The organism is Stenotrophomonas sp. YJH_SMC_4 (assembly GCF_059371575.1).
Window position 1 is genome coordinate 1 of sequence record NZ_JCAFUR010000028.1, and the last position, 41,019, is coordinate 41,019.

Below are 41,019 nucleotides of genomic sequence, written 5' to 3' on the forward strand. Positions count from 1 at the left end.
TCCCGGTAGTGCCGGCCGCTGGCCGGCAGCCCCATGGACCTTGGCACGCATCCCGGTAGTGCCGGCCGCTGGCCGGCAGCCCCATGGACCTTGGCACGCATCCCGGTAGTGCCGGCCGCTGGCCGGCAGCCCCATGGACCGTTTCCAGTTTCCCTATGGTTGCCGGCCAGCGGCCGGCACTACCTTTATGAATGGGCGATATTTCCCACCCTGCCCGCCCCGCCACGGCTTCGGTATGCTGGCGCCCTTTCCTGAATCCGGCGCCGCGAGCGCACTGCCGATGAGCCTGTTCCGCCCCCGCATGCTGCTGTCCGTCGCCCTGATCGGCCTGCTGGCCGGCTGCGGTGGCGATCCGGTCCGCCCCACGCCGCCGCCGGCGCCGACCGTGGTGCCACAGGCCAAGCCGGTGAAGATCGGTATCGCCCTCGGCGGTGGCGCGGCCAAGGGCTTTGCCCACATCGGCGTGATCAAGATGCTGGAAGCCAATGGCTTCGAACCGGCGGTGGTGTCCGGCACCAGTGCCGGCAGCGTGGTCGGCGCGCTGTACGCCAGCGGCATGGACGCGTTCCAGATGCAGAGCAAGGCGGTGGCGCTGGATGAAGCCAGCATCCGCGACGTGCGGCTGTTCTCCGGTGGCCTGGTGCAGGGCCAGAAGCTGCAGGACTACGTCAACGAACAGGTTGCCAACCGTCCGGCCGAACGCCTGAAGAAGCCGTTCGCCGCCGTCGCCACCCAGCTGGAAACCGGCGAGCGGGCGATCTTCGTGCGCGGCAACGTCGGCCAGGCGGTGCGCGCGTCGAGCAGCATTCCCGGCGTGTTCGAACCGGTGAAGATCGGTGGTCGCAACTACATCGATGGCGGCGTGGTCAGCCCGGTGCCGGTGGATGCCGCGCGCCAGCTCGGCGCCGACTTCGTGATCGCCGTGGACATCTCCAGCAAGGCCAGCGGCAAGGCGCCGACCGACATGCTGGGCATCGTCAACCAGTCCATCTCGATCATGGGCCAGCGCCTGGGCGAACAGGAACTGGCACGCGCCGACATCGTCATCCGGCCGAAGGTGCTGGACATCGGCGCTGCCGATTTCAGCCAGCGCGGCACGGCGATCCTGGAAGGCGAAAAGGCCGCGATGGCCGCAATGCCGCAGATCCGCGCCAGGATCCAGCAGCTGCAGCGTGCGCGTGCTGCGGCCGCTGCACCGGCGCCGGTGGCTGCCCCCAAGTGCGAGGAAGCCTCGCGCCTGGGCAAGCTGATGGGCCGCAAGGACAAGTGCTGAGGGCAACCCGCTCCATGCGGGTCACCCCCAGGGGCCTCACGACGGGTCAGGCGCCGATCTGGGCCAGTGCGTCGTTGGCTGCGGCCGTCACCGAGCTGCCGTAGCCATGGATGTACGAGCCGTTGCAGACCAGCGTGGCGTGCAGAATGACGCCATTGATTTCGGCCTTCTCGAAGTTGCAGCTCTGGCCTGCCGCTGTGGAGTAACGCATCAGTCGCATGGCGATGACGTTGGCGTCATCGATGCTGGCACCGAGCCCACTGATGGACCAGCTCTTCAGGGTCTGCGTGTTGCCGCAGTCGTAGCGGAAACGGAACCCCCAGGATTCCGGATAGTACGAACCCTGCAGCGGCGCTGCGCAATGGGTACCCGTGGCCGCCATTTCCGTCGCGATGGCCAGCGAGTTGCGCGCCGCGGTGGTGGGTGAGTTGCCCACGCCGGCGATCGACCAGCCATTGCAGACAAACTGGGCGAAAACACCCTTGCCGTAGGCACCACTGACGATGCTGCTGGCATCCGCGCTGCAGCTCACGCCGGCCTGCAGCACCGCCATGAAGCCGTTGAGGTTCTCCACCGCTTCATTGACCGAGACGCCGATTCCATAGACATAGCTACCATTGCACTGGCGCTTGGCCAGCGTCGACGAGTTGCTGGTCATGCCGACGAATTCAGTGGTACCGCAACTCAGCGCCAGAGGTTGGGCGTTGGCGATCTGGGGGGAAGCACCCGCAGCGGCAGGCATCAGGCCAGCGACAAGCAGGGCAATGACTGGAGCAAGGCAGACTTTCATGTCGATCTCTCCGGACAGGGTTGTCCAGTGAGTCTAGGAAGGCTGATTGCGTCACTCTGTCAGAGGTTCATCCGTCTCGCCGTAGGAAAATGCCTTGCGTCGCCCAGGATGCAAAGCAAGTCACGCTCTCCCACATCCGCCGGATGATCACGACTCCAGCTGCGAAAGCGGCAGTGCCTGGAAACCCTTCACCGTGCGCAGCACGAAGCTGGAATTGGCATCGGCCACGCCACCGGCGTTGAGCAACCGGTCCAGCAGGAAGCGAGAGAAGTGCTCCAGGTCGCGCACGTAGACGTGCAGCAGGTAGTCCATGTCGCCGGTCAGCGCATGGCAGGCCACCACCTCGTCCCACGCTTGCACGCTGTCCACGAAGTGGCCGATGGCGGCCTGGTCGTGCTTTTCCAGCTGCACGCGCACGAAGGCCTGCAGGCCCAGCCGCAGCTGCCGCGGCTCCAGCCGCGCGCCATAGCCGACGATCACACCCTCGCTTTCCAGCCGCTGCAACCGCCGCAGGCAAGCCGAAGGCGAAAGATTCACCCGCGCCGCCAGTTCGGCGTTGGTGGCGCGCCCATCCCGCTGGATTTCAGCCAGCAGGCGTATATCCGTGCGATCAAACTGGACTTCTCCGGCCATTGTTGCCCCGCAACATGGTGAGTACGCAAGGATATTGCGCCAACAGGGCCAACGGGCGCAACTTTTGCAACCCTGTTGCGCGTGCTCTGCCCTAGCATCGTAGGCATCCCGTCAAGGAGTGCCCCATGGACCTCGCCCAGCCCCGCCGCGTCGAACACCAGCAGACCGACAAGGGCTACGTGCCGGTGTACACCACCGCGCTCGTCGAGCAGCCGTGGGACACCTATACCGCCGACGACCACGCCACCTGGAGCACGCTGTACCAGCGCCAGCGCGAGCTGCTGGTCGGCCGCGCCTGCCAGGAGTTCCTGGATGCACAGGACGAGATGGGCATGAGCGCGCACATGATTCCGCGCTTCGACCAGCTCAATGAAGTACTCGGCGCCGCCACCGGCTGGACCCTAGTCGGCGTTGAAGGCCTGCTGCCGGAACTGGATTTCTTCGATCACCTGGCCAATCGCCGTTTTCCGGTGACCTGGTGGATCCGTCGCCCGGACCAGATTGATTACATCGCCGAGCCGGACCTGTTCCACGATCTGTTCGGCCACGTGCCGCTGCTGATGAACCCGGTGTTCGCCGACTACATGGAGGCGTACGGCCGTGGCGGCGTCAAAGCCCACGCGATCGGCCCGGACGCGCTGCAGAACCTGACCCGCCTGTACTGGTACACGGTGGAGTTCGGCCTGATCGACACGCCCGAGGGCCTGCGCATCTACGGCGCCGGCATCGTGTCGTCGAAGGGCGAGTCGCTGTACTCGCTGGAATCGGCCGCGCCCAACCGCATCGGCTTCGACCTGCAGCGGATCATGCGCACGAAGTACCGCATCGACACCTTCCAGAAGACCTACTTCGTCATCGACAGCTTCGAACAGCTGATGCAGGCGACGTCGCCGGACTTCACCCCGATCTACGCGGCACTGGCCAGCCAGGCGCATCTGCCGGCCGGCGAGGTGCAGGGCGATGACCGCGTGTTCCAGAAGGGCACGGGTGATGGCTGGGCCGACGGCGGCGACGTGTAAGCGCACGGCGTACAGCGCTTCGCATTGAAAGGAAAACGGCGCACCTGGATGCGCCGTTTTCGTTGTTGTCTGCCTGCGCCATTGCAGCGGCGCAGGCGAGGGCAGGGCACTCAGGCGTCCACGGCCCGGCAGGAACCACGCACCATCAACTGCGGATGCACGCTGGCTGCGGTCGGCGCATCCGGCAGATCGGTCTGCACCAGCATCGCAGCGGCCATGCGGCCGATGTCGGACACGTGGCGGCGCACCGAGGTCAGCGGCGGCCACAGCCGCGAGGCCAGCGGGCTGTCGTCGTAGCTGACGATCGACAGCTGCTGTGGCACGGCAATACCCGCACGCAGCGCGACCTGGTAGACACCGGCCGCCATCTCGTCGTTGCCGGCGAAGATCGCACTGGGGCGGCGTTCCCCCAGCAGCAACCGTTCGGCGGCATGCACGCCGGATTCGAAGGTGTCGCCCGCTTCCAGCACGCGCTCGCCCGGCAAGGTCAGCCCCACCTGGGCCAATCGGTCAAGGAAGCCATGGGTACGCTCACGCGCCGCGCGCCGGTCACCCGGTCCGGCGATCACCGCGATGTCGCGGTGGCCGAGCGAGAGCAGGTAGCCCGCTGCTGCTGCCGCGCCATCGCGATCGTGGGTGACCACCGCCTGCACGTCTTCTTCCGACGCATGCGCGTTGATCCGCACGTAGCGGCAGTCGATGTGGTCCAGCATTCGCGCGAGTGCAACCGATTCGGATGCTCGCGGGCCGAGGATCACCCCATGCAGCTTCTGCTGCTGCACGAAGCGGCGCACGCCCTGCGCGCACTCCGGGTCCTGGCTGTCGCAGGGATGCACCACCAGCTCATAGCCGGTGCCGCGCAGCGCTTCCAGCGCGCCGTGCTGCAGGTCGACAATGCACTGGGCGCCGGGGTCGTCGTACACCAGCCCGATCAGGAAGGAGCGGCGGAACGCGAGTCCGCGCGCCAGCGGGTCGGGCACGTAACCGACCTCGCGCATCAACGCCTCGACCTTGTCGCGGGTGTCTTTGCGCACCAGCGGCGAGTTGTTGATGATTCTTGAAACCGTTTTCTTGGAAACTCCCGACAGTCGTGCGATGTCGTTGATCGTGGCAGCCTTGCCTTTCGATGCCGGCAACGCGGCATCGCTCATATTTCGCACTGACATGTATAGAACCAGGTAAGTCGGAGAATTCTAGCCTTGCGCCCGTCGGGCGCGAAGTTGCGGAATGTCGCAGCTGGAGCGGCACAGACCGTGTTCGACACGTTCCACCGCGTGGGGTTCCATTGTGATCGCTCTACTGCGTTTGCATCTGAACCGTTTTTCACGCGTGCTTGTCACGAATGCGGGTGCCACGCGCGCGAACACCAACATTCCCTTAACCATGCTCCGCTACAGTCGGGGCATGGACCTGCAGACCTCTCCGTTTCCGGCGTTCCGTGGCCGCGACCGGTTGATCGCCGCAGTCGACGCGGCGATGACCTCCGGTGATGCCGGGCGCATCACCGCCGACCTGCAGCTGGCGCTGCAGGAAGCCATCGCGGACAGCCGCATCGAGCTACCCGAATGCGTGCACCGTCCGGTCAGTGATCATTACGCGCGACGCCCGCTGTACCACAGCCAGGAACACGGCTACAGCGTGATTGCCATGAGCTGGGGCCCAGGGCAGGGCACGCCGCTGCACGACCACGATGCCATGTGGTGTGTGGAGGGCGTGTGGTTGGGGGAACTGGAGATCACCCGTTACGAGCTGCTGGAATGCGCCGGCGAACGCTGGCGCTTCCGACGCCACGCCGCGCTGCGCGGCGGCTGCGGCAGCGCCGGCAGCCTCATTCCACCTCACGAATACCACACCCTGCGCAATGCCAGCGATGAAGCCCTGGCCATTTCGGTGCATGTATACGAAGCGCCGATGGAACGTTCGGCGGTGTTCGACCCGCTTGGGGGTGACTGGTACCAGCGCCGCATCCAGGCACTGCAGGCCGACGCAGTCTGAATCCGCCGCAGGGCAGGGTACCAGCACCTTCGCAGCGCGCATGGCATCATGCGCCGCTGCGCTGCCGGACCCGGCGGCGATCCGCGATGCCCCATCGGGCAAGGAGCAAGACCATGTCCAGCGCTGATCCGCGCCTGCGCGCGCTGTTGAAGCTGGCACCGGTGATTCCGGTGTACACCCCCGAAGATGTGAATGAGGCGGTCGAAGTGGCCCAGGCGCTGTTCCGCGGCGGCCTGCCGGTGATCGAAGTGACGCTGCGCACGCCGCAGGCGCTGGATGCGATCAAAGCCATGGTCGAGGCCGTGCCCGATGCTGTCATCGGCGCCGGCACCGTGCTCAACGCCACGCAGATGCAGGCGGCGAAGCAGGCCGGCGCGCGCTTCGCGGTGTCGCCCGGTGCAACGCCGGCGCTGTATGCCGCCGCACGCGATACCGACCTGCCGTACCTGCCCGGTGCCGCCACCGCCTCGGACCTGATCCTGGGCCTGGAGCAGGGCACGGACACCTTCAAGTTCTTCCCGGCGGTGCAGGCCGGTGGCGCTGCGTTGCTGGCGGCCTGGCACGGCCCGTTTGCCGACGTGCGGTTCTGCCCGACCGGTGGCATCAGCGCGCAGACCGCGCCGCAGTTCCTGCACCTGCCCAACGTGCTGTGCGTGGGCGGCTCGTGGCTGACCACCCCGGCGCTGCTGCAGACCCGTGACTGGGACGCCATCGAACGACTGGCGCGCGAAGCATCGGTGCTGGCCAGCTGAACCTGCTGCACGGATCTTCAAAGGTTTGATCGTGATCAAAGCGCCGGCCTCGAGCCGGCGTCATTCTGTGGGCAAGCGCACTGCGGAGATCCGAACATGCAATCCACCATGAAGGCCGCCGTCGTACGCGAGTTCGGCAAGCCGCTGGTCATCGAGGAAGTCTCGGTACCGCGCCCGGGGGCGGGCGAGGTGCTGGTCAGGATCGAGGCCTGTGGCGTCTGCCACACCGACCTGCACGCCGCCGAGGGCGACTGGCCGGTGAAACCGAACCCGCCGTTCATCCCCGGCCACGAGGGCGTGGGGCACGTCGTGGCCGTGGGAGGCGGGGTAGGGCACGTCAAGGAAGGCGACAGGGTCGGCATCCCCTGGTTGTACTCGGCGTGTGGCCATTGCGAACACTGCCTGGGTGGCTGGGAAACGCTGTGCGAGACGCAGCGCAACACCGGCTATTCGGTCAACGGCGGCTTCGCCGAGTACGCACTGGCCGATGCCAACTATGTCGGCCTGCTTCCGAAGGAAGTGGGCTTCGTCGAGATCGCGCCGGTGCTGTGCGCCGGCGTGACCGTCTACAAGGGCCTGAAGGTGACCGACACCAAGCCCGGGGACTGGGTGGCGGTTTCCGGCATCGGTGGCCTGGGCCACATGGCGGTGCAGTACGCCCGTGCGATGGGCCTGAACGTGGCTGCGGTGGATGTGGACGACAACAAGCTGGCATTGGCCCGGCAGCTCGGCGCGCAGATCACCGTGAACGCGCGTACCACCGATCCGGCCGCATTCCTGAAGAAGGAGATCGGCGGTGCGCACGGCGCCCTGGTCACCGCAGTGTCGCCCAAGGCGTTCGAACAGGCTCTGGGCATGGTCCGCCGCGGTGGCACCGTGTCGCTCAATGGCCTGCCGCCCGGCAACTTCCCGCTGGACATCTTCGGCATGGTGCTCAACGGCATCACCGTGCGCGGCTCGATCGTCGGCACCCGGCTGGATCTGCAGGAGTCACTGCAGTTCGCCGCCGAAGGCAAGGTCGCAGCCACGGTCAGCACCGACCGCCTGGAAAACATCAACGACGTGTTCGCGCGCATGCACGCGGGCACCATCGAAGGCCGCGTGGTGCTCGACTTCGCCGCCTGACTGCCTGTGCATGGCCGCCGCTGCTCCGTACCCCTCTCCCACGGGCACGGCGGCCATGCCGATCCATCGGTAGTGCCGGCCGCTGGCCGGCAAAACCCCAGTCGGTTCGGTAGTACCGGCCGCTGGCCGGCAACGCGGGCACTCTGTGGCAGCCGTACAATACGCGCATGCCTGGCCTGCTCAAGACCCTGTTCCTGTCCATCGTCGCCCTGATCGGCGGCGTGCTGTCGCTTGCGCTGGTCAGCAGCGTCGCCGGCTGGCTGCCGCCGTTGCTGGGCCTGTCGCCGGACAGCAACAGCGTGCAGCTGGGGTGGGACCTGGCCTTCAGCGTACTCGGTGGCGTCGCCGGCATTTCCTTCGCCACCTATTACGCACCGTGCTGGCCGCGTTCACATGGCTTCTCGATCTGGTCGCTGATCGCGCTGGGCTGTGGCTACGCGATGTGGACGGCGGGTGCGGACTTCCCGTTCTGGTTCGTCATTTCGCTGTTGGCATCGCTGCCGTTGCAACTGCTGGTCGGTTGGTGGTTCGGCCGCCGCCCCTCGCGCGATCTGCGCTGAGCGCATGCAGTAGTGCCGGCCGCGGGCCGGCAACTGCAGGATGGCCGAGGTTGCCGGCCAGCGGCCGGCACTACCGCTTCAGAGACGGCAGCCTCTGCTTCAACCGCGCGATGCCCTGCCATGGGTCACCCTTCAGCCGCTTGGCGCGCGCCAGCGCCTTGGCCATCGGAAACGCGTCGGCCGCGCTCACCCGGGCCAGTTCTTCCCAGCGCAGCGGCACCGCCACGCCGGCAGCATCGCGCGCGCGCAGCGACCACGAACACACGCTGGTGGCACCGCGTGTGTTGCGCAGCCAATCGATGAAGATCACGCCGCCGCGCTTGGCCTTGCTCATCGTCGCCACGTAGCGATCAGGCTGCTCCAGCGCCATTGCCTGCGCGAACGCCTCGCAGAACGCCTTGGCCTCGTCCCAGCCAGCCTTGGGCTGCAGCGGCACCACCACGTGCACGCCCTTGCCACCGGACAGCCGCACGAAGCTCTGCAGGCCCACCTCCTGCAGGCGGTCACGGACATCGCGCGCAGCGGCCTTCACCTGTGCCCAGCTCACCCCTTCGCCGGGGTCGAGATCGAACACCAGACGATCCGGGTGCTCGGGATCGGCCACGGTCGCGCCCCACGGATGAAGTTCCAGGGTGTTCATCTGCACCAGCTGCAGCAGGCCCCGCGCATCGTCGACGTAGACGTAATCCTCGCGGCCGCTCTTCTGCTGCAGGGGCACCGCATGTACCGCGTCCCCCAGGCCGGGGCCATGGTGCTTCTGGAAGAAGCAGGCCTTGCCCACGCCGTCCGGGCAGCGCAGCAGTGACAGCGGACGTCCGGCAATCTCGGGCAGGATCCAGCGCGCCATGCGCTGGTAGTAGTCGGCCACGTCACCCTTGCGCAGTTTCTGCCTTGGAAACACCACCCGCTCCGGATGAGTGATCTCGACCTCGCCTCCGGTTTCGGTATCTGCGGTGCTCATTCCCAGGTCCTCCTTCCGCTTGTCGCTGCGCAGTCGCTTGAAACTGGCCTGGCGCAGCAGGCCTTCCTTGCCCCAGCCACGGAAGGCCACCTCGGCAACCGCCACCGGCTTCACCCAGCGTACGCTGGCAGCACGGAACGGCACATGCGCCGGCAGCTGCAGCACGGGCGTCTTCACTGCCAACGGCTGCAGCGCCTTGAGGAGCGCGCGCAGGCTTTGGTCGTCGAAACCGGTGCCAACGCGGCCCACATAGCGCAAGCCGCCCTTGTCCGGCGTCGCCAGCAGCAGCGAGCCGAACCCCACCCGGGAACCCTTGGGTGCCGTGTAGCCGACGATCAGGAACTCGTCGGTGTCTTCGTGCTTCACCTTCACCCAGCTGCGCGCGCGGGTATTCACGTACGGGGCATCCACCTGCTTGCTGACGATGCCTTCGAATCCGGCCTTGCCACTGGCATCGAACACCTGCGGGCCATGGTCGATCACGTGCTCGCTGAAGGCCAGGGTGCCAGGCGCCGGCCCAATGAGCTCTTTCAGGAGTGCTTTGCGCTCCAGCAACGGCGCACGACTGATATCCGCTCCAGCCAAGCCCGGAAGATCGAACACGATGTAGCGCAGCGGTTGCTTCGAACTGCCGTCGATCACCCGCTGCAACGCTGCGAAGTCACTGCGTCCTTCCTTGTCCAGCACCACCAGCTCGCCGTCCAGGCGTGCATCGCGCACCGGCAGCGCCTGCACGGCCTGCACCACTTCGGGAAAATCATCGGTCCAATCCAGACCGTTGCGGGAGCGCAGCTTGACCTCGCCATTGTGCAGATCAGCCAGCAGGCGATAGCCATCCCACTTGATCTCGTGAAGCCAGCGGTCGCCGTCCGGCGCACTGTCGCGATGATCGGTCAACTGCGGTTTGAATGCATGCGGGTAGGGTGCGTCACGTGCGCCGTGCAGTTGCAGCGCGCGTGCATGCCAGCGCACATCGGCCTTGCGTGTGGTCGTGCGTGCGACGGGTGCAGCTCGCGCCGTCTTGTCCGCGGAACGCTTCTTCGCCGCAGGTGTTCGTTTCGGCATCGGTGCCGTCAGCAGGTCATCCGCCTCCGCGTCGCGCGCTTCCCCGTCACCGCGCTTGATCAACAGCCACTGCACCTGGCGTCCTTTCATCGCGGTCCGCACCAGCTTCCAGCCACCGGCCAGGCGTTGTCCATGCAGCACGAAGTCGATCCTGCCCGCCGCCAGTGCCTGCAGTGGATCGCCTTCACAGGCCCAGGTGCCGTGGTCGAAGACTTCCACGTGGCCCGCACCATAGTGACCTTCAGGAATGTCTCCCTCGAAACCGGCGTAGGAGAGCGGATGGTCTTCCACTTCCACGGCCAGCCGCTTTTCACCGACGCGCAGGGAAGGCCCCTTGGGCACCGCCCAGCTCTTCAGTACGCCGTCCATTTCCAGGCGGAAGTCATAGTGACGCGAGCTGGCATGGTGCAGCTGGATGACAAAGGTCGGCCGCTGCTTCGGGTCGCCCGGTGCGGGCGTGTCGTCGGGCTCCGTTGTCTGCCCGGCGCCACCGCCAAGCCGGCGTTTGCGCCGATACTGGTGCAACGACATGGCTCACCCCGCCTTGCGTCGGGGTGCGGTCTTCTTTGCAGCCTTCTTCGTTGTCTTCTTTGCGGCCTTCTTCACTGGCGACTTGGCGGTTGCTTTGCGCGTTGCGGCCTTCTTCGCTGGCGTTCGCTTGTTCGCATCCAGGCTCTTCTGCAGCAGCGCCATGAAGTCGACCACATTGGTACTGGCGTCCTCGCGCGGTGCCGGCTCATCGTCCACCCGCGTGGTGCCGCCCTTGGACTTGATGCGCTTGTTCAACACCTGCTGCAGGCGCTCGCGGAATTCATCGTGGTACTGCGACGGATCCCAATCGCCGGCCATCGACTCGATCAACTGCTCGGCCATCGCCGTTTCCTTGCTGGTGATGCGATAGTCGGACAGCTTGCCGGTGGGCAGCTTGTAGTCCTCGGGATCCACCAGTTCCTGCGGATAGCGCAGGATCATCAGCACCAGCGCGTCCTCATGCGGCATCACCGCACACAGGTATTCGCGCGTACGCACCACCACCCGCGCGATGCCCACCTTGCCGGTGCTGCGCAACGTTTCGCGCAGCAGCACATAGCCCTTCTCGGCCTTCTTGCCGGGCACCAGCAGATACGGTTTCTCGTAATAGCGCGGGTCGATCTGCGCCGCATCCACGAATGATTCCACCTCCACCGCTTCGTGGCTTTCAGGCGCGGCCGAGCGGATATCACCTTCCTCCAGCACGACATAACTGCCCTTGTCGTACTCATAGGCTTTGACGATGTCCTTCCAGGGCACCTCCTCGCCGGTGTCGGCGTTGACCCGTTCGAAACGGATCGGTTTGCGATCGCGGGAATCGAGCATGCGGAACTGCAGGTCGACCTTGCGTTCGCCGGACATCAGCGACACCGGCACGTTGAGCAGGCCAAACGACAGCGTGCCGGTCCAGATCGGGCGGGCCATGGGCGTACCTTTGGCGGGGCAGGGCATCCAGCTTCGGATGGGCGGTGTAAACCACCCGTGTCGATACCGTGCACGTGGGTTCTACGCAGATGCGGTAGTGCCGGCCGCTGGCCGGCAGAGCTCGCGGCCTGAAGTTTCCTGGGGTTGCCGGCCAGCGGCCGGCACTACTGCAGCAACGGCCTCACCGCCGCCGCCGGAATATGGTCCAGCGCGCGCCAGGCGTCTTCCACCACCGGCCGCGCCTGCGACCAGCCCAAGCGTGACTGCCCGCGCATCTGTTCCCAGTGCTCGGCCAGTTCCTCGCAGGTATCGGCGGCATCACCGCGTGGCCAATCCGCAGCATGCGTGGTCAACGCGAAGGCATACACCGGGCACAGGTCGCGCCAGTTCCGGTGGCTCTGCCCGCGGCGCTCCTCGTAGTCGCTGAGCATGTACTGCAGGTAGTCCTGCGCCACCGCCTGGGGATCTTCATGGCGACGCGTACGGCGCTGCGCGCTGCGCTGGCCGAGCGGATCGAGCAGGGCGTTGAACACGGACGGTGCGGGTCGTTCAAGACGGGGCATGGCCGGCTCCTGCAGCGGGGGCGGGTGGGCAGGAATACGCGCGGTGCCGTTACCGGGGGGTGAGCGAGATGTTCATGACGCCAGGTTCGCAACGGCTTTACCTGCGGGGCGGTGTAGTGGAATCCCCCCAAGGGCAGGTACCAGACCATGAGCCGAGAGACCTCGCGAGACCCGCTGCGGGAGAACCACCCGCCCATTCCTGGCGAGCAGCGCGGCAAGCGCGATGCCGACAACGCCGACTACCGCGGAACCGGCGCGCCGTTCTTCGATGCCGAGCACGACCACCTGCCGGTGAAGCACGAGGCTGAACAGGCGGCCCAGGACCGCAAGGATGGCGGCGACCGCCATCGCGGTGGCCAGGAGAGCCCGCTCAAGCGCCGTGAACGCAAGCAGCGCGCGAGCGACAACCAGGACGAGGCGCTGGAGGAGACCTTCCCGGCCAGCGACCCGACCTCGCCGTTCGTGCCAGCCAAAGCCCCCGACTGACCGGTAGTGCCGGCCGCTGGCCGGCAACCCCCTGACGCCCTGCACGGCGCGATGCCGGCCAGCGGCCGGCACTACCAACTCAACGCCACGACCATTGCAGGCCGACGTTGGCTCGCCGTCCCGGTCCCGGCTCGTAGAAGCGACCATTGCCGTCATTGACGATCACCGAGCCGATGTAGGCCTGGTCCAGCACGTTCTCCAGCCTGGCGAAGGCGCGCAGCTCGCCGCCCGGCAGCGTCCATCGACGGCCGGCTTCCAGGTGCAGCAGGGCGTAGCCCGGCGCGCGCTCGGTGGCCACGTCATTGACCACGGTATCGCTGCTGGCCGTTGCCTCCAGCGCCCACTGCCAATCGGCAGGGCTCCACTGCAGCCGGGCGAAGGCCTGCTGGCGCGGCACGCCGGGCAGGCGGCTGCCTGCAGCGACCAGGGTGTTCGAGGTCAGGTACGGCGAGCGCACCTGCGCCTGCAGCCAGGTCCACGCCAGCTGCAGTTCCAGGTGCTCGGCCAGCGGCTGTCGGTACTGCAGCTCCAGCCCCTGGCGGCGGGTGCGGCCAATGTTGCGGTAGGTGCTGCGTCCGCCGATATTGCTGGCAACGGCCAGCTCATCGTCGGTATCTGCACGGAACAGGCTGATATCGAGTTGGTTGCCATCCTGTGCGTGCCACTTGCTGCCAACCTCGATGGAGCGGCTGCGCGCGGCGGCCAGATCCAGTGCCGGCCCGGCTTGGCCGTCGGCGCGATAGCCCAGTTCGTTGAAGGTGGGGGTCTCGAAACCACGTCCCACCGCCGCGTGCAGCCGCCACTGCGGGCTGGCCTCGAAGGTGACGCCTGCAACCGGCGTGGTCGCCTGGTAGCGGCGGTGGCCACTGTCGTCGGGGTTGGCGCCGACGATGTAGCGGTCATTCGATTCGAATCGCACGGCGCTGTGGCGCAGCCCGGCCAGCAGCGACCAACGCGGGCTCCATTGCCACCAGGCCTGGGTGAACTGATCCACGTTCTGCACGACGTCGATCTGGTCACGACGCAGCCGCCCACGCACGCCCAAGGCGCTGCCGATGAAGTTCTCGAAGCCGGTGCGGTGCTGGCGCTGGCGGTCGGCGCTGAGCCCGGCTACCAGGTCCAGCGGTCGCCCGGCCAGATCACCGTGCCAGCCCCAGCGCGCGTCCAGCCCGCCATAGCCGCCCTGCAGATCGATCACGCCGCCGGCATGCAGCGGGCTGTTGGTCTGGGGTGCCGGCGGAATCGGCAGGTACTGGCGTACCGCGCGCTGGCCGGCATAGCCCATCAATTGCCAGCGCTGCGCTCCCGTTTCACGGGTCCAGCGCAGGCCGGCCTGCTGCTGGCGCACGGTTTTGCGGGTGTTGTACTGGTGCGCGACTGCCGTGGCCTGGCGCGGATCAGCCGCCACCTGGGCACGGGTCAGGCCCAGCGGATCCTGCGCATCGGGGGCGTCAAGCGCATTGAGCAGCAGCTCCAGCCGCCCGCCGCCCAGCTCTCCACCGATGCGTGCGTTGAGCGATTCACGGCGCGCGCGGCTATGGTCCCGCCAGCCATCGGTGCGGAAGTGATTGGCGGCGATGTTGTAGTCCAGCACTTGACCGGCACCCTTCAGCTGCGCACCGACACTGAGCGTGTTGTCGGCGCCGGCATTCACGCGCAACCGCCACGGGTCGCCGGCCTGGCCCTGCGCGCTCCAGACCTGCAGCACGCCGCCGGAGGAATTGCCGTACAACGCCGAGAACGGCCCGCGCAGCACCTCGATGCGCTCGGCGCCCAACAGGCTGGCATGCGACAGCTGACCCTGGCCGTCAGGCATGGTCGCCGGCACCCCGTCGATCAGCACCCGCACCCCGCGCACGCCAAAGGTCGAGCGTGCGCCGAAGCCACGAATCGACAGCTGCGTGTCCTGGGCGAAGTTTTGCCGGTCACGTGCCAGCAGTCCGGGGACCCCGGCCAAGGCCTCAGACAGCTGCGCACCGGTGCCCGCGCGGCTGGCGTCGATCCAGACCGTGTCCTGGCTGGCCGGCAGCGCGAACGGATCGATGCCTGGCACCCGGGCGGCCTGTACCTGCACCGCAGGCAGGGCGGTGGGCGCAGGCTCGGCCACCGCCGCCCAAGGCGACAGCAGCAGGGCGGACAGTGGCAGGCAACGGCGTCGTGCGGCGGGATTCATGATTCAGGTTGATGGATCAGGCGGCAACGCACGCCATGGTACGGGGCCGCGGATGACGATGGCGGCGGCCAGCCCCGGCAGGCTTTGTTACGATGGGCTGTTTCCGGCCGAAAAGCCGCGGACCGCGTAGCGCACTTCCTCCCCCTTTCCGTCTACCGAACGAGTACCGCCGTGTCCTTCTTTGCAAACGTGGAACTGGTCCCAGGCGACCCGATCCTGGGCCTGACCGAGGCGTACAACGCCGACAGCCGCCCGACCAAGGTCAACCTGGGTGTGGGCATCTACTACGACGAGAGCGGCCGCATTCCGCTGCTGCGCGCCGTCAAGCAGATCGAGCAGCAGCTCGCCGCCGAGGCCAAACCGCGCGGCTACCTGCCCATCGATGGCCTGCCGGCGTACACGCAGGCGACGCGTGAGCTGGTGTTCGGCAAGGACTCGCCGCTGCTGGCCGCCGGCCGCGTCACTACCGCACAGACCGTCGGCGGCAGCGGTGCGCTGCGCGTCGGCGCCGACGTGCTGAAGAAGCTGCTGCCGCACGCCACCGTTGCGCTGAGCAACCCGAGCTGGGAAAACCACCGTGCGGTGTTCAGCGCCGCCGGTTTCGACGTGCTGGATTACACCTACTTCGACCCGGCCACCCATGGCGTCGATTTCAACGGCATGCTGGCCGACCTGGGCAATCTTGACGCCGGCACCGTGGTGCTGCTGCATGCCTGCTGCCACAACCCCACCGGTGCCGACCTCACGGTCACCCAGTGGAAGCAGGTCGCGCAGCTGCTGAAGGACAAGCAGCTGTTCCCCTTCATCGACATGGCCTACCAGGGCTTCGACAAGGGCATCGAGCAGGACGGCGCCGCCGTGCGCATCATCGCCGAAGCCGGCATCGACAGCTTCATCGTCGCCAACTCGTACTCCAAGTCATTCTCGCTGTACGGCGAGCGCGTGGGTGCGCTGTCGATGGTGGCACCGACCGCCGCTGACGCCAAGGCGGTGCAGTCGCAGGTCAAGCGCGTGATCCGCACCATCTACTCCAGCCCGTCCACCCACGGTGCCGCGCTGGTGGCCGGCGTGCTGACCAACCCGGAACTGCGTGCGATGTGGGAGCAGGAGCTGACCGAGATGCGCGAGCGCATCCACGCCCTGCGCCAAGGCCTGGTCGAGAAGCTGGCCGCTGCCGGCGCGCCGCAGTTCGGTTTCATCAACGAACAGGCCGGCATGTTCTCCTACTCCGGCCTGAGCCGCGAGCAGGTCGAGCGTCTGCGCGACGAGTTCGGCATCTACGCCGTCGGCACCGGCCGCATCTGCGTGGCCGCGCTGAACCAGAACAACCTGGAATACGTCGCCAAGGCCGTGGCCACCGTCGCCAAGGGCTGAAGCAACGCGGCACACGCTTGAAAACAAAGGCGCCGGAAGGCGCCTTTGTTTTTTGCTCTTGCTCTTGTCTTTGCCATTCCCACCGCGCTCGCGGCGAACCCTGAAGCGCGTGGGAGGGGGAGGCGCCACGAGCGCAACGCATCTGGAAACGATTACGCCTTCCCGCGCTCACGCACGCCCCCGCCATACGGGCGACAATAGGCGTTTTCCCGCTGCCGAGACCTGCCCGCTCATGTCCCGTACTTCGTTGACCCGCTTCCTGATCCAGGAACAGCACGCCGGCCGCATCAACGCCGACCTGCGCCAGCTGATCGCGGTCGTCGCCCGCGCCTGCACCAGCATCTCCATCGCCGTCAGCAAGGGGGCCCTCGGTGGCGTGCTGGGCGATGCCGGTACCGGCAACGTGCAGGGCGAGGCGCAGAAGAAGCTGGACGTCATCAGCAACGAGATCCTGCTCGAAGCCAACGCCTGGGGTGGCCACCTCGCCGCGTGCGCCTCGGAGGAAATGGACCACAGCCAGCCGGTGCCGGACATCTACCCGCGCGGTGATTTCCTGCTGCTGTTCGATCCCCTCGACGGCAGCTCCAACATCGACGTCAACGTCTCCGTCGGCACCATCTTCTCGGTGCTGCGCTGCCCGACCAATGTCGAACTGCCGGGCGACGACGCCTTCCTGCAGCCGGGCAGCAAGCAGATCGCCGCCGGCTACTGCATCTACGGGCCCAGCACCCAGCTGGTGCTGACCGTCGGCCATGGCACCCACGCCTTCACCTTGGACCGTGAGAAGGGCGAGTTCGTGCTGACCACCGAGAACATGCAGATTCCGGCGGCTACCCAGGAGTTCGCGATCAACATGTCCAACCAGCGCCACTGGGAAGCACCGATGCAGGCCTATGTCGGCGATCTGCTGGCGGGCAAGGAAGGCACGCGCGGCAAGAACTTCAACATGCGCTGGATCGCCAGCATGGTCGCCGACGTGCACCGCATCCTGACCCGCGGCGGCATCTTCATCTACCCGTGGGACAAGAAGGACCCGTCCAAGGCCGGCAAGCTGCGCCTGATGTACGAGGCCAACCCGATGGGCCTGCTGGTCGAACAGGCCGGCGGCGCCGCCTGGACCGGCCGCGAGCGCATCCTCGACATCCAGCCCGACCAGCTGCACCAGCGCGTGCCGGTGTTCCTGGGTTCGCGCGAGGAAGTGGCCGAAGCCGTGCGCTACCACCGCGCGCACGACGACGCGCAGGGCTGATTGGCGGTTGCCTGACGACGGTCATGGCAGATCGATGACATGACCGTGGGGTGACACCGAGGGCGGCAAACGGCACCATCAAGCCGTTGCCGCCTAAGGAATGCACGCATGCACGAGCAGGGCCCGGTCGATTTCATCGAGGTCATCCACAACGCGGTCCCCAGCGAGGTCTGCGCGGCGATCGTCGAGCGCATGCGGGCGGCGCGTGGCCTGCAGCCCGGTGCCGTGGGCAGTGGCGTGTTCCCGGAACTCAAGCACAGCAAGGATCTGCGCATCAGCGGCCTTGATGGCTGGCAGGATGTGGACCATCAGCTGCAGCACGCGGTGTTCAACGGCCTGCTGACTTATCTACGCCGTTATCCACAGGCGTTGATCGCGCCGCTGATGTTGCAGATCCAGGACAGCAAGGGCCAACCGCGACGCCTGTCTGCCGAGGACTTCCCTGACATGCCGCAGCAGCAGCTGGCCGACCTGGCCCGCACCTGCCTGCGCCCGGGCGCCATCAACCTGCAATGGTATGCGGCGGGCGAGGGCGGTTACCCGTACTGGCACTGCGAGCTGTACCCCAAGGATGCGCAGGCCGAGACCCTGCACCGGCACGTGCTGTGGACGCTGTACCTCAACGAGGAATTCGAAGAGGGCGAGACCGAGTTCCTGTTCCAGGGGCGGAAGATCGCACCACGCACCGGCAGCCTGCTGATTGCGCCGACGGCGTTTACCCATACCCATCGCGGTAACAGGCCGCAGGGTGGGGACAAGTTCATCGCGACGAGTTGGATCCTGTTCCAGAGCGCGCAGAAGTTGTTTGGGGGACGGTGAGGTCATCGTACTCCTCCCGATTGGAGCCGATATCCAGGCAAGTTCGTTATGCCGTCGGTGGTTTACCGGGCCTCAGGAGAGCAGTAGTAGTCGCCGCCCCTGTCCGAGTCCCAGTAGGTTCCTCCATAGAGCTTCACCGTACTGCCTCTTGTCGTCAGCTCTACCGAGCGTGCCAGGCGATCCTCGCAGAAGACCATCAATCTGTAATGGCGCTGCCGTTTGTCTTTCTGCAGTCGCCACCGCTTCTCTGCGGCTTGTTTGATGAAGAAAGCGGCGATCTGCTCTGGATCAGATTCGAGTTCGGCGTCGAAGACGGCCCCCAGGAACGTGACCTTCGGTAAGAACTTAACGTTCGTGGGATGGACCCCTGAAGGGAGTTCAAAGGTATCGGTAGCAGCGCGCAGTTCTGCTTCTGTTGGCTTTCCGGTCCAATCGCCACCTCCGATGGATCCAAACATTGAAAGATAGGTACCGCCTATCAGGGCCGCAATCACAGCGTATAGAAGCAAATGAGCCAATGATTTCTTCTTCACCAACCATTCCCCCAATCGCCATCCTTCTTAGACAGCTCACCCGGTGATGCACCGCCGCCAATTCCAATACCAATTTCAGTGGAAGTTCCACCGCCGGCGGAATAGTTGATACCTCCACCAACTCCAGCTCTACATTAGGGCTTCGGCTTCCTCCACGGTCTGATCAGGGTTTTGTACATGACCCAGGCAATCCAGCCGCAGACCAACCCAACCCCAGCGACAGTGATTTCCTCTTCCGCGAAAGGAGATCCACTTACCCCTTGATAGACGACGAAGACAGTTGCTCTCAACGACAACAGGGCAAATATCACTACAGGTGCCCAAAGTATGAACTTCATCATTCCCCCGTGTGCAATGCATGGACCCATGCTCGACAACTGGCCGTCTAGACTCTCTGTCCCGACATCTGCGGCATCATGATCTTCTTGCATGTACGGATTACCGGCATGAGGTTCCTCTTTCCGCTCTTGCCTCCGCGGTACTGCCGCCGAGAATCGATGTCAGAAGAGGCAGCATTTTCCCTCAGAACGCGGTGCCAGTACGCGTAACTCCAAGCTTTCCATGCTAGCTGTTGCAGCTTCCAGAACCCGAAAGCCATCAGCCTCAGATTGGCTGTTGCAAGCGGCCGTGGCAAATAGAGTCCAGCTTGCTCGACTTCGCTCCAGATAGAGTCGGGCGGGCTCGACGCTACCGCGGGCGACGGCGATAGAGAATCCCGCCTGCCACAGCGCCGAACACCGCCACACCGAAACCAACGAGCTCTTCTTCTCCAAGCGCGTCGCCGGAGATCGGCTTGCCGCCCGTCAGCAACAGAACGTTCAACGGAAGCATCCACAGGAACGCGATGCCCAGCCAGTAGATGATCCTCATGTCATGTGCTCACGGGTCCGGATACATCGACTTGAACCAGTAGGCGGATCTGTTCCGCATCCATGAGCTGAATTCTCCCGTCTCCAGTTTCCGCAGCTGGCGCATGTCTATTCCATAGCGCTGGAACAGCGAAATCAACTCTCTCATACCTTCGACAGACACCACGCCCGGAATCTGGTTCAACCTGGAGAAGAACGCATCCTCGTCCAGTCGTGATTAGAACCTCAGGGAATGAATTTCTATTTTCAGCATTGCCAGTCGTCGCAGAAGTGATTGCATGCAGGCAGTTCCACCCGGCTATCGGGTGGGACCAAAGGATCCCCAGAGATCGTCGTTTCCTCCTTGCCAGGCACTGAGCTTCTCGACAGGGATTTCCTTCAGTTGACAGGTGAACTGGAGATAGAAGGAACGGTCTTCTTTTCGATAACTGTTCCACCCGACAGCCGTCACTTTGACTTCCATCCGATTATCGCGCTCATGCGGCTGATGTAGTTCTACGTCGACTGAATCGGACAGCCAGTTGTCTCCCTTGTGCACAAAGCCCGCGCCGCCACTGGTGAGGCGTGCATCCACTACCTCCGGCGTCCCTTCCGACGAGGGCGCGTATCGCTTCAAGCTGCCTGTGATCTTGATGTACTGCTGGGAGTCGATCACGCCTGGCGACTCCGAGAAGAGGCGCAGCAGAAGGAGGGTATCGGTGCCCTTGCGCACCCTCTGACCTGTATCTGCCACCCACAGACGCTGTTCGAACTCGTCCAGGCCAGCCGGCATGTCAGTGACGATCGCGGCCTGCGGAACGATGATGCATTCGTGAATGGAGCGAGCTTCCACCTGCACGCTCGCAAGGTAGAGAAGGAGACCACTGGCGTGGAAGCAGTGAGTGCGTTTCATCATGTACAGCACGTTCATGCGGATTCAGTTGCGCGAACGTCTGGAGGGGTGTGCCTGTTCGAAGGGGGATGCCTCCGGATCATGCACTCCCGTCCATGCATCAAGCTGCTCCAGAGACAATGGCTGGGCTCTCAGATGCTCTGACACTGTGGTCGGTGCCTCGCACTCTCCCGGCCATTGCAGTGGGCTTGCAGAGCGAAACGTTGCATCGACCTGGACCTCGATGCCGAAGTCTCCTGCGGAAACCACGGTAATCTGCCCTGCGACCGGCACTGCGTAGCAGCCCGTCTTTCCGGCAAACGCGCTGGACCCTCTGCTATGGAACATCCGTACTCGATCATTTGGGACAGAGAACCGGTCGCCTGCTTTCGCATCAGCGGGGAGCTGGATCGTGAGCTTGCTGAAGGTGGAACGGTCGGTCCTCCACGACGAGCGGAATCGTCTCAGCCCGATCACTCGGCTGTCCCCGGCAACGATCTGGTGACAAGCGAAGAGCCGCTGGCGCGGCTCGACCGTAAGGCAGGTGGGGGCGCGCATGGCAGCGTCTTCAACCACAAACGCACGGGCAGCCTCTGCATCGGTACCACAGAAAAGCAGAAATGCACCACAGCTGAAGGCATGTGAGCGCTTCATGTGCGAACCGATTCGTCGTCAAGCGAACGGCATCGCACTGTCACGGATCCTGGGTCATCCATCTGCATCCCTCCCTGGCTTGCAGGCCATCCGGCCAAGCGCAGATTGTTGCCGGTAAGCCGGGCAGCGGTCCAGCGTTCTAGAACAGACTTCCCTGCGGCGAATCCTTCTTCGGCGTCAGCGGCTTCACGAACCGGCTGCAATCCAGCTTCGGCCAATGGCTGTTCTGCGCATTGAAGCCGAGACGCTTTCGCGCCAGCTTGAAGCGGTTGTTCAACAGATCGGCATACACGCCCTGGCCACGCATGCGGGTGCCGAACTGGCTGTCGTAATCCTTGCCGCCGCGCAGCTGCTGGATGGTGCTCATCACGTGCGCGGCGCGATCGGGATGATGGGTGTCCAACCAATCGCGGAACAGCGGGGCCACTTCCAGCGGCAGGCGCAGCAGCACGTAGCCTGCGGTGCTGGCGCCAGCATCATGCGCGGCCTCCAGCACGGCTTCCAGTTCGCTGTCGTTGATCCACGGAATCACCGGCGCCACCATCACACCGACCGGAATGCCCGCTTCATGCAGGCGCTTCATCGCACGCAGCCGTGCATGCGGCGCCGACGCGCGTGGCTCCAGCTTTGCGGAGAGATGCGGGTCCAGCGAGGTCACCGAGAAATGCACGCTGACCAGGTTCTCCGCCGCCAGCGGTGCGAGCAGATCGATGTCACGCTCGACCAGTGCGTTCTTGGTGATCAGCGAGAACGGATGCTTGGTTTCCAGCATCACTTCGATCAGCTGGCGGGTGAGCTTGAACTTGCGTTCGATCGGCTGGTACGCATCGGTGTTGATGCCCAGCGCGATCGGTTGCGGCACGTAACCCGGCTTCGACAACTCCTTGCGCAGCAGCTGCGGCGCATTGGTCTTGGCGAACAGCTTGGTCTCGAAGTCCAGGCCTGGCGACAGGTTCAGATAGGCGTGCGAGGGGCGCGCGAAGCAGTAGGAGCAGCCATGCTCACAACCGCGGTACGGATTCACCGATTGGCTGAAGCCGACGTCCGGTGAGGTGTTGCGGCTGATGATGCTGCGTGCGGTCTCGGCACGTACTTCAGTGCGCAGACGTGGGGCGAGGAATTCCTCGCTCTCATCAACTGCCCAGCCGTCGTCCACCGCCTCGCTGACGGTGCTTTCAAAGCGCCCGGCAAGGTGGGACGTGGAACCTCGGCCCTTGATCGCGATACCCATTGCGGCAGGTTACGCCGCAGCCGTCTCAATGGCTGCGACGGCTGCCTGAAGGGTTCAGCGCGGTGCTGAGTCGAGCATGGCTCAACGCTACAGGAGAGCGGTCAGAGCAACGCCAGGTACCCGCGCACGGTGGCATCCAGGCCGTCGTACAGCGCCTCACCGATCAGCGCGTGGCCGATCGACACCTCCAGCACGTCCGGCACGTGGGCCAGGAAATCGCGCAGGTTGTCCTGCGACAGGTCGTGCCCGGCGTTGACGCCCAGGCCCACCGCCTGCGCCCGCCGCGCCGCAGTGGCGAACAGTTCCAGCATCGCCGCAGCGTCTCCGGCCGCGTGTGCTTCGGCATAGGGGCCGGTATACAGCTCGACACGATCTGCACCGACTTCGGCCGCCTGCTCCAGCAGTGGGTTGCCCGCATCGACGAACAGGCTGACCCGGCAGCCCATCGCCTTCAGTTCGGCGATCAGTGGTCGCAGCCGCTCGGCATCCCGCTCGAAGTCGAAGCCATGGTCGGAGGTGATCTGTCCATCGCCATCCGGCACCAGCGTCGCCTGCGCCGGGCGGGTCTGCGCGCACAGCGGCAGCAGGCCTGGGTAGCCCTCGCGCGGCGGTGCGAACGGATTGCCTTCGATGTTGAACTCGACACCACGCGCGCGGGTCAGCGTGGACAGCGCCAGCACGTCCTCGGCGGTGATGTGGCGGCGGTCCGGCCGCGGGTGCACGGTGATGCCATGCGCACCGGCATCCAGGCAGGCCTGGGCGGCGCGCACCACGTCCGGTTCGGCGCCGCCGCGCGAATTGCGCAGGACGGCGATCTTGTTGACGTTGACGCTGAGCTGGGTCATGGAACGGAACTACTTGGAAAGAGGGGACGGATCGTGGTCGTTGGCGTCGACATTGCGGCGGGCCTGGGCCTGCTCGCGCAGGCGGCGCAGCTCCTCGGCATCGACAAGGGTGGCAGGGTCCCGCTGAAGGTCGCCGAAGCGGGCTACATAGCGACCGCGCACCCAGGCCAGCAGGAAGGCGAGGGCGGCCAGCAGGCACAGGGTCATCAATGCGGCGCTGGGGGTCTTCAGGGCGAAGGCGAAACAGCCCAGCGCCAGCAGCAGGTACAACCAGTACATAGTCGGGCTCCCCGGATGATCCGCCGCAGTGTAGCGCTGCGTCAGAGCAGCGGCGAGGCCAGCCGGGCGAAAGCCTCGGGCAGGCGGTGCAGCCACAGCGAACGGCCGGCCTGGTCGTGCACGCGGGTGGCGCGGTCGAACTCTCCCTGCAGCAGCCCGGCCAGAGCGGCGACACGGTCACGGTCGCTGATCATCATCGACAGCTCGAAGTTCAGGCGGAAGCTGCGGTGGTCGAAGTTGGCGCTGCCGACGATGCAGACATCGTCGTCGGCGATGAAAGCCTTGGTATGCAGCATGCGCGGGCCGTACTCGTAGATCTTCACCCCGGCGTGCAGCAGTTCGTCGAAATAGGAGCGCGCGGCCTGGGTGACAAACCAGGAGTCGCTCATCTTCGGCACCAGCAGGCGCACGTCCAGTCCACCCAGTGCCGCCGAAGTCAGCGCCATCCGCGCCGCTTCGCCCGGCACGAAGTAGGGCGTCACCAGCCACACGCGCTCGTGTGCTTCCTGGATGGCCGCCACGTGCAGGCGGTGGATCGTTTCCCAGCCCGAGTCCGGGCCGGAGACCAGCACCTGGGCGTTGATCGCACCATCGCCGCGCAGCGGCATGTCAGCCGGCCACAGACGGGCAATGTCCATGCGCGAGGGATCCTGGCCACTGGCATAGAGCCAGTCCTCGGCGAACACCAGCTGCAGGCTGCGCACGACGTGGCCGCAGATGCGCATGTGCAGGTCGCGGTAGGCGTTCGGCTTGCGGCTCTCGTCTTCATCGTCGGTGATATTGATGCCACCGGTGAAGGCCAGCCGGCCATCGACGATCACGAGCTTGCGGTGCGTACGCAGGTTCAACCACGGCCGCTTGAACGGCTTCAGCAGCTGCCGCGGATGGAACCAGACCGCCTCGCCACCGGCATCGATCAGGGGCTGCAGGAAGCGGCGAGGCAGGGCGGAAGAACCCACTGCATCCAGCAGCAGGCGCACCTGCACGCCGGCACGGGCGCGCTCGACCAGGGCGTCGCGCAGGGCGGTACCGGCATGGTCCGGATTGAAGATGTAGTACTCCAGGTGCACGTGATCGCGAGCCTGCGCCACCGCTTCCAACAGAGCGGCGTAGGTAGCGGCACCATCCACCAGCCAGGTCACTTCGGTCGCGCTGCTCGGCGCCAGGCCCGTGGTGGCCTGCGCGATCTTGGCCAGCTCGGTGCAGTCGGCATCCGGTGGGCAGACATCGCTGTAGTGCTCCATGCCCGAACGTGCGCGTCCGCGGCGCAGCCGTTGCCGCTTCACCTTCTGCGGGCCCAGCAGGTAGTAGATGAACAAGCCGAGGTAGGGCAGCAGCGCCAACGACAGGATCCAGCTCAGCGTGGCGACCGGCTCACGCTTCTGCAGCATGATCCAGCCCGCCAGCGCGAACAGATACAGCAGGTAGGCCACCGCCAGGATCGAGCCAAGGTGGGCGATGCCGTCGAGCCAATGACGCAGGGAGTCGAAGAGGGCGAGCATCCGCCGATCATAGCGGTCCAGGCCGGCAGGCATAAAAAAAAACGCCCCTGTCTCCAGGGGCGTCTGCAGTCGCGTCATGACTGTTGTGTTGCGGTGTAGCGATTACTGCTGCACAAAACCGATCTTCTTCATCTGAGCATTCTTCGCGGCGGCCAGAACCTTGGCCATCACGTCGTACTCGGAATCCGGGCTGGCGTCGATGCGCAGTTCCGGCTGGTTGGTCGGGTCACGCTGGACCTCCTGCTCCATCCGCTGCTGCAGCTCGCTGGTATTGATCGGGCTGTTGTTCCACGAGACCTGGTTGCTGGCGTCGATCTTCAGTTCGATCGGCGGCGGCGGTTCGACCAGCTGCGGCGGTGGGTTGAGCACGCGCTGCGGCAGGTCGACGGCGATCGGGTACGTCATGATCGGCGCGGTCACGATGAAGATGATCAGCAGAACCAGCATCACGTCCACGAGGGGCGTGACGTTGATGTCTGCCATGGGGCCCTTGCCACCACCACTACTGAATGCCATGGCTTATTGCCCCTTTTCTTTGGTCGCGACGAAGCCGACGTCCAGCATGCCCTGCTCCTGCGCGACCTTGGTCAGGTCGTTGATGACGCGCATCTTGGTGGTGCGGTCACCACGCAGGTTCAGCGGCGGCTGCGGGGTCTGCTGGGCGGCGGTCGCCAAGCGCGACTCGAGAGTCTGCTTGTTGATTTCTTCGTCGTTCCAGTAGATCGAGCCGTCTTCCTTGACTGCCAGGGTGATCGGTCCGGAACGCTTTTCAGCGTCTTCCGGCTTCTGGATCAGGTTGGCTTCCGGCAGATCCACCTTGACCTTGTGGGACATCAGGGGCGCCGTGATGATGAAGATGATCAGCAGCACCAGCATCACGTCCACGAGGGGCGTAACGTTGATGTCGGCCATGGGGCCGCCGCTGTTACCACTACTGAAAGCCATAACGGGCTCCGTCTAGATCTTGGTGACTACTTACGTTCGTCGCTGGGTGACGCGCGCCGCAATTAGCGGACGCGCGAGCCGGTGGCGAAGAAGTCGTGCAGGTCGTGCGCGAAGGTATCGAACTTGCTGATGGTCGCGCTGTTGATCTTGCTGAAGAAGTTGAAGGCGAACACGGCCGGGATCGCGACGAACAGACCGATCGCGGTCATGATCAGCGCTTCACCCACCGGGCCTGCAACGGCGTCGATCGAAGCGGAGCCGGTGGCACCGATCTTGATCAGGGCGCCGTAGATGCCCCACACGGTACCCAGCAGACCGACGAACGGAGCGGTCGCGCCGACGGTGGCCAGCAGGGTCATGCCCGACTGCAGCTTGTTGCTTTCGCGGGTGACGGCCTGACGCAGGGCGCGGTCGACGAACTCCGAACGGCTCAGGTTCTCACCCACGCCGCCGGTGGCGCCGCCTTCAGCGCGCTGGTGGTGCGCAGCAGCCTGGGCAGCGTCCAGGGCGATCTTCGAGAACGGCTCCGAAGCCGGCTGCTCTTCCATGGCACGGATGGCGTCCTGCGCGTTCGGGGTATCCCAGAACAGGCTGACGACGCGATCAGCAGCGCTCTTCAGGCGGGTCGCACGGAAGATGTTGATGACGGTCCAGTACCAGGACATGGCCGACATGGCGATCAGGGTCAGCAGCACGACCCAGGAAACCGCGAAATCACCCGGCTTGGTGGTCATTTCGTGGATCAGGTGCTCGAAGCCCATCTGCGACAGGGCGTTGGACGGATTGCCCCCGGCAGCAGCGGCGATGAAAATTTCCTGCAGCATGACGCTTACCTTTGTTGTGTGTGGTGATAAAGGGTGTAGCTAAGCTAAACAATCGAACCGGGAGCGGGGGTGGCCATGCGGCCACCCGGGCGCATCAGTTCAGCGCAAAGTTGACCGGGACGCGAACGCGACCTGCCGCCTTCTTACCGCCAGATTCAGCGGCGTTGAAGCGCCACTTGCGAGCCGCTTCCATCGCGGCACGGTCCAGGTCGCGGTTACGGCTGGACTTTTCCACCGTGACATTGGTGACGTTGCCGTTGGCATCGACATCAATGATCAGGATCACTTCGCCCTGGATACCCGCGCGGAAGGCGGCCGGCGGGTAGCGCGGCGGATTCATGGCCTTCGACGAGATGTCCACGCTGGCCTCGATCGAGGTCGCAGGTGCCGGCGGCGCGGGGGGCGACGGCGGGGTGACGATATCGCTCGGGCGCGGCTCCGGCACGTCCACGACCGGCGCCTGCGGCGGCGGCGGGACCGGCGACGGCTTCGGCGGCGACAGATTCTTCACCGGCGGCGGCGGAGTATCGGTCGGCGGCGGCGGCGGCGGCGGGGGCGGCGGCGGCGGCGCATCGACGATGGTCACCATGACGTTGCGCTCCTTCTCAGCCACGGCCTTGGGAGCCACGGCGGGAATGAGGAGCATCATGAAGGCGGCCAGATGCAGGGCAATTACAAACGCGATGCCGACGATGCGAGGCCAGCTCAGCCCCTTGTCATCGGGTTGTTCGTACCGGTGAACGACTAGTTGTTCCGTCATGCGCCAAGAGCTCAATAGTGGGGCCGGGATGCCGGGGGCGGAATCCCTGATCAGCGGTGCATGACACCGCAGGAACCTCCAAGCTTATACCAATCCTGAGCGCCTGCGCATCAACTGGGCAGGCATTCAGGCGTTATTCCTACTTACTTCAGGTTGATGATTTTCTTGGCATCAGCCTGGTTCTTCACACCCTTCGCCAGCGCCTGCTGGGCGGCCTGCTTGGCCTCCGGGATGCGACCTTCGGCATGCAGGACGCGTGCCAGGTTCAGGTAGGTCTCACCGTCCTTGGACAGCGGGGCAGCCTTCTGCCACGCATCGATCGCCTGCGGCACCTGGTCGGAGTAGTAGTAGGACTGGGCCAGCGCCAGGTAAACCTGGTAGTCCGGCTTCAGGATGCCCTTCTGCAACCCTTCGTTGATGACCGCGATGACGTCCTTTTCCTTTTTGTCGGTGTTGGCATAGATGGAGTACAGCTGCTTGTACTCGCGCTCTTCGGTGAGCTGGCCGCTGCTGCGCAGCTTGTCCATCACCGCGGCCGCCTTGTCCATCTGGTCGGCCTGCATGTACATGCTGGCCAGGTTCAGCTGGGCCTTCTTGTCGTTCGGGTTCTTGGCGGCCAGCGCCTCGGCTTCCTTGACCGCTTCGCCGGACTGGCCGGCTTCGGACAGGGCCGCCATCAGCAGCTGGTTCCAGTTGTCCTTCGGTTCGGCGGAGCCGGCGATGGCCTGCTTCAGCACCGGAATCGCTTCCTGGTAGCGCTCCAGCTGGTACAGCGCCTGGCCCTTGGCGATCAGTTCTTCCGGCTTGGTCGACTTGCTCTCGGCGAAGTACTTGTCGAGGGTTGCCAGGCCTTCGGCTGTCTGGTCTTCCTGCAGCTGCAACTGGCCCAGCATCAGCATCGACTGGAAGTGGCCGTTGTTGTCCAGGCCGTTGAACTGCAGGACCTGCTTCAGGTAGGCGATGGCAGCCGGGGCGTCATCGGTCTGGTAGGCAGCCTGCGAGGCCAGCTGCGCGGCCAGCGACTTGTCGTACTCGTTCGCGGCGCTGTCAGCCAGGATGGCGTCGGCCTGGGTGCGGGTTTCCGGGAACTTTTCCTTGTTGTAGCTGTCGATCATTTTCTGCAGCTTGCTGCCCATCTTGGCCGAAGCCTTGACCGTCGGCTCCTGGCGGGTCGCGTTCGGGTACAGCGCCTCGGCCTTGGCCTGCTTGCCGCCACGGTTGCCGCGCTCGGAGGAACGCGAGGACTGCGCGAAGGCATCGGTGACCACGGCGCCGGTCAGGGCGGTCGCGACGAGGACGGAAAGCACAGCTTTGTGGTTACGGAAAATCATCGTTCACCTCGATCGAACCGCCGGTTAGCGGCAAAGTCGGACTGTCAGAAAAATCTGAGCCGCCAAACGTATCAGAAACAGATGGCGTGAGAAATCGTTTTATGTGCTGCAATACAGCATAGAACTGCGCACTCATCCGCACTTTGGCCGTAGCCCGGCCGCCTGCGCCTGCTGATAGACCGGCGTCAGGCCCGGGGCATCACGTCGCAGTTCCTGGATCCGGTTGGTCGGATCCGGGTGGGTGGACAGCCATTGCGGGCTGCGACCGCCGCTGGCGGCCATCATGTTCTGCCACAGGTCGACCGCCTGCGCCGGATTGAATCCGGCCTGGGCCATCAGCCGCTGGCCGATCACGTCAGCCTCGCTTTCCTGCGTCCGCGAGCCCGGCAGCAGGAAGGCAGTCTGCGCGCCCATGCCACCGAGCTGGTTGACGGTGCTGGCAGCACCTTCGCCGTAGGCTGCGCCAGCCAGCGCGCCGAGCACGGCCAGCCCGGTCTGCGCACCCATCTGGCGGGTGATGCGCTCTTCGTGGTGGCGGGCGATGACATGACCGATTTCATGGCCGATCACGGCAGCCAGCTGATCCTGGTTCTTGGCCACGGTGAAGATGCCGGTGTTCACGCCGACCTTGCCGCCGGGCAGGGCGAAGGCGTTGGGTTCCTTGTCGACGAATACCGCCGTCTCCCACCGTACGCCACGGTATTGAGCTGGCAACTGCGCGACCAGGGCGTTGACCACGCACTGCACGTAACCGTTCTGGCGGCCGTCGGTGCTGATCTTTTCCTTCTGCTTGGTTTCGGCGAACGCCTGTGCGCCGAGCTGGTCCAGCTGCGCCTGCGAGACGCCGCCCACCATCTGCCGGCGACCGGTAGGGGAGGTGGTGGTCGCGCAGGCGCTGACCAGGGTGGTGATGACAAGGGCCAGCAGCAGTTGTTTCATGGAAACTCCCCCGTGTTCATATGCGGAGTGTGTAGCGTAGCGGCTTAATCTTTCGTCAAGCGGACGCGGCCTTACGTTGACCCCAGGAACACCATCGCCGCAAGGGCGACCGCATTGTTCAGCGCATGGGCGGTGATCGCCGCCCACAACGTGCCGGTGCGCCGGTAGAGCCAGCAGAACGCGGCCCCCATGCCACCATAGACCAGCCACAGCTGTGCGATTTCGGCCGGGCCATTGGCACTCGTGCCAGGGATCTCATGGATCAGGGCAAATGCGAGGCTGCTCAGTACCACGCCCAACCCAGGCCGCCCGGCCTGCCACAGGCGGCCAAACAGCACGCGGCGGAACAGCAGTTCCTCGTAGGCCGGCGCCAGGACCACCGCGAACAGCACCAGGAACAACGGGAAACGTGCGATCGCGCTCTGCATCAGCGCCAGATTGGTGGGGACCGGCTCGACGCCGAACTGCTTGGCCAGGAAGGCGATGCCGTTGCTGCCGAGCACGATCAGGGTCGCCACCAGCAGGGTCCAGCCCCAGGTGGAGGAGCGGCGCAGCGCCTGGCGCGAGGCGTGGCGCTCGGCGGCGTTGGCCGGTCGTCGCCAGAAGTACAGCAGCAACGCGGCGCCACCGGTGGCGAACAGCGCCATGAGAATCTGCGCAAGCGCGCCGGGCTGGCCCAGTGACGCCGCGACCGAACTGGCGTCGGGTGCGCCAGCGCCAGCCTGCGCGTTCGCGTAACCAACCACCACGCCACGGTACAGGCCCCACAGCAGGCCGCTGACCAGGCTCAGGCCGAACAGGGTGACAGCGGCGATGCCCAGGTCGATGAAGAACCCCGCCAACGGCGAAACGGCACGCGGCGCGGCAGAAGCCGGCGGAACCGGGGGCGGAGCGGAGACCGGGGCGGATGCTGACATCAGGTACCTGTGTTCAAGAGTCGAAGGCCGGCGCGCCTCCCCGCGCGCCGGCCGTGTCCCGATTGTGTCAGATATCCAGGTTTGCGACCTTCAGCGCGTTGTCTTCGATGAAATCGCGACGCGGTTCGACGACATCGCCCATCAGGGTGCTGAAGATCTGGTCGGCTGCGACAGCGTCCTCGATACGCACCTGCAGCAGTCGGCGGGTTTCCGGGTTCACCGTGGTGTCCCACAGCTGCTCCGGATTCATTTCACCCAGACCCTTGAATCGCTGGATCTGGCGGCCGCGCTTGGCCTCCTCGAGCAGCCAGTTCTGTGCCTTGGCAAAGCTGTCGACTTCGATCGACTTGGCACCGCGGGAAATGGTCGCGCCCTCGCGGACCAGACCGTGCAGCAGCTTCGATGCCTGGTGGATCGCGCGCAGTTCGCCGCTTTCGAAGGCCGACATCGGCAGCACCTGGATGTGCTGTTCGCCCATGTGGCGACGGGTCACCAGCACAGCGGCCGGGCGCTCGTCGTTGGCTTCCTGCAGTTCCAGCGTGAAACGCGGGCTGCCCAGGCTGCCCTGGTTGAGGCGCTTGGCCAGTGCATCCAGGCCCTCGCCTTCGCCGGCAGCGCGCAGGCTTTCCAGGTCCATCGGCACGAAATCGACCAGCGCTTCAAGCAGGTTGCGGTCGTAGCGATGTGCGTTGCGCTCGATCGAATCCAGCGCGGCCGCGTAGGCCAGCAGCAGCTTTTCCAGCGCAAGGCCTTCGATGCCGGGCTCGCCGGTGGCCGGCACCAGCGCAGCGTTTTCCACCGCGCTGCTGGCCAGGTAGCTGTCCAGCGCCGGGTCGTCCTTCAGGTACAGCTCCTGCTTGCCCTGCTTGATCTTGTACAGCGGCGGCAGGCCGATGTAGACGTAACCGCGCTCGATCAGCTCCGGCATCTGACGGTAGAAGAACGTCAGCAGCAGGGTGCGGATGTGGGCGCCGTCGACGTCGGCGTCGGTCATGATGATGATCTTGTGGTAACGCAGCTTGTCCGGGTTGTACTCGTCTCGGCCGATGCCGGTGCCCAGCGCCGTGATCAGCGTGCCGACCTGGTCGGAGGACAGCATGCGGTCGAAGCGCGCGCGTTCCACGTTGAGGATCTTGCCGCGCAGCGGCAGCACCGCCTGGTTCTTGCGGTTGCGGCCCTGCTTGGCCGAGCCACCTGCCGAGTCACCCTCGACGATGAACAGTTCGGACAGCGCCGGATCCTTTTCCTGGCAGTCGGCCAGCTTGCCCGGCAGGCCGGCGATATCCAGCGCGCCCTTGCGGCGGGTCAGGTCGCGGGCCTTTCGCGCCGCTTCACGTGCGCGCGCGGCGTCGACGATCTTGCCGGCGATCGCCTTGGCTTCGTTCGGGTTCTCCTGCAGGAACTCTTCCAGGCGCGCACCGAAGGCGTTTTCCACCGCCGGACGCACGTCGGAGCTGACCAGCTTTTCCTTGGTCTGGCTGGAGAAGCTCGGGTCCGGCACCTTCACCGACAGCACCGCGATCATGCCTTCTCGCATGTCGTCGCCGGTCAGGTTGATCTTGGCCTGCTTGGCGATGCCGTTCTGCTCGATGTAGTTGTTGAGCACACGGGTCAGCGCACCGCGGAAACCAGCCAGGTGGGTACCGCCGTCCTTCTGCGGAATGTTGTTGGTGAAGCAGTACATCGTCTCCTGATAGGAGTCGGTCCACTGCAGCGCCACATCCACGACGATGCCGTTGTGCTCGCCGGTGACTGAAATGACGTTCGGGTGCAGCGGCGTCTTCAGCTGGGCCAGATGCTCCACGAAGCTGCGGATGCCACCCTCGTAGTGGAAGTCATCGCGACGGCCGTCGCCACGCTCGTCGGCAAGGACGATCTTGACGCCGGAGTTCAGGAACGACAGTTCGCGCAGGCGGCGGGCCAGGATGTCGTAGTGGAACTCCACGTTGTCGTGGAAGGCGACGGTGGACGGCCAGAAGCGCACGGTAGTGCCGCGCTTGGTGGTGGTTTCCAGCTTGGCCAGCGCGGTCACTGCGGCGCCGTTGCTGAATTCCTGCTGGTAGTGGAAGCCGTTCTGGAACACGTCCACCAGCAGCTTCTGCGACAGCGCGTTGACCACACTGACGCCGACGCCGTGCAGGCCGCCCGAAACCTTGTAGCTGTTGTCGTCGAACTTGCCGCCTGCGTGCAGGACGGTCATGACGACTTCGGCTGCAGACACTTCGCGACCGAGCTTGGCACTCATCTGCTCGTGCTTGCCAGTCGGGATACCACGGCCGTTGTCGGACACCGAGACCGAACCGTCGGCGTGGATCGTCACCGCAACGTGGTCGGCGTGGCCGGCCAGCGCTTCGTCGATCGAGTTGTCGACGACCTCGAACACCATGTGGTGCAGACCGGTGCCGTCATGCACGTCACCGATGTACATGCCGGGACGCTTGCGGACAGCCTCCAGGCCTTCCAGGGCGGTAATGCTGTTGGCGTCGTAATTGCCGTTGTTTGCCGGGGTGTTCTGTTCGTCGCTCATTGCGCTTGCCGTAGGCTCCGCAGGTCGGCCACCGCTTGGAGCGATGTGCCGAGAATGAAAGGATTCCAACCCGAATTATACCAGCCGGGGTCGAGCGGCCCTGGTGTGCCCACTATGGCACAGCCACGATCTGTGCATGTTCCACGTGGAACCGGGCGATGTGGGTCAGGTCCAGCAGTGCCGCCGGGGTTTCGGTAGCGGTGATGAAGATCTGTGCCGGCCCATTGAGCAGGCGCTCCAGCACCCGCGCCTGATGGGTGCGATCCAGCTCCGAGGCCAGATCGTCCAGCGCGATCACCGGCCATTCGCCGCGCTGTTCCGCATAGTCCTCGGCCTGCGCCAGCAGGCAGGCCAACGCCGTCAGCTTGGCCTGACCACGGGACAACGCATCGCGGCCCGGAATGCTGTGGAAATCCACACTCCAGTCTGCCCGGTGTGGGCCGACCGAGGTATAGCCGGCCTGCCGGTCGCGTTCCCGGGCCAGAAGCAGGGCATCGGCCAAGGGAAGCTCATGCCGCCGCCAACCGGGGCTCAGTTCCAGACCCTGGATGCCGAGTTGCGGAGCCAGGCTGGCGGCCAAGGCCACCGTGCGCTGCTGCAGACGCTCCAGGTAGTGCTGACGGCGGCTGGTCAGCGGTTCCCCGGCCTCGGCCAGCTCGTGATCCCAGGTATCGAGCATCCGCGACGGCCCGCCCTGCTTGAGCAGAGCATTGCGCTGCTTCAGCGCCCGGGAATAGCGGCGCCACAGGGAGAGAAAACCCGGTTCCACGTGGAACAAGCCCCAATCGAGGAAACGCCGGCGGGGTTCGCCCCCCCCACTGACCAGTGCATGGCTCCCCGGCTCGAACGTCACCACGGCCAGCGCTGCGCAGAGATTGCCCAGCTGCGCGACATCCTCGCCGTCCAATCGCCCCTTCCAGTCCTGGCCACTGTGGCGCAGCCCGGCCTTTCGGCGGTGCGGCGGGTGATCGGCACGCTGTTCGTCCCATTCCACGAAGATCTCCAACGCTTCCTGGCCCTGGCGCACCAATCCGTCGCGGACCCGGCCACGGAAGCTGCGCCCGTAGGCCATCAGGTGCAGGGCTTCGAGCACGCTGGTCTTGCCGGCACCGTTGTCGCCGGTCAGCAGGTTCAATCCAGGCTGGGGCGACAGGTCCACCGCACTGAAGCGACGCAGTTGGTGCAGGGCGAGGCGGCGGATAAGCATGGGGCGCGAAGGACCATCCGCACGAGGCGGTAGTGGGGCAGGGAATCCATCAGCTTACTGCATCGGTCAAGCCAGCCGTGGCGCGCCAGACATCGCCACTGTGCTGAAGCCTCCGCCTGGCAACCCTACGCGTGTTCCACGTGGTGGCGCTCCCTCACCTGGGCTCGCCTGGGTCTGGATATGCCCGGGAATCCTTGAATTCTGAGCGGCGGCGCAGGGTACAGGCCTTCAGATTTCATCGATTTCAGCCTCATTCCGCGAGCATCGCCAGGTGCCCCCGACGGCGGGTTGCGCGAACAGCGCGCGGATTTCTTGAAATCTACGATGCGATGCCGTGGAGGGTTCCACAGATTTCAAAGAATTCAGCCCATTCGTTTCACGCTGTCCACAGCGGGTCTGTATGACTTATACACAAGGTATGGGCAAACTGTGGATAAAAAAGCCCTTTTGCCCGACCTGCGAAACTATCCACAGGTTCCCCCCCAGCCTGAGGGGCCTCTATACAGGGGGTTTCAGCTGCATAAATCTCTTAAAAATCAATTGGATAATGCATTTTTCCACGAAATCTGGGCCTACCATCACCACCATGCTTTAGATTTATACCCAGATTTAGAAGCTAGGCCAGCTCTGATCCGGCCCCAACCACGCCTGTGGACAGTGACGTCTGCAGATGAAGCAACCACTGCGATAGCGGATGCGATCCGCTTCATCCATCCGACCAGATTGGGTCACCTGCAATCAGGCTGAAGACCCGGAACTGCGTACTCGATCGAAGTTGGCTGGGCAGCGCCCAGGTCAGCAACCTGGATTCCTACCGCGCAGGGCCGATTGCATCGGAGGGCCAACCAAGAACAATCGGCAAGCAGCAATCTCGAGCAAGACATTCGTCCAGACCTGGAGATTCCGCGAACTCCGATGCTCCACGTGGAACCTGAAAAAAAAAACGCCCGGGGAGATCCCGGGCGTCCTTCGGTTCCACGTGGAACAGGCTGCTGTCAGAGACGCAGCGGCATCACCACGTGGCGCGACTTCTCGCTGCTGGATTCACGCACCAGCGCAGAAGAGTTGGAATCGCGCAGCTGGATGATGACCTCCTCATCCCGCAGCGCGGAGAGGGCGTCCAGCAGGTAGTTCACGTTGAAGCCAATGGCCAGATCACTGACCGTGGTGTCGGCTTCGATCTCTTCCTGGGCTTCTTCCTGTTCCGGATTGTGCGCGCTGATCTTCAGGTTGCCCGGCGAGACTTCCACGCGGATGCCGCGGTACTTCTCGTTGGACAGGATCGCGGCGCGCTGCAGCGAGGCACGCAGTGCTTCACGATCAACCTTCACTTCGCGGTCGGCACCGATCGGAATCACCGCTTCGTAATCCGGGAAACGACCGTCGATCAGCTTCGAGGTGAAGGTGACATCGTCGCGCTTGACGCGCACGTGGCTGCGGCCGACTTCCAGTTCGATCTCGCGATCGCCGCTCTCCAGCAGGCGCTGCAGCTCGGTCACGCCCTTGCGCGGCACGATGATCTGGCGCTTGGAACCGCTGGGCTTGGCCAGATCGGTTTCGCACAGGGCCAGGCGATGGCCGTCGGTGGCGACCGTGCGCAGCGCATCGCCGCGCAGGTCGAACAGCAGGCCGTTGAGGTAGTAGCGCACGTCCTGCTGGGCCATCGCGAACGCAGTGCGCTCGATCAGTTCCTTCAGGGTTGCTTCGCCGATCGCCACACGCTCGGTAGCTTCCACTTCGTCCACCGACGGGAAGTCGTTGGAGGGCAGGGTAGCCAGGGTGAAGCGGCTACGGCCGGCCTGCACGGTGATCTTGTCACCGGTCTGCGAGACGGTAATCCGGCTGCCGTCGGGCAGGGCGCGGATGATCTCGAACAGCTTGCGGGCGGGAATGGTGGTTTCGCCGTCCTGGGCATCTTCAACCGCGATCCGCGACACCATTTCCACTTCCAGGTCGGTACCGGTCAGCGACAGCTGGCCGTTCTGCACCTGGACCAGGAAATTGGCCAGAACCGGAAGGGTCTGGCGGCGTTCGACCACGTTGACGACCTGTGCCAACGGCTTGAGAAAGGCTTCGCGCTGCAGTGTGAAACGCATGTGGTTCCGTGCCCCTATGCTTTAAAAAATGTGGAATAAATCAAAAGCTTGGTGGTGCTGGTAGAGACAGAATCGCTGGAAAACAACGCTAAGTCTTTGTAAATAAAAGGATTTCTGGCATCGAAACCCTCTGTATTACCGACCCCCAGGGGGTGGGGAAAGCTGTGGATAAAACCGACGCGATTTCAAACGCCATTTTTATCCACAACGTGTCCCGCGCTTGCTACCGGATTCTGCACCGTTTTGTGCGATGACGCCTCATCGGCATCCGTGCATCATTCGCTCAGCTTCCGGATCAGCTTGTCCCAGTCCTCGCGGAGCTTGCCGTCGGTTTCCATCAGGGTCCGGATCTGGCGGCAGGCATGCAGCACCGTGGTGTGATCGCGACCGGCAAAGGCATCGCCGATCTCGGGCAGGCTGTGCTCGGTCAGTTCCTTGGTCAGGGCCATGGCGACCTGGCGCGGGCGTGCCAGCGAGCGGGTCCGACGCTTCGACAGCAGATCCTTGATCTGCAGGCCGTAGTAGTCGGCAACGGTTTTCTGGATGTTGGGAATGCTGATCGCCTGCTGCTGGGCGCGCAGCAGGTCGCGCAGGGTTTCCTGGGCGAATTCGGTGGTGATCGCGCGGCCGGTGAAATTGGCGCGGGCGGTCAGGGTATTGAGCGCGCCTTCGAGGTCGCGCACGTTGGAGCGCATCTTCTTGGCGATCAGGAACGCAACATCATCGGGAATCTCGGCACCGCGTTCGCGTGCCTTGGCCAGCACGATCGCGGCGCGGGTCTCGAAGTCCGGCGGTTCGATCGCGACCGACAGGCCCCAGGCAAGCCGCGACTTCAGGCGCGCTTCCAGGCCCTCGACTTCGCGCGGATAGCGGTCGCAGGTCAGGATGATCTGCTGCTTGCCATCGAACAACGCGTTGAAGGTGTGGAAGAACTCTTCCTGGGTGCGGTCCTTGCCGGCGAAGAACTGGATGTCATCGATCAGCAGCGCATCCACCTGCTGGAACTGGCGCTTGAACTGATCCATGGTCTTTTCCTGCAGGGCCCGGATCATCGCGCTGAAGAACTGTTCCGAACGCAGGTACAGCACCTTCGCGCCCGGATTGGCCTGGCGCATGGCGTTGCCGGCGGCGAACATCAGGTGGGTCTTGCCCAGGCCGGTGCCCCCGTACAGCAGCAGCGGGTTGTGCGCGCGGTCGCCCGGCTTCTGCGCCGCCTGGAAGGCGGCGGCCAGGCCCAGCTGGTTGCTGCGGCCTTCGACGAAGTTGGCGAACGTGTAGTGGTTGTCCAGGTTGCCGGCGAACGGCACCTGCGGTTCGCTGGACACATGCGCCGACGGCGTGGAAACCGGCGCGTTCTGCGCCTCCACAGGGCGCGGGCGCGAGCCGATTTCAAGAAAAACGTCGCTGAAACCGGCGAAGTGCGCCAGCAGTTCGCGGATCCGGGCCAGGTACAGCTCGCGGACCTGGTCGACGATGAAGGCATTCGGTGCATACAGCACCAGGCTGTCCACGCGCAGATCGGCCTGCAGTGGCTTCAGCCAGGTATGAACGTCTTCCGGCGGGAACTCCGCTTCGAGGCGCTCGAGACTACGGGACCAAGCATCCATCAGCAATAATCGTCCGGTGGCCGGGGCATGGACGCGACAAGGCGCCCAAACACAGGCCTGAAAGGGGGGAAATGGATGGCTCAGACTACCACCGAGCGCCCGCCTTCGGAATGCTTGTCCCCTACTTATTCACAAAAACATCCACAGCTATTGCACAGCCCGGTGAATTCGCGTAGCTGCCAGGGGTTGACTTGGGGCAGGGTACCTCTCTAGAATTTCCGGTTCTTTCCGTCCCATTCATACGAGAGGCCCCCAATGGCCACGAAGCGCACCTACCAGCCCAGCAACCTCAAGCGTAAGCGCGACCACGGCTTCCGTGCCCGTATGAAGACCGCTGACGGCCGCAAGATCCTGTCGCGTCGCCGCGCCAAGGGCCGCAAAGTCCTGAGCGCCTGATTGCCATGCCGCACCCCGCGGCAGACGCAATCCCTTCGACAGTGAATACTGCAGACCCGCGCAAGCGATTCCCTCGCTCTGCGCGGGTTCGCACGCGTGCCGAATACTCAACGGTCTTCAACGGCGCCCGCCGTGTGTCCGATCCGCTGATGACCCTGCACTGGCTGCCGGCTGACCGGCCGGCCAGGCTGGGTCTGGCGGTTTCCCGCAAGGTTGATCCGAACGCCGTCGGGCGTAACCGGATCAAGCGCGTCCTGCGCGACATCCTGCGTCAGACACGTACCGACATCCAGCCAGGCGACCTTGTCGTCGTGGCTCGTAGTGCTGCGCGTTCCGCCAGCAACGACGAGATCCGCCAGGCCTTCCTGCGCCTGCTGCGTCGCCTGCGTGCATTGCCCACGCCGGGCGTGGACGGCACAATGCCGCCGCCTGATGGCATCGCAACTCCTTCTTTGACCGAGCCGGCATCGCGTCCCGGCCCCGCCGAGCCTGTCCGCTGATGAACCAGACCCGCGTATTCCTCATTTTTGCCTGGCTGATGGTGGCCGTGCTGCTGTGGATGGAGTGGAGCCGTGAAAAGGCTGCTCCGACCCCGGCACCAACCACCACGTCGGCCCCGGCCGCCGCACAGAGTGTTCCGGGCGCGAACCCCGGCGCCATCCCCAGCGCCCAGGTGCCGGGCGCCCCCGGCCAGGCCGCCGCACAGGCCCAGGCCAGCGCTACCCCGGCCAGCCAGCGCGTGACCGTCACCACCGACGTGCTGCGCCTGGTGCTCGACGGCGGCCGCGTGCTCGACGCCGAGCTGCTGCAGTTCCCGCAGACCAAGGACGAAGGCAGCCCGCCGGTCCGCCTGCTGACCGAAGACCCCGCGCACCCGTACAGCGCGATCAGTGGCTGGGCCAGCGAAGACAGGAACACCCCGGTCCCCGGCGCCGACGGCTTCAAGCTGGTGGGTGACACCAAGGACTTCGTGCTGGCCAAGGGCCAGAACGAGCTGCAGATCCCGTTCGTGTGGACCGCCGACAACGGCGTGACCATCAAGCGCACCCTGACCGTCTCGCGCAACGAGTACGCCGTGCGCTTCAAGGACGAAGTCAGCAACGCTGGCGCCGCGCCGTGGAACGGCTATGTCTACCGCACCCTGGACCGCACCCCGACCATCCTGTCGCGGAGCATGACCAACCCCGATTCCTTCAGCTTCAACGGTGCCACCTGGTACGACAACGACAAGAAGTACCAGCGTCGTGCGTTCAAGGACTACCTGGAAGACGGCACGCTGAACCAGAACATCACCGGCGGCTGGCTGGCGATGCTGCAGCACCACTTCTTCACCGCCTGGATCCCGCAGAAGGACCAGACCGCACACTACGTGCTGTCGCAGGTGGCTGGTCGTGACCTGATCGAAGCGCGTGGCCCGGCCTTCACCGTGGCCCCGGGCCAGTCCACCAGCACCGAAGCCCGCCTGTGGGTCGGCCCGAAGCTGGTCAACCTGATCGCCAAGGAAGACGTGCCGGGCCTGGACCGCGTGGTCGACTACAGCCGCTTCTCGATGATGGCGGTGATCGGCCAGGGCCTGTTCTGGGTGCTGAACCAGGTGCACAAGCTGGTCGGCAACTGGGGCTGGGCGATCGTCGGCCTGGTGGTGCTGCTGAAGCTGGTGCTGTACCCGCTGTCGGCAACCCAGTACAAGAGCGGCGCCAAGATGCGTCGTTTCCAGCCGCGCATCGCGCAGCTGAAGGAACGCTATGGCGATGACCGCCAGAAGTTCCAGACCGCGATGATGGAGCTGTACAAGAAGGAAAAGATCAATCCGATGGGGGGCTGCCTGCCGATCCTCATCCAGATGCCGATCTTCTTCGCCCTGTACTGGGTGCTGGTGGAATCGGTCGAACTGCGCCAGGCGCCCTGGTTCGGCTGGATCCAGGACCTGACCGCACGCGACCCGTACTTCATCCTGCCGGTCATCAACGTGGCAGTGATGTGGTTCACCCAGAAGCTGACCCCGGCACCGGGCATGGACCCGATGCAGCAGAAGATGATGCAGTTCATGCCGCTGGTGTTCGGCGTCATGATGGCCTTCATGCCGTCCGGCCTGGTCCTGTACTGGGTGGTCAACGGCGGCCTGGGCCTGCTGCAGCAGTGGTGGATGACCAAGCGCCATGGCGGCGAGCCGGTTCCGGCCACCACCGCGCCGACCCCGGTCAAAAAGAAGTAATCCCGACCTGTAGAGTCGACTGTTAGTCGACTGGCAGTAGAGCAGTCGACTAACTGTGATCTCTCTGTACGTTGTTCATCCGGGACATCTTTGGAAAATGGTGGTTACCACACCTCTCCAGACCCCAAAGAGCCCGGATGAACCACCATAAAAATGCCCGTTTGACCGTCCATAGTCGA

Annotated in this window: 39 protein-coding genes; 14 read left to right on the top strand and 25 right to left on the bottom strand. The window is 64.9% G+C overall.

Annotated elements, in window-relative coordinates; all coding sequences use genetic code 11:
- The first annotated feature begins 280 nt into the window (after positions 1-280).
- The gene (locus tag AC5P9F_RS19595; protein WP_005411784.1) at positions 281-1,273 is read left to right on the top strand and encodes a patatin-like phospholipase family protein; all 993 of its coding nucleotides are present in this window, start codon (positions 281-283) and stop codon (positions 1,271-1,273) included.
- Between the two features lie 46 nt (positions 1,274-1,319).
- On the opposite strand, the gene AC5P9F_RS19600 is transcribed toward AC5P9F_RS19595, so the two are convergent.
- Positions 1,320-2,063: a hypothetical protein gene (locus AC5P9F_RS19600; protein ID WP_005411783.1), complete on the bottom strand. Its 744-nt coding sequence runs from the start codon at positions 2,061-2,063 to the stop codon at positions 1,320-1,322.
- Positions 2,064-2,210: 147 nt separating this feature from the next.
- Entirely contained in the window at positions 2,211-2,696 is a 486-nt protein-coding gene (locus tag AC5P9F_RS19605) for an Lrp/AsnC family transcriptional regulator (RefSeq protein ID WP_005411782.1), read from the bottom strand.
- A gap of 125 nt (positions 2,697-2,821) precedes the next feature.
- Between AC5P9F_RS19605 and phhA the strand changes: the two genes are divergently transcribed.
- Positions 2,822-3,715, top strand: coding sequence for a phenylalanine 4-monooxygenase (phhA, locus tag AC5P9F_RS19610; protein WP_005411801.1), 894 nt, complete (start codon positions 2,822-2,824; stop codon positions 3,713-3,715).
- Between the two features lie 110 nt (positions 3,716-3,825).
- On the opposite strand, the gene AC5P9F_RS19615 is transcribed toward phhA, so the two are convergent.
- Complete coding sequence (locus AC5P9F_RS19615) at positions 3,826-4,881, bottom strand: LacI family DNA-binding transcriptional regulator (protein WP_180872253.1); 1,056 nt, start codon at positions 4,879-4,881, stop codon at positions 3,826-3,828.
- Positions 4,882-5,119: 238 nt separating this feature from the next.
- Here AC5P9F_RS19615 and AC5P9F_RS19620 point away from each other — a divergent pair, with 238 nt between their 5' ends.
- From AC5P9F_RS19620 to AC5P9F_RS19635, 4 genes are all read left to right on the top strand, one after another.
- Positions 5,120-5,710, top strand: coding sequence for a cysteine dioxygenase family protein (locus tag AC5P9F_RS19620; RefSeq protein ID WP_005411799.1), 591 nt, complete (start codon positions 5,120-5,122; stop codon positions 5,708-5,710).
- A 113-nt stretch (positions 5,711-5,823) separates the two neighbouring features.
- Positions 5,824-6,462 carry a bifunctional 4-hydroxy-2-oxoglutarate aldolase/2-dehydro-3-deoxy-phosphogluconate aldolase gene (gene eda, locus AC5P9F_RS19625; RefSeq protein WP_161771902.1) on the top strand — a complete coding sequence of 213 codons (639 nt, stop codon included), beginning with the start codon at positions 5,824-5,826 and terminating at the stop codon, positions 6,460-6,462.
- 96 nt (positions 6,463-6,558) lie between these two features.
- Entirely contained in the window at positions 6,559-7,587 is a 1,029-nt protein-coding gene (adhP, locus tag AC5P9F_RS19630; protein WP_005411777.1) for an alcohol dehydrogenase AdhP, read from the top strand.
- Between the two features lie 167 nt (positions 7,588-7,754).
- Positions 7,755-8,147: a hypothetical protein gene (locus AC5P9F_RS19635; RefSeq protein ID WP_005411776.1), complete on the top strand. Its 393-nt coding sequence runs from the start codon at positions 7,755-7,757 to the stop codon at positions 8,145-8,147.
- A 70-nt stretch (positions 8,148-8,217) separates the two neighbouring features.
- Here the strand turns inward: AC5P9F_RS19635 and ligD are convergent, their stop codons facing one another.
- The 3 genes from ligD to AC5P9F_RS19650 all read right to left on the bottom strand — a co-directional run bounded on the left by ligD (position 8,218) and on the right by AC5P9F_RS19650 (position 12,191).
- The gene (gene ligD, locus AC5P9F_RS19640) at positions 8,218-10,704 is read right to left on the bottom strand and encodes a DNA ligase D (RefSeq protein ID WP_495232019.1); all 2,487 of its coding nucleotides are present in this window, start codon (positions 10,702-10,704) and stop codon (positions 8,218-8,220) included.
- 3 nt (positions 10,705-10,707) lie between these two features.
- Positions 10,708-11,628: a non-homologous end joining protein Ku gene (gene ku, locus AC5P9F_RS19645; protein WP_012478658.1), complete on the bottom strand. Its 921-nt coding sequence runs from the start codon at positions 11,626-11,628 to the stop codon at positions 10,708-10,710.
- Between the two features lie 164 nt (positions 11,629-11,792).
- A complete protein-coding gene (locus tag AC5P9F_RS19650) occupies positions 11,793-12,191 on the bottom strand; it encodes a hypothetical protein (RefSeq protein WP_012478657.1) in 399 nt (132 codons plus the stop codon).
- A 147-nt stretch (positions 12,192-12,338) separates the two neighbouring features.
- Between AC5P9F_RS19650 and AC5P9F_RS19655 the strand changes: the two genes are divergently transcribed.
- Complete coding sequence (locus AC5P9F_RS19655) at positions 12,339-12,677, top strand: hypothetical protein (RefSeq protein WP_005411772.1); 339 nt, start codon at positions 12,339-12,341, stop codon at positions 12,675-12,677.
- A 79-nt stretch (positions 12,678-12,756) separates the two neighbouring features.
- Here the strand turns inward: AC5P9F_RS19655 and AC5P9F_RS19660 are convergent, their stop codons facing one another.
- The gene (locus AC5P9F_RS19660; RefSeq protein WP_495232020.1) at positions 12,757-14,850 is read right to left on the bottom strand and encodes a TonB-dependent receptor family protein; all 2,094 of its coding nucleotides are present in this window, start codon (positions 14,848-14,850) and stop codon (positions 12,757-12,759) included.
- A gap of 171 nt (positions 14,851-15,021) precedes the next feature.
- Here AC5P9F_RS19660 and AC5P9F_RS19665 point away from each other — a divergent pair, with 171 nt between their 5' ends.
- The 3 genes from AC5P9F_RS19665 (at position 15,022) to AC5P9F_RS19675 (ending at position 18,292) form a co-directional block, all read left to right on the top strand.
- Complete coding sequence (locus AC5P9F_RS19665; RefSeq protein WP_099490752.1) at positions 15,022-16,224, top strand: amino acid aminotransferase; 1,203 nt, start codon at positions 15,022-15,024, stop codon at positions 16,222-16,224.
- Between the two features lie 232 nt (positions 16,225-16,456).
- Positions 16,457-17,473, top strand: a complete 1,017-nt coding sequence (locus AC5P9F_RS19670) for a class 1 fructose-bisphosphatase (RefSeq protein ID WP_043035283.1) — start codon at positions 16,457-16,459, stop codon at positions 17,471-17,473.
- A 108-nt stretch (positions 17,474-17,581) separates the two neighbouring features.
- Positions 17,582-18,292, top strand: coding sequence for a 2OG-Fe(II) oxygenase (locus AC5P9F_RS19675; RefSeq protein ID WP_024958796.1), 711 nt, complete (start codon positions 17,582-17,584; stop codon positions 18,290-18,292).
- Between the two features lie 62 nt (positions 18,293-18,354).
- On the opposite strand, the gene AC5P9F_RS19680 is transcribed toward AC5P9F_RS19675, so the two are convergent.
- From AC5P9F_RS19680 to AC5P9F_RS19690, 3 genes are all read right to left on the bottom strand, one after another.
- The gene (locus AC5P9F_RS19680) at positions 18,355-18,825 is read right to left on the bottom strand and encodes a hypothetical protein (RefSeq protein ID WP_224119319.1); all 471 of its coding nucleotides are present in this window, start codon (positions 18,823-18,825) and stop codon (positions 18,355-18,357) included.
- A gap of 687 nt (positions 18,826-19,512) precedes the next feature.
- Positions 19,513-19,695, bottom strand: a complete 183-nt coding sequence (locus AC5P9F_RS19685; RefSeq protein WP_049461435.1) for a hypothetical protein — start codon at positions 19,693-19,695, stop codon at positions 19,513-19,515.
- A gap of 297 nt (positions 19,696-19,992) precedes the next feature.
- On the bottom strand, positions 19,993-20,604 hold the full coding sequence (locus AC5P9F_RS19690; RefSeq protein WP_224119318.1) for a hypothetical protein: 612 nt from the start codon (positions 20,602-20,604) through the stop codon (positions 19,993-19,995).
- A gap of 300 nt (positions 20,605-20,904) precedes the next feature.
- Between AC5P9F_RS19690 and AC5P9F_RS19695 the strand changes: the two genes are divergently transcribed.
- The gene (locus AC5P9F_RS19695) at positions 20,905-21,210 is read left to right on the top strand and encodes a hypothetical protein (protein ID WP_134945559.1); all 306 of its coding nucleotides are present in this window, start codon (positions 20,905-20,907) and stop codon (positions 21,208-21,210) included.
- Between the two features lie 148 nt (positions 21,211-21,358).
- On the opposite strand, the gene AC5P9F_RS19700 is transcribed toward AC5P9F_RS19695, so the two are convergent.
- The 15 genes from AC5P9F_RS19700 to dnaA all read right to left on the bottom strand — a co-directional run bounded on the left by AC5P9F_RS19700 (position 21,359) and on the right by dnaA (position 38,229).
- Positions 21,359-22,450 carry a PA0069 family radical SAM protein gene (locus AC5P9F_RS19700; protein ID WP_049395276.1) on the bottom strand — a complete coding sequence of 364 codons (1,092 nt, stop codon included), beginning with the start codon at positions 22,448-22,450 and terminating at the stop codon, positions 21,359-21,361.
- Positions 22,451-22,551: 101 nt separating this feature from the next.
- Positions 22,552-23,295 (bottom strand): pyridoxine 5'-phosphate synthase, encoded by a 744-nt coding sequence (locus tag AC5P9F_RS19705; RefSeq protein WP_049460371.1) that lies wholly within the window; start codon positions 23,293-23,295, stop codon positions 22,552-22,554.
- A 9-nt stretch (positions 23,296-23,304) separates the two neighbouring features.
- A complete protein-coding gene (locus tag AC5P9F_RS19710; RefSeq protein WP_005411742.1) occupies positions 23,305-23,574 on the bottom strand; it encodes a hypothetical protein in 270 nt (89 codons plus the stop codon).
- Positions 23,575-23,615: 41 nt separating this feature from the next.
- On the bottom strand, positions 23,616-25,076 hold the full coding sequence (cls, locus tag AC5P9F_RS19715; RefSeq protein ID WP_049460375.1) for a cardiolipin synthase: 1,461 nt from the start codon (positions 25,074-25,076) through the stop codon (positions 23,616-23,618).
- A gap of 102 nt (positions 25,077-25,178) precedes the next feature.
- On the bottom strand, positions 25,179-25,592 hold the full coding sequence (locus AC5P9F_RS19720) for an ExbD/TolR family protein (RefSeq protein WP_005411740.1): 414 nt from the start codon (positions 25,590-25,592) through the stop codon (positions 25,179-25,181).
- 3 nt (positions 25,593-25,595) lie between these two features.
- On the bottom strand, positions 25,596-26,021 hold the full coding sequence (locus AC5P9F_RS19725) for an ExbD/TolR family protein (protein WP_005411739.1): 426 nt from the start codon (positions 26,019-26,021) through the stop codon (positions 25,596-25,598).
- Positions 26,022-26,083: 62 nt separating this feature from the next.
- Positions 26,084-26,845 (bottom strand): TonB-system energizer ExbB, encoded by a 762-nt coding sequence (gene exbB, locus AC5P9F_RS19730; protein ID WP_005411738.1) that lies wholly within the window; start codon positions 26,843-26,845, stop codon positions 26,084-26,086.
- A gap of 94 nt (positions 26,846-26,939) precedes the next feature.
- Entirely contained in the window at positions 26,940-27,605 is a 666-nt protein-coding gene (locus AC5P9F_RS19735) for an energy transducer TonB (protein ID WP_164225556.1), read from the bottom strand.
- 143 nt (positions 27,606-27,748) lie between these two features.
- On the bottom strand, positions 27,749-28,936 hold the full coding sequence (locus tag AC5P9F_RS19740; RefSeq protein ID WP_005411736.1) for a tetratricopeptide repeat protein: 1,188 nt from the start codon (positions 28,934-28,936) through the stop codon (positions 27,749-27,751).
- A 132-nt stretch (positions 28,937-29,068) separates the two neighbouring features.
- The gene (locus AC5P9F_RS19745; RefSeq protein WP_076739603.1) at positions 29,069-29,875 is read right to left on the bottom strand and encodes a M48 family metallopeptidase; all 807 of its coding nucleotides are present in this window, start codon (positions 29,873-29,875) and stop codon (positions 29,069-29,071) included.
- 71 nt (positions 29,876-29,946) lie between these two features.
- Positions 29,947-30,792: a CPBP family intramembrane glutamic endopeptidase gene (locus AC5P9F_RS19750; RefSeq protein ID WP_076739604.1), complete on the bottom strand. Its 846-nt coding sequence runs from the start codon at positions 30,790-30,792 to the stop codon at positions 29,947-29,949.
- 67 nt (positions 30,793-30,859) lie between these two features.
- Positions 30,860-33,319 (bottom strand): DNA topoisomerase (ATP-hydrolyzing) subunit B, encoded by a 2,460-nt coding sequence (gyrB, locus tag AC5P9F_RS19755; protein WP_005411733.1) that lies wholly within the window; start codon positions 33,317-33,319, stop codon positions 30,860-30,862.
- A gap of 112 nt (positions 33,320-33,431) precedes the next feature.
- Complete coding sequence (gene recF / locus AC5P9F_RS19760; RefSeq protein ID WP_043035313.1) at positions 33,432-34,526, bottom strand: DNA replication/repair protein RecF; 1,095 nt, start codon at positions 34,524-34,526, stop codon at positions 33,432-33,434.
- A 995-nt stretch (positions 34,527-35,521) separates the two neighbouring features.
- Positions 35,522-36,622: a DNA polymerase III subunit beta gene (dnaN, locus tag AC5P9F_RS19765; RefSeq protein WP_005411731.1), complete on the bottom strand. Its 1,101-nt coding sequence runs from the start codon at positions 36,620-36,622 to the stop codon at positions 35,522-35,524.
- A 275-nt stretch (positions 36,623-36,897) separates the two neighbouring features.
- Entirely contained in the window at positions 36,898-38,229 is a 1,332-nt protein-coding gene (gene dnaA / locus AC5P9F_RS19770) for a chromosomal replication initiator protein DnaA (RefSeq protein ID WP_005411730.1), read from the bottom strand.
- Between the two features lie 255 nt (positions 38,230-38,484).
- Between dnaA and rpmH the strand changes: the two genes are divergently transcribed.
- The 3 genes from rpmH to yidC are packed head-to-tail and all read left to right on the top strand — an operon-like array spanning position 38,485 to position 40,840.
- Positions 38,485-38,625 carry a 50S ribosomal protein L34 gene (gene rpmH, locus AC5P9F_RS19775; protein WP_005411729.1) on the top strand — a complete coding sequence of 47 codons (141 nt, stop codon included), beginning with the start codon at positions 38,485-38,487 and terminating at the stop codon, positions 38,623-38,625.
- A gap of 5 nt (positions 38,626-38,630) precedes the next feature.
- Positions 38,631-39,125 (top strand): ribonuclease P protein component, encoded by a 495-nt coding sequence (gene rnpA / locus AC5P9F_RS19780; protein ID WP_171968699.1) that lies wholly within the window; start codon positions 38,631-38,633, stop codon positions 39,123-39,125.
- On the top strand, positions 39,125-40,840 hold the full coding sequence (yidC, locus tag AC5P9F_RS19785; RefSeq protein ID WP_495232021.1) for a membrane protein insertase YidC: 1,716 nt from the start codon (positions 39,125-39,127) through the stop codon (positions 40,838-40,840). The genes rnpA and yidC overlap by 1 nt, the downstream gene beginning before the upstream one ends.
- Positions 40,841-41,019: the final 179 nt, after the last annotated feature.

Bases quoted from the DNA above. Each gene is read 5' to 3' on its own strand.
- dnaN (WP_005411731.1), bottom strand. From the start codon at position 36,622: ATGCGTTTCACACTGCAGCGCGAAGCCTTTCTCAAGCCGTTGGCACAG.
- adhP (WP_005411777.1), top strand. From the start codon at position 6,559: ATGCAATCCACCATGAAGGCCGCCGTCGTACGCGAGTTCGGCAAGCCG.
- AC5P9F_RS19670 (WP_043035283.1), top strand. From the start codon at position 16,457: ATGTCCCGTACTTCGTTGACCCGCTTCCTGATCCAGGAACAGCACGCC.
- ligD (WP_495232019.1), bottom strand. From the start codon at position 10,704: ATGTCGTTGCACCAGTATCGGCGCAAACGCCGGCTTGGCGGTGGCGCC.
- AC5P9F_RS19655 (WP_005411772.1), top strand. From the start codon at position 12,339: ATGAGCCGAGAGACCTCGCGAGACCCGCTGCGGGAGAACCACCCGCCC.
- AC5P9F_RS19710 (WP_005411742.1), bottom strand. From the start codon at position 23,574: ATGTACTGGTTGTACCTGCTGCTGGCGCTGGGCTGTTTCGCCTTCGCC.
- AC5P9F_RS19745 (WP_076739603.1), bottom strand. From the start codon at position 29,875: ATGAAACAACTGCTGCTGGCCCTTGTCATCACCACCCTGGTCAGCGCC.
- recF (WP_043035313.1), bottom strand. From the start codon at position 34,526: ATGCTTATCCGCCGCCTCGCCCTGCACCAACTGCGTCGCTTCAGTGCG.
- yidC (WP_495232021.1), top strand. From the start codon at position 39,125: ATGAACCAGACCCGCGTATTCCTCATTTTTGCCTGGCTGATGGTGGCC.
- AC5P9F_RS19615 (WP_180872253.1), bottom strand. From the start codon at position 4,881: ATGTCAGTGCGAAATATGAGCGATGCCGCGTTGCCGGCATCGAAAGGC.
- AC5P9F_RS19600 (WP_005411783.1), bottom strand. From the start codon at position 2,063: ATGAAAGTCTGCCTTGCTCCAGTCATTGCCCTGCTTGTCGCTGGCCTG.
- exbB (WP_005411738.1), bottom strand. From the start codon at position 26,845: ATGCTGCAGGAAATTTTCATCGCCGCTGCTGCCGGGGGCAATCCGTCC.
- AC5P9F_RS19740 (WP_005411736.1), bottom strand. From the start codon at position 28,936: ATGATTTTCCGTAACCACAAAGCTGTGCTTTCCGTCCTCGTCGCGACC.
- AC5P9F_RS19650 (WP_012478657.1), bottom strand. From the start codon at position 12,191: ATGCCCCGTCTTGAACGACCCGCACCGTCCGTGTTCAACGCCCTGCTC.
- AC5P9F_RS19605 (WP_005411782.1), bottom strand. From the start codon at position 2,696: ATGGCCGGAGAAGTCCAGTTTGATCGCACGGATATACGCCTGCTGGCT.
- AC5P9F_RS19720 (WP_005411740.1), bottom strand. From the start codon at position 25,592: ATGGCATTCAGTAGTGGTGGTGGCAAGGGCCCCATGGCAGACATCAAC.
- AC5P9F_RS19675 (WP_024958796.1), top strand. From the start codon at position 17,582: ATGCACGAGCAGGGCCCGGTCGATTTCATCGAGGTCATCCACAACGCG.
- AC5P9F_RS19695 (WP_134945559.1), top strand. From the start codon at position 20,905: ATGGAACATCCGTACTCGATCATTTGGGACAGAGAACCGGTCGCCTGC.
- rnpA (WP_171968699.1), top strand. From the start codon at position 38,631: ATGCCGCACCCCGCGGCAGACGCAATCCCTTCGACAGTGAATACTGCA.
- eda (WP_161771902.1), top strand. From the start codon at position 5,824: ATGTCCAGCGCTGATCCGCGCCTGCGCGCGCTGTTGAAGCTGGCACCG.
- gyrB (WP_005411733.1), bottom strand. From the start codon at position 33,319: ATGAGCGACGAACAGAACACCCCGGCAAACAACGGCAATTACGACGCC.
- AC5P9F_RS19725 (WP_005411739.1), bottom strand. From the start codon at position 26,021: ATGGCTTTCAGTAGTGGTAACAGCGGCGGCCCCATGGCCGACATCAAC.
- rpmH (WP_005411729.1), top strand. From the start codon at position 38,485: ATGGCCACGAAGCGCACCTACCAGCCCAGCAACCTCAAGCGTAAGCGC.
- dnaA (WP_005411730.1), bottom strand. From the start codon at position 38,229: ATGGATGCTTGGTCCCGTAGTCTCGAGCGCCTCGAAGCGGAGTTCCCG.
- AC5P9F_RS19690 (WP_224119318.1), bottom strand. From the start codon at position 20,604: ATGAACGTGCTGTACATGATGAAACGCACTCACTGCTTCCACGCCAGT.
- AC5P9F_RS19705 (WP_049460371.1), bottom strand. From the start codon at position 23,295: ATGACCCAGCTCAGCGTCAACGTCAACAAGATCGCCGTCCTGCGCAAT.
- AC5P9F_RS19735 (WP_164225556.1), bottom strand. From the start codon at position 27,605: ATGACGGAACAACTAGTCGTTCACCGGTACGAACAACCCGATGACAAG.
- ku (WP_012478658.1), bottom strand. From the start codon at position 11,628: ATGGCCCGCCCGATCTGGACCGGCACGCTGTCGTTTGGCCTGCTCAAC.
- cls (WP_049460375.1), bottom strand. From the start codon at position 25,076: ATGCTCGCCCTCTTCGACTCCCTGCGTCATTGGCTCGACGGCATCGCC.
- AC5P9F_RS19660 (WP_495232020.1), bottom strand. From the start codon at position 14,850: ATGAATCCCGCCGCACGACGCCGTTGCCTGCCACTGTCCGCCCTGCTG.
- AC5P9F_RS19750 (WP_076739604.1), bottom strand. From the start codon at position 30,792: ATGTCAGCATCCGCCCCGGTCTCCGCTCCGCCCCCGGTTCCGCCGGCT.
- AC5P9F_RS19595 (WP_005411784.1), top strand. From the start codon at position 281: ATGAGCCTGTTCCGCCCCCGCATGCTGCTGTCCGTCGCCCTGATCGGC.
- AC5P9F_RS19700 (WP_049395276.1), bottom strand. From the start codon at position 22,450: ATGGGTATCGCGATCAAGGGCCGAGGTTCCACGTCCCACCTTGCCGGG.
- AC5P9F_RS19635 (WP_005411776.1), top strand. From the start codon at position 7,755: ATGCCTGGCCTGCTCAAGACCCTGTTCCTGTCCATCGTCGCCCTGATC.
- AC5P9F_RS19620 (WP_005411799.1), top strand. From the start codon at position 5,120: ATGGACCTGCAGACCTCTCCGTTTCCGGCGTTCCGTGGCCGCGACCGG.
- AC5P9F_RS19685 (WP_049461435.1), bottom strand. From the start codon at position 19,695: ATGAGGATCATCTACTGGCTGGGCATCGCGTTCCTGTGGATGCTTCCG.
- phhA (WP_005411801.1), top strand. From the start codon at position 2,822: ATGGACCTCGCCCAGCCCCGCCGCGTCGAACACCAGCAGACCGACAAG.